Here is a 53,964-nt window from a genome sequence, read left to right as displayed (position 1 = left end):
AGGGTAGGGACATGGGCCATCAGCACCGACAGGATCGACACGCTGATTGCGGATTTGATCGTGAACTCGCGCCCCATGTAGAACCACGCGACGATGTAGAAGGGGATGTTGATCAGCCAGAACACCCAGCTGAAGCTGATCCCGCTAAGATAGCTGATGATCAGCGCAAGACCGGCAGTCTGGCCGGTAATGAACCCCAGTTGCGTCAGAAAACTGAGGCCGATCGAGGTGGTCACAAGGCCGATGGTCAGACCTTGTAGGTCTTCTAGCAGCGAATGCTTCTGCCTTGACGGGGGGATATGAATAGATGCGGGCATGGTTCCCACATATGGCAGCAATACTGACCTAATCAAGGGAAATTTTGCCGCACCGCAGCGTAAATTATGACCTATGCAAAAAATAATGGCGCCCAATGTGAGGCGGGCGCCAATCTATGCATTTTCGCATGCATTGCTATTTATGTTTTGTAACAATGTGTTACGTGGCGTTCCTCAGGTCACGACAAAGCTTTCTGGAGGTTCTGGTCGATCTTATCCAAGAACCCCGTCGTGGTTTGCCATCCCTGATCGGGACCAACAAGCAGTGCCAGATCTTTGGTCATATCGCCCGCTTCGATGGTCTCGACCACTACACGCTCAAGGGTTTCGGCAAAGTTCTTCAGCTCTGCATTGTCGTCCAGCTTGGCGCGGTGCTTGAGGCCGCCGGTCCACGCGAAGACCGACGCGGTCGAGTTGGTCGAGGTCGCTTGCCCCGCCTGATGCTGACGATAGTGACGGGTGACGGTGCCGTGGGCGGCCTCGGCCTCGACGATCTTGCCATCGGGGGTCATCAGCTGGCTGGTCATCAAGCCAAGGCTGCCATAGCCCTGCGCAACAGTGTCGGACTGCACGTCGCCGTCATAGTTCTTACAGGCCCAGACAAAGCCGCCGTTCCATTTCATGGCGCAGGCAACCATATCGTCGATCAGACGGTGCTCGTACCAGATGCCCGCCTCTTTGAACTTACCCGCAAATTCCGCGTCAAAGACCTGCTGGAACAGCTCAAGGAAGCGACCGTCATATTGCTTGAGGATCGTGTTCTTGGTGGACAGATAGACCGGCCAACCCAGCGACAGACCATAGTTGAACGAGGCCCGCGCGAAATCGATGATCGAAGCATCAAGGTTGTACATCCCCATGAATACGCCGGCCGAGGGGGCGTCGTAGACCTCTTTTTCGATGACGGTGCCGTCCTCGCCCACGAATTTCATCGTCAGCTTGCCCGCCGTGGGGAATTTGAAGTCGGTCGCCTTGTACTGGTCACCAAAGGCATGGCGGCCAATGACGATGGGGCGGGTCCAGCCGGGGACCAGACGGGGCACGTTCTGGCAGATGATCGGCTGGCGGAACACCACGCCGCCAAGGATATTGCGGATGGTGCCGTTGGGGCTGCGCCACATCTGCTTGAGGCCGAATTCTTCGACCCGCGCTTCATCAGGGGTGATGGTGGCGCATTTTACCGCAACGCCGACCTCTTTGGTCTTTTCGGCGGCATCAATGGTGATCTGGTCATTGGTTCGATCCCGCTCTTCGATCCCCAGATCGTAATACAGCAGGTCCAGATCCAGATAGGGCTGGATGAGTTTTTCTTTGATGAACTGCCAGATGATGCGGGTCATCTCGTCGCCGTCCATCTCGACGATCGGGTTGGCTACCTTGATTTTCGACATTGGGGGGCCTTCCGCCTGAGTGAGTCTCTGGCGGCAATATAGCGGAAGTTTTTACCAGATGGAATAATCGGTATACGACGGTATACTAAATTTCCACACCTAGCCCCGATTTTCAGCAAACCATGTGTCGATGCGCTGTTTTAAGGCCTGCCAAACCTTGGGGGCACCGCGCCGGACCTTGACCCCGACACGGGTTTCCAGCTGTTGCGCGGTAACGTCATATTCGATCCAGCTGCCGCCGCCGGTCTCCAAATTGGCGATCAGGGGCTGCACGCGGTCGATAGATTTGGCGAAGATGGCGTCATCGGTCTCGGCGGCTTCGAACTCTTCCCAAAGGGCGCGATAGTGGTCGCGCTGATCGGCGGGCAGAATGCCAAAGATGCGGTCGGCAGCTTTTTGTTCCTTGATCGCCTGAATGGCCGGATCGGGGCCGCCGTGGATAGGGGCATCGCCTGCATCAATTTCAACGATATCATGCAGAAGGATCATCTGGATCACCCGCCCGATGTTGACGGGGCGTTCCGCATGTTCGGCCAAGGTTAGAGCGTAAAGAGCGATGTGCCAGCTATGTTCGGCAGAGTTTTCGCGGCGCGAGGCATCGCAAAGGGTGGTGGCGCGCTGGATGGACTTCAGCCGGTCGGCCTCGGTCAGAAAGGCCAGCTGGGCTGAAATCCGGTCTTGAGTCATTTTTCTAACGCGGCTGCGGCGTCGGCCAGTTTCTGTTCCAGAAACTTGCGGGCGCGGCGTTCTGCGATTCGGACACGGACAGCCGTGCGGAACGCTTCTTCGGTGGTGGGCGAGGTGGCGGCGATCACTGCGGCCACTTCGTCAGGAAGGCGCTCGTCTCCGAGCGCCTCCATGGCTTCGAGCACATCGCGGGCCAGCGCGTCTGCGAGATCTTCCGTAATCGCCATGGATTAACGGCTGTTCTCGGTCAGGCGGCGTTTCACGTAGCCGGTGACGTGGTCAATCATCGGCTCCATGTGCGGCTCTTCGAAGAAGTGGCCTGCGCCCTGCATCTCTTCGTGAGTGATGGTGATGCCCTTCTGCTCTTGCAGTTTGCGGACAAGGGTATGGGTGTCCGCAGGGGGCGCCACGCGATCCGAGGTGCCGTTGATGATCAGACCAGAGCTGGGGCAGGGTGCCAGGAAGCTGAAGTCATACATGTTGGCAGGCGGTGCGACGCTGACGAAACCGGTGATCTCGGGGCGGCGCATCAAAAGCTGCATGCCGATCCACGCGCCAAAGCTGAAGCCAGCGACCCAGCAATGCTTGGAGTTCGAGTTCATCGACTGCAGGTAGTCCAGCGCCGATGCGGCATCGGACAATTCGCCCACGCCCTGATCGTATTCACCTTGGCTGCGGCCGACGCCACGGAAGTTGAAGCGCAGGACAGTGAAGCCCATGTTGTAGAAGGCGTAATGCAGGTTGTAGACAACCTTGTTGTTCATCGTCCCGCCGAATTGCGGGTGGGGATGAAGAACGATGGCAATCGGGGCATCACGATCTTTTTGAGGATGATAGCGGCCTTCGAGGCGGCCTTCGGGTCCGGGAAAAATGACCTCGGGCATAGGTCCTTGGCACTCCTGCTCAAAAGGGGCATGTCAATTCTTGACGAAAATGATCGGCCACCTTAGAAAGGTTCTAAATCCCGACAGGGTGTCGGGAAAGGTGTAAGCGATCTAAGGCTTGACGGGCCACCCGTCAATGTATTCGCGGGGGAAGAAGACATGAAACTGAGCACAAAAGGCCGCTATGCCATGGTTGCGCTGGTCGATCTGGCCCTTCAGCCCGCTGAGGATCTGGTGACACTGAGCGAAATTTCCAAGCGTCAGGACATTTCATTGCCCTATCTGGAGCAGCTTTTCGTGAAGCTGCGCCGCGCGGGGCTGGTGGATTCTGTGCGCGGGCCCGGTGGTGGTTACCGCTTGGCGCGCTCTCCTTCCGAGATTCGGGTGGTGGACGTGTTGGGCGCGGTGGATGAGACCGTGAGCGCCATGCACAAGGGCGCGGGTGCGTCCGGTGCCTTGTCGGGATCGCGGGCGCAGTCCCTGTCGAACCGCCTTTGGGAAGGGCTGAGCGCCCATGTCTACGTCTTTCTGCATCAGACCCGTTTGCAGGATTTGATCAGCAACCAGCTGGCCCCTTGTCCGGCGGTGCCGTGCCTGTTTGACGTGGTGGATGAATAATGCGCGACGGATGGGGGCGCTGCCCCCGCAGCTGCGCTGCTCCCCCGAGGTATTTTTTCCAAGATGAAAGGGCCGCATGATGGGGCGCGTTTATCTGGATTGGAATGCGACGACGCCTTTGCGCCCCGAGGCGCGTGAGGCGATGATCGGTGCCATGGATGTTCTGGGGAACCCGTCCAGCGTTCATGCAGAGGGGCGTGCAGCGAAGTCTTTGATCGCGAAGGCGCGGGCGCAGGTGTCGGCGGCGCTGGGGGCGGATGGGGCCGATGTGGTCTTTACCTCTGGCGCGACGGAAGCGGCGGCCTTGGCCTGTGCAGGGCGCGGGTATCTGGGTGCAGATGTAGAGCATGATGCGGTTGTCTCATGGGTCGATCCGTCATTGCCGGTGTCGGGCGACGGGGCGGTTGCGGTGAGCGATCCCGGCCGGAGCGTTTTGCAACTGGCCAATTCCGAAACTGGTGTTCTCCAGCGCTTGCCTGAAGGTTTGGCGGTCAGCGATATGACGCAGGCCTTTGGGAAGGTGCCTTTCGCTTTCAACTGGAGCGGCGCGCAAATGGGGCTGGTGTCGGCCCATAAGCTGGGTGGTCCCAAGGGGATTGGCGCTTTGGTTTTGCGGCGCGGTTTGGATGTGGAAAGCCGCATCAAGGGTGGCGGTCAGGAAATGGGGCGCCGCTCAGGGACCGAGAACGTCATTGGTATGGCGGGTTTTGGCGCGGCTGCTGAGGCGGCGGCACGGGATTTGGCCGATGGTGTTTGGGAGCGGGTTGCGGAAATTAGAAATATTCTAGAAAACGCTCTGGAAGATGTATCTGACTCGCTTATTTTGGTGGGGAAAGGGGCCGAGCGGCTGCCCAATACCACTGTTCTGGCCGTTCCAGGCTGGAAGGGCGAGACGCAGGTGATGCAGATGGATCTGGCCGGTTTTGCTGTGAGTGCGGGCTCGGCCTGTTCCAGCGGCAAGGTGCGGGCCAGCCGCGTACTGCGGGCCATGGGCTATGACGAGGCCACTGCCAGCGGAGCGATCCGCGTGAGCATTGGCCCTGCGACGACAGAAGAAGATGTACTGCGCTTTGCCGATGCGTGGAGCAAGCAGTTCAAGAAGTTTCGCGCCCGCGTGGCGTGAGAGAGATGCGAACAGGAGGGACGCCAATGGCAACCTTGGATGAAGAAATCCGCGAGGGCGTGGATCGGGAAACCGTCGAGACCGTCCGTGCGATGGGCGGAGCCTATAAGTACGGTTGGGACACCGATATCGAGATGGAATACGCCCCCAAAGGCGTGAACCCCGATATCGTGCGTCTGATCTCGAGCAAGAACGATGAGCCCGAGTGGATGACCGAATGGCGTCTGTCGGCCTTTGAACGTTGGCAGCAGATGGAAGAGCCCGATTGGGCGATGGTCAACTACCCCGAGATCGACTTCCAGAACCAGTATTACTACGCGCGTCCCAAGAGCATGGAGACCAAGCCCAAGTCGCTGGACGAGGTCGATCCCAAGCTGCTGGCAACCTATGAAAAGCTGGGTATTCCGCTGAAGGAACAGATGATCCTTGCCGGTATCGAAGGCGCAGAGGATGCCCCTGCCGAAGGCCGCAAGGTTGCTGTGGACGCGGTGTTTGACTCGGTGTCGGTCGGGACCACCTTTCAGGCGGAACTGAAGAAGGCGGGTGTCATCTTCTGTTCGATCTCGGAAGCGATCAAAGAGCATCCTGAACTGGTGAAAAAGTATCTGGGCAGCGTCGTGCCGGCCTCGGATAACTTCTATGCCACGCTGAATAGCGCTGTGTTCTCGGACGGCTCGTTCGTGTATGTGCCCCCCGGTGTGCGCTGCCCGATGGAACTGTCGACCTATTTCCGCATCAACGCGGAGAACACAGGCCAGTTCGAACGGACCCTGATCATCGCGGACAAGGGCAGCTATGTGTCGTACCTTGAGGGCTGTACTGCCCCCCAGCGTGACACCGCGCAGCTGCACGCCGCAGTGGTCGAGATCATCATCGAAGAAGACGCCGAGGTGAAATACTCGACCGTTCAGAACTGGTTCCCCGGGGACGAGAACGGCAAGGGCGGTATCTATAACTTTGTGACCAAACGTGCGGATTGCCGTGGTGATCGTGCCAAGGTGATGTGGACGCAGGTGGAAACCGGCTCGGCGGTGACGTGGAAATACCCGTCCTGCATTCTGCGAGGCAATGAAAGCCAGGGCGAGTTCTACTCGATCGCCATTGCCAACAACATGCAGCAGGCGGACACCGGCACCAAGATGATCCACCTTGGCAAAGACACCAAGTCGCGGATTGTCTCGAAAGGGATCAGTGCCGGTAAGGCGCAGAACACCTATCGTGGTCAGGTCACCATGCACCCCAAGGCCAAGAACGGGCGCAACTATACCCAGTGTGACAGCCTTCTGATCGGTGATCAGTGCGGCGCGCATACGGTGCCTTACATCGAGGTTCGCAACAACTCGGCCCGCGTGGAACATGAGGCGACCACCAGCAAGGTGGATGACGACCAGCTGTTCTACTGCCGTCAGCGCGGCATGGACGAAGAAGAGGCCGTGGCACTGGTTGTGAACGGTTTCTGTAAAGAGGTGCTTCAGGCTCTGCCCATGGAGTTCGCCATGGAAGCGCAGCAGCTTGTGGCGATCTCGCTGGAAGGTTCTGTCGGTTAATCTAGCGGGGGCAGGCTGCCCCCACGTGACACAAAGGGAAGTCCAATGATCGTTACCACGACCCCATCTGTCGAAGGCTACCAGATTGCAGACTATAAAGGCATCGTCACCGGCGAGGCCATTCTGGGCGCCAATGTGTTCCGCGATATCTTTGCGGGCATCACCGACATCATCGGGGGTCGTTCCGGCGCCTATGAGAAATCACTGGCCGAAGCCCGCGAAACCGCTCTGGCCGAACTGGAAGACCGCGCACGCGCCATGGGTGCGAATGCTGTGGTCGGCGTCGATCTGGACTACGAAGTAATCAACAACATGCTGATGGTCTCGGCCTCGGGCACCGCCGTGGTGCTTGGCTGATCCGACCTGTGAAGGAATAGAAATATGCTGGAAATCAAAAACCTGCACGTCAAACTGGAAGATGAGGACAAGCAGATCCTCAAAGGTCTGAACTTGACCGTCGAAACCGGCAAGGTCCATGCGATCATGGGGCCGAACGGTTCGGGCAAGTCGACTCTTAGCTACGTTCTGTCGGGCCGCGACGGTTATGAAGTGACCGACGGCAGCGCGACTATGGACGGCTTTGACCTGCTGGAAGCCGAAACCGAAGAGCGCGCCGCCGAAGGCCTGTTCCTTGCGTTCCAATACCCCGTGGAAATCCCCGGCGTGTCGAACATGACTTTCCTGCGCACTGCTCTGAACGCGCAGCGCAAGGCCCGCGGCGAGGACGAGATGTCGGCAACCGACTTCCTCAAGATGGTCCGTGAAAAGGCGAAATCCCTGAAGATCGACGCCGACATGCTGAAGCGCCCCGTGAACATGGGTTTCTCGGGCGGCGAGAAAAAACGGAACGAGATTCTGCAGATGGCGGTTCTGGAACCCAAGATGTGCATCCTGGACGAGACTGACTCGGGTCTGGACGTGGACGCGATGAAGCTGGTTTCCGATGGTGTGAACGCCCTGCGCAGCGAAGGCCGTTCGTTCCTTGTGATTACCCACTACCAGCGTCTGCTGGATCACATCGTTCCCGACGTGGTGCACATCATGGCTGATGGCCGCATCATCAAGACCGGTGGCCCCGAGCTGGCGCTGGAAGTTGAAAAGAACGGCTACGCAGACCTGCTGGCGGAGCACGCGTAATGGGTATTGCACGTGCGCAGCTCAAGCAGCTGAAGCAGGACGCTCTGGCGCAGCGCCAGCCCGTTCTGTCGATGCCCGAAGGGGGCGAATGGATCAGTGCCGCCCGCAAGGACGCCGCCGCGCGTCTGGACGGCATGGGCCTGCCGACCCGTCGTGATGAATATTGGAAATACACCCGCCCCGACGCGCTGACCTCGGCCGAGCCGGTGGCAGCGTCCATGGACGGCGCGGCGCACTCGCCCGTGTTTGACGGGATCGAGCAGCTGAAGATCGTCTTTGTGGACGGCGTGTTCAACGCGGATGCCAGTGATGATCTGGCGCTGGAAGGCGTGGAAATCTCTCGTCTGGCGGATGCGGCAGCGGCGGATATTCACTGGGCGAAAGACATCTACGGCGTGCTGGAAACCCGTGGTCAGACGCCGGTGGAGCGCCCCTTGGCGACCCTGAATACTGCCTATGCTAACGATGGTCTGGTGATCCGCGCCACGGGTACGGCGGCCAAGCCGATCCACGTGATGTACGAGCGGACCTCGGAAACCTCGGACGTGATCCTGCACCATGTGGTGAAGGTGGAAGAGGGCGCCTCGGTAACTCTGCTGGAAACCGGTGCAGCCGGTGCCCGTGGCAACACTGTGACCGAAGTGAGCGTGGCCGACAAAGCTGCCTTCCACCACGTGCGCAGCCAAGGCCGCGACCACAATCGCCAGCTGCTGACCCATATGTTCGCGCAGTTGGGTGAGGAAAGCACGTTCAAGTCGTTCACCCTTACTCCTCAAGGGGTTATGACCCGTAATGAATGCATTCTGGAGCTGACCGGCGATGATGCGATTGCCCATGTGGCAGGCGCGCTGATGGCGGATGGCAAGGATGTGCATCAGGACGATACCATCTTCATCACCCATGATGCCGTGAACTGCGAAAGCCGTCAGGTGTTCAAGAAGGTGCTGTCGAACGGTGCGACTGGCGTGTTCCAAGGCAAAATTCTTGTGAAACAGGGTGCCCAGAAGACCGACGGTTATCAGATCAGCCAGTCGCTGCTGCTGGATGAGGACAGCCAGTTCCTTGCCAAGCCCGAGCTGGAAATCTACGCCGATGACGTTGCTTGCTCGCACGGCTCGACCTCGGGCGCGATCGATGATGATGCGCTGTACTATCTGCGTGCGCGCGGCGTGCCCAAGCGCAAGGCGCAGGACCTGCTGGTGCTGGCCTTCCTTGCAGAAGCCGTGGACGAGATCGAGGCCGAGGATCTGCGCGAAGCGATCCTGACCCGCATTCGTATCTGGCTGGATCTGGAAGACGATCTCTGATGGCGGTCACCCGCGATATTGTTGCGACCTATCGCAACCCCGGACAGGTGTTCACGCGCCTGTCCTTGATGGGCGTTCGGGAAGATCGGGCGCTGTTCTGGCTGATTGCAGGGTGCGGTCTGTCGTTTGTCAGCCAGTGGCCCCGCGTTGCCCGTGAGGCCGCCGCCACCGGCGCTGACCTGACCGAGGCGATGACCGGCGCGTTGATGGCGTGGGTCTTTTTCGCGCCGCTTCTGTTCTACATTCTGGCCTTCGTGCTGCACATCATTATGAAGGTGCTTGGGCGTAAGGCAGGAGGCTTTGCCGCGCGACTGGCGCTGTTCTGGTCCTTTTTTGCTGCGGTCCCGCTGTTGCTGTTCTACGGTCTGGCCCAAGGGCTGGCGCCGGGGCAGGGCGCGTCATTGGTTGGCGCCTTGTGGGTTGTGGCCTTTGTAGTGTTTCTTTTTTCCGGTCTGCGCGTGGCATATTGGACTGGCCCTCTTGCGGGGCTCCGCGCAGAGACGTAGGGCGTAGCGCATGACGATGACCTTACCCGCACTTTGGCAGATGGTGCTGCGCACCCTTCAAGACCCGCTTGCCATGGGGCAAGAGCTGATCGCTTTGCGGCTGTCCCGTGCGACAGTCTGGATGGCGATGACGCTGGTCTGCGTTCTCAGCGTGCTGATGTTCTTCGTCTCCGAAGCGGTCATTCCTACTGCTGGCGGTGTGATGGCGCCGTTGATCACACCAATGTCCATGGCGGTCATGGTGGTGGGCAATCTGGTGATGATGATCTTTGCCGTCTTCTGGACGGGCCGCGCGCTGGAAGGCCGCGGGCGGCTGGAAGACATCGTTCTGCTCATGTCATGGGTCCAGTTCATGTTGCTGGTGGCGCAGGTGCCCCAGACCGTACTGGCTCTGTTTTCCGCGACATTATCGTCGCTACTGGCTATGGGGGCGGTGCTTTACGCCCTTTGGCTGATCGTAAAATTCACTCAAGCTGCGCATGGTTTTGACAGTGCGGGCAAGGCGGTGCTGACCGTGGTTCTGGCGATTGTCGGGATCATGGTGGGGCTGGCTATTGTCCTGTCGCTGATTGGTGCGTCAGTGATCGGAGGTCCTGTCTGATGTATGATGTCGACGCTATCCGCGCCCAATTCCCGATCCTGTCGCGGCAGGTGAACGGCAAGCCTCTGGTCTATCTTGACAACGGGGCCAGCGCGCAAAAGCCTCAGGTGGTGATCGATGCGATCACCCGTGGCTACGCCGAGGAATATGCCAACGTCCACCGTGGACTTCATTTCCTGTCGAACCTTGCCACCGACAAATATGAAGGCGTGCGCGGCACCATCGCCCGCTTCCTTGGTGCCGCGGACGAAGACGAGATCGTGATGAACACCGGCAGTACCGCTGGCATCAATCTGGTCTCTTATGGTTGGGCCGCGCCTCGTCTGCAAGCGGGTGACGAGATTGTGCTGTCGGTGATGGAGCATCACGCCAACATCGTGCCATGGCACTTCCTGCGGGAACGTCAGGGCGTGGTGCTGAAGTGGGTCGATGTGGATGAGGACGGCAGCCTTGATCCGCAAAAGGTCATCGACGCGATCGGTCCCAAGACCAAGCTGGTCTCGATCACCCATATGTCGAACGTGCTTGGCACCGTAGTTGATGTGAAAACCATTTGCGCGGCAGCCAAGGAAAAGGGTGTGCCTGTGCTGGTCGATGGCAGCCAAGGCGCGGTGCATATGCCCGTGAACGTCGAGGATATCGGCTGCGATTTCTACGCCATCACCGGTCACAAGCTTTACGGCCCGTCGGCCTCGGGCGCGATCTACATCCGCAAGGAACGTATGGCCGAAATGCAGCCCTTCTTTGGCGGCGGCGATATGATCCGTGAAGTCCACAAAGACGAAGTGACCTACAACGACGCCCCCATGAAGTTCGAGGCTGGCACGCCCGGCATCGTCCAACAGATCGGCCTTGGTGTCGCGCTGGAATGGATAATGGGCATCGGGATGGAGAACATCGCTGCCCACGAAGCCGCTCTGCGTGATTACGCGCAGCAGCGCCTGAACGGGTTGAACTGGTTGCAGGTCCAGGGACACGCACCGGGCAAAGGGGCGATCTTCAGCTTCACCATGTCGGGGGCAGGCCATGCCCATGATATCTCGACGATTCTGGACAAGAAGGGTGTCGCCGTGCGGGCAGGGCATCACTGCTGCGGTCCGCTGATGGAGCATCTGGGCATCAACGCCAGCTGCCGTGCCTCTTTTGCCGCATATAACACCACCGCCGAGGTCGATGCGCTGGTGGATGCTCTGGAACTGGCCCACGAGCTTTTTGGTTGATTTTGCGATTGCGGGGCGCTGGCCGCCCCGCTATACCGCCCCTCAGGCACCCATAGCTCAGCTGGATAGAGCGCTGCCCTCCGAAGGCAGAGGCCAGAGGTTCGAATCCTCTTGGGTGCGCCACTTCTCTCGCCGAAATCCGGTCGTGTCGCGCAGCATTAGCCTGCGGGTTTGCATTCGCCGTTGCCGTATTTCTCTTGGCAGACTTTCACCGTGCAGGCGCGGATCTGGACGTCCCGTTGCGCCTCGTTCCGGTCTACGGTGCGGACAGCGGGGATCGAGTAATATTCGGTTTTCATTTCTTGAATGCACTGCATTGTGTTGCCCGTGCCGGTGCAGGTGCTGCGTCCGGTGGGAACCTCTCGGGTTTCGGTCTTTGTGTAGACTTCTTGCTCCATGCGCGGGGGGATGCGGTTCATCCAGGTCGCGGCACAGATGGATTGCTCGGCCTGGTATTCCGGTGTGCCGCAGCTGGAAAGGGCCGCAAATCCGAAGAGTATGGCAGTACGTTTGATCATGGTCATGACTTCTCCAAGGCTGCAAAATGCGGCCTGAATGTTACCTTACATGACGTCATGGCGGTGGAGAATATCCAATGGAATGATCGGATGGCGGGCGGCATGGGGAATAGCGCGTTGAATTTGGAAAGTCCGCTTTTGTCCATACTGACCGATTGCCAGACAATTTCTACGTGACAGACTCGGTCAGGTATGTTGACGTGCCTGAGACACACCAGCACGCCGCACGCGTGAGACATGGCCTGTGTCTTTCCGGAAAGGGCAAGGAATGGCGATGACCTCTGCTGAGAGTGCTGAGCGCGGCAACATGATGGGCGTTCTGTTGATGGCCGTTTCCATGGTGTTCTTCGGCACGGCTGACACAATCGCGAAGTTCATGACTGCGGACTATCCTGCCTTGCAGGTGGTGGGCATTCGGCAAATGGGTTTGCTGGCGGGGGTCGTGATCTATGTGCTGCTGCGCGGCACGTCCCAGTTGCGGACCCGACGTCCCAAGATGCAACTCTTCCGCGGACTTTGCGCCACGGTATCGGCGACCTTGTTTGTGCTGGCGCTGCGCCACATTCCTTTGGCCGATGCGACCGCGATTGCTTTTGTGGCGCCGTTCTTTGTCACCATTCTGGGCGCGATCCTGCTGAAGGAAAAGGTTGATGCGCCCCGATGGGCCGCCATTGGTCTGGGCTTTCTGGGCATGGTGGTGGTGATCCGCCCCGGCTTTGACAGCTTTCATCCGGCCTATCTGTTGGTGCTGGCCAGCGCGGCCCTTTTCGCCACCCGACAGGTTATTTCGCGTTTCCTTGGCGCGACCGAGAAGACTATCACCACCGTTGCCTTTACCGCCGCCACCAGTGCCGGAATTCTGGCCTTGGTGCAGCCATTCGTGTGGCAAACCATTAAACCCGGCGATATCTGGCTGTTTGTCCTTTATGCCTGCGCGGCAGGTCTGGGCGAGTTTCTGGTGATCAAAGCGCTTGAAATCGCAGAGGCTGTGGTCGTTGCACCATTGCAATACACAATGATCATCTGGACCACCTGCTACGGCTTTCTGGTCTTCGGGGATGTGCCAGACATCCTAACCATTTGTGGCACCGCGATCATCGTTGCTTCGGGCGCATACACCTTACAACGGTCGCGTATGAAGCCGCGCCGAATTGCTCCTCCGGCAGGGCATTAGTACCCCAAAGGTGCAACCTTGGTTAATCTTTGGGATATATACATCTGCCCATTTGCAATATTGTCTATTGAAAGTTTGGCCGCAAAGTTCTTTAGTTTGCATTAGCGTACATAAACGACGGACACCTAATGGGCCAATCTTCTTATGGCCAATTGCAGGTTGAGGAAAATGTAGGCGCTCGTTTATTTTTGCAAATCGGTTCATTGGTCGCGCCGCTTCTTCTGCTGCTGTTGGCTGCTTCAGTTTTGTGGGGCTGGTTGCTGGAAGACGTTTTGCTCACCCATTTGGCGATCACGCTGCCGGGGATGAGCACGAATACCGCGATTGCCTTTTCCCTAAGTGCTGCATCGTTGCTGGTGCTTCGGCTGACGCATTTTCGGGTGGTCAGCATGGCGCTTGCATTGTTGGTGGCGGCGCTTGGGGCGCTTCGCGCAAGTGAATACCTTTTCTTTCCTGATCTGAATGTGGATCAGTGGATCTTCGGCAAGTTCAACGATGCCGCCCGCATGGGCGAGTTGACGACCGTGGGCTTTATCCTTAGCGGCGTGGCGATTGCCATGTTGATCCGGCGGCAGACGCGGTTCTTGGGGGTCAGTTCGATCCTGACCTGCGCATTCATCGTTGTGTTCACGGCACTGATGGGGCTGACGGATCTGTATTTCGGCCCTGGTGGGCGCGACGGGAGCATTTCGCTCAGTGCGATGTCCCCAATGACCTCGGTCGGGTTCATGATCCTGATGGCGGGCGTTCTGACAGAGCTGTCCCGCACCACCGTGAAACGTGTCGCAACAGCATATGACACAGGTATCGCAATGCTGGTGTCCCTTGTGGGGACAATCGCGACACTGGTGTTCTGGTATGAACTAGAGCGGCAGGATCGCAGAAGTCTGGATGCGGAGCTTCAGATCGAGGCGCATTTCCTTGCCAAACGCATCGGTCAAGAGATGGAGAACATCTCTGAAAGCCTTGAACGGTTTGCAGGGCGCTATGTGGCGGCAGGGTCATTCGCAGATACCCAGTGGCGATATGAAGCCAGGACCCTTTTGGATGACTTTGACGATCTGAACGTCATTGCGTTGATGGACAATGACTTCAAAGTCACGCGGGTTGAACCCGAGGCACCTTATCAAAAGGCAATCGGCATAGGATTGGAATTCAATCCCGTTCGCGCCGCCACGATCCTTGAGGCTCACAGCAGCCGTGAAACACGTTTGACTTCGCCGTTTGAGATCACAACAGGCGCGACAGAAGAGGTGATCTTCGTGCCGATGTTTGACGGTTACACCTTTGTTGGAATGTTGGCTGCAACGGCGGATTTCAGTCGCAATTTTCCGAACTGGATTCATCCGGCTTACGCACAGTTTGATGTGACTGTTTCCGACGGCGATTTGCCAGTGATGCAGACCGCAGCCGCAAAGGGGCCGATGTCCAGCCTCTTCGTTCAGGCCGACGTAGCTGTCGTGAATCGAACTTGGACGGTTACCCTGAACCCTGACGTCGCATTTGTAGAGGCTTCGCGCAGTCGGGTCCGGATTTTTGCGGTGCCATTGGGCATGTTGCTGACCATTTTGGTGGCGCTGGTGATCAACCGCGCTATTGCCGTCAGTCAGCGCAACAAGATGCTACAGAAAAGCCAGATCAGCCTGCGCGCCCGCGAGATGGATCTGGATTTTCTGGCCCGCCAGCTGGATCTGGTGATCTCGAACACCAATGAGGGTATCCTGTATCTTTCCGACCAAGGCCGTGTGTTGATGGCCAATGATGCCGCGACCCAGATGTTCGCCTTGGGGCACAATGATCTAACCAACTTACTCTTTCGCGATTTGAAGCTGTGCGATGGGACAGGGGCGGAAATCAGTCTGGATTTGCTGAATTGTGCCAAACAAACCGACGACCTGTGCGTCATGGGGAAAGAGCCCAAGCGCTATTACACGGTCTCGGTCTCTCAGGTGAATCGGGGGAATGCGGGTGACAACGGCTATGTTGTCGTGCTGACCGATACAACCCGCCGCCGCGAAAACCAGATCGAGCGCGAAGCCCTTCTGGCAAGGCTTGAGAAATCCAACGCCGAACTGTCGCAGTTTGCCTATATCTGTTCGCACGATCTGCAAGAGCCTCTGCGGATTATCGGCGCCTTCAGCGAGCGCCTGACACGGCATCTTAAAGAAAGCGGACAGTTGGATGACAAGGCGGAAAGTTACTTGGGATTTGTGAATGACTCGGCGCATCGCGCGCAAGAGTTGATCCGTGATGTTCTGGCCTATAGCCGGTTGGATTACGGTGAAATCCAGAACCAGAACGTTGATTTGAACGAGGTTATACAGACCATAGCGCGTGATGTGGCGGCGACCGACTGGGGTAGGGAGGTGGTCTTTCTCAGTGACCCCTTGCCGGTTGTGCAGGTCAATAAAGTCCAGATTTATCAGGTTTTCCAGAATTTTGTCGGAAATGCCATCAAATATGCTAAGAACGAGGGGCCCGTTAACATACGGGTTACCTGTCAGAAACAGGGCGGGGGCTGGTGTTTTTCGGTCTCTGATAATGGCATCGGGATTGCTGAAAAGCACCTGACGTCAGTGTTTAAGATTTTCAAACGTCTTGTGCGATCGTCCGAACGGCCAGGCACCGGCGTTGGTTTAGCAATTTGCAAAAAAGTAGTGGATAATCACGGCGGGCAGATTTGGGTAGAGTCCGCTGTTGGTGAGGGATCGACATTCTACTTTACCTTACCCGTGGAGGAAAAAGATCGTGACAGAGCAGCATAGAGAAGCAGTCATTCTTTTGGTTGAAGACAATGAAGGCGATATCCTGCTGACTCAGGAGGCGCTGCAAGACGCCAAGTTGGCCAATAAAATGCTGATGGCCCGTGATGGGGATGAGGCGCTGGATATTCTTTACCGGCGCAACGGCTTTGAGGATGCCGAACGACCTGATCTGATTTTTCTGGACCTGAACCTGCCCGGCACGGACGGTTATGAGGTGCTGGAGATTATCAAAAACGACCCTGCCCTGAAGGCTATCCCTGTTGTGGTGCTGACCAGTTCCCACGCCGAAGATGACCGCCTGACGACCTATGAGATGCACGCGAACTGCTTTGTGTCAAAGCCGCTAAGTGCTAAGACCTTCATGGAAGTGGTCCGCCAACTCGAGGCATTCTGGCTACAGATTGTGGCGCTGCCCCCCAAGAGACCGTGAGCTTATGACACAGACCAGTGCCGTACCCGTGCTGGCTTTGCCGCAGCCTGAAGAGGCGGATGCAGAGCTGCGTGATGCCCTAGCGATCCTGTATTCCTCGCTGAACCACGATGTGTCCGTTGGCTTGCGCCACGCGGCCTCATTTTGCGAGCTCATGGACGAGCGGCAGGCGCAAACAGAGGAAGAAAAGTCGCTGCGTGGGCGGCAGGTTGCGGCCTCGGCCAGTGACAGTCAGAAAGTGCTGAACATGATGATCGGTCTGGCGCGTGCGGCTATGCGCCAAGAGGCGGCCGCGCCGGTCAACCTGCAAGAGATGGCCATGGCCGCACAGCATGAGGCAGGCACGGACTTTTCGATAGATCTTCCCGAAGGACAGCTAAGCGTGCCGCCCTTGAAGACCCATGATATCCTTGTGTCATTCTTGCTGACGCTGGATGCCCTTGTTGACGACAAGGATAGCCTGTCTGTGCGGCTGGAGGTCGATCAGGATGCGTTGCGTATTGTGGGGCAGGGTGCGTCCGGACAGGTGCGCCCCATCGGCTTGCCGCGCTTTTTCAAGCCCTTCAAGTTCAAGCATGAATTCCCGCCGGGCAAGACCAAACCTGCCATCTTCACGATCAAGCTGTTCGCGGCCTGGATGGGTGGCGCTACTAGCGTGCATTCGTGGCCGGAAGGAAACGGGTTCTGTTTGCAGACCATTATTCCTGCCAAAGCGGCCTGAACATAGCGGCGATATCAGGGCGGAGACGCAAAAAGCGCGCCCCGAAGGACGCGCAATTCCTGCCGTTTGATAGCGATTAGTTGGTCGCTGTTTCCGGCTTTTCCATCATATCCGATGCGTTGGCCACATCGTCGGTCGTGGCGGTGGGCAGGGTGTGGGTGGTTGCGCCCATATCCATGCTTTTGCCGTCGGTCGCCGGAGTCATCGGAGCAGGCATCTGAGGCATCAGATCGGCAATCAGGATATCTCCGTCCACGCTTTCCAGACCGGCCTCATCGATTTCGGGCATCTGCTCCAGAACCTCTTCGTCGGTGGCGACGATCAGGGTGTCTCCGTCTTCGTCCACGCTGAAATCGGTCAGGGGCAGGGCGACGGTGTATTCCCCTAGGCCAAGAAAGCCGCCGATCCCGATCACCGCCGCGGGGCCTGCGGGCTGGCGGATCACATAATCAATCTCGCCCACGTCATTGCCATCGGGATTTTCCACGTTCATGCCAAGCACCTCATCAACGGTCAGCGCCGATAGTTGCATGTCCAGCGCGGCCTCGGGCATCATGGGGGTCGCATCAGCCTGAGCGCCCATGGTTGCCGAGGGCATCGTTGCCTCATCCATTGCGCCGTTGGGCATTTCGGTGTCAGCGGCCATTGCTGCACCGGCCATCAGGGCAATTGCAGTGGTACCGGTCATGATCAGCTTCAGCGACATATCGTTTCCTTTCAGTCTTGCTGCGATGCTGGACCAATGCCCGCCGCCGGAATTGGTTGCCGCAATGCCCGTGCAATCTGAGGAATGCGTGTGAAACCGCCGGTTTCGCTTCGGGCGGGCGGTCGGTTCCCGCCGATAAGGTGCAAACTGCAAGATCACGTGAAATGTGATCGGGAACTTTTTATGCGCCGCATGGCCAACGTGCTATTTCACCATAAGACGAGGGTCGGGTATCCGTTTGTCTTTGCGTCGTGGCCCTTTGGACGCCCTGTCAGATCCACGGAACGCTATAAATAAAAGCATCCGGGACGTTTGTTTAGGAAATATCTGGCAACAGACAAAGGTAAGGGGGCCCGCAAAACATGGTCGAACTCATGCGCATTGATCCTGCAAACAGCACGACAGCGATTTCGGATGCCGAGCGCAATCGGGCGATCTCTGGCATTGCGGAACGTGTCGGTGGCCTGAGTGTGGCGATCGCGCGGATCTCCGGCGAGGTAAATGACACCTCAAGTCGCGCCGCCGAACAGTTGGAGCGGTTTCGCAACATCAGCGACCTTACCTCCAATGCTGTAAATCAGGGCAAGCTGGTCAGCGAGGCCGCTGGCCGGGCCCTTCAGACCACTGAAGAGGCTGAAACCCGCATGGGCGAGACCAGCACCGAACTGACCGGTGTCATGGGCGAGGTTGCCGTGTTGACCGATGAGGTCAACAGGATCAGCGGCCATCTGTCGAAGCTGGCCGAGACGCTGGACCGTGTTGCCAAGGTGTCCCAGCACGTGGCCAGCATTTCCCGCCAGACCAACCTTCTGTCACTGAATGCCTCGATCGAGGCGGCGCGCGCCGGTCAGCACGGGCGCGGCTTTATGGTCGTGGCCGGCGAGGTCAAGGAACTGTCCAATCAGGCGGGGCAGGCGACTTCTGAAATCGGCGATACCATCGAAGAACTGGGCAAAGAGTTGCAAGAGTTGATGTCGCAGGCGGGGCAGGCGTCCAAGCGGGCGCAGGCGATCCGTAGCCAGACAGGCGGTCTGGATGGGACGATCCGCGAACTTCCCACTACCTTGGGGAATGTGCGTCAGGCGCAGCGAGAAATCGTGGATGCTGCCAGCCAGATCGACAGCTCGCTGTATCAAACCCAAAGCGACATTTCCGAACTGACCGTGAATGTCGAGCAGTCCTCCAGCAGTCTTGCCTCCGCTTCGGATGCTTTGCTTGAGATCACTGATAGCTCGGAAGCCCTGACCGGCATGTGTGCCAAGCTTGGGGTCGAGACGGTCGATACGCCGTATATCGAAGCGGTGCAGAAAGTGGCTGCTGAAGCCTCGAAACGTTTTGAGGAAGCGATTCAGCGTGGTCTGATCCGGTCTGACCAGATGTTCGATGATAAATACCAGCCGATCCCGCACAGTGATCCCGTGCAGCATATGACATCATTCACCCATCTGACGGATCAGCTTCTGCCGCAACTGCAAGAGCCGATGCTGCAATTCACTGACAAAGTGGTGTTCTGTGCGGCCATTGACCGCAATGGCTATATCCCGACCCACAACCTTAAATTCAGCCACCGCCAGAAGGTTGGCGATCCGGTGTTCAATGCTGCCAACTCGCGCAACCGCCGTATCTTTGATGACCGTGTGGGTCTGGCCGCTGGCCAAAGCAAGCGACCCTTCCTTGTGCAGGCCTATCGCCGCGACATGGGGAATAACCAGTTCCGCATGATGAAGGACGTCTCGGCGCCGATCATCATCAACGGCCGTCATTGGGGCGGGGTGCGTTTGGCCTATCTGTGCGACTGACCCAAGTCTCCTCCGGTTGGGCATCTGTTAAGACTTTCTTAGTGAATGTCCTTGATGCTGCGTGGCATGACTACACAAGACCACCGGGGTGACGAAATGACGATGGGCCAGAGCACAGGGCATTCGGGTCGGCGGGCATCACCGCTGCCAATGCGCGTTGGCATACATGGGGTAAATGGCGTCGCGCTTGACGCCCGCACGTCATGTGCCGATCTGGATCTGACCCAGCGCAGCTTGCTACGGCGCAGCTACCTGCGCGCCATTGGCGCGGTCGGGTTCGGACTGGGCCTGCTTTGGGCCGCGGGGGCGCTAGGATAGGGCCTTCTAGCCAGCCGCAGTGTTCGTCATATGGACGGGAAATCAGCCAGATAGTGTAAAACAATCGCGTGTTCGGCCAGCCGTGCGGTCTCGTGCTGAGTAGGGCGCATATGTCGCCGCATTGCTCTAAATCCAGCGCGGTAGCCTTTGAAACTGGCTGCCAATGCTGGCCTGTTTAATATCGTAGATACCGCAAGGATACAGCCTGACACGCCATTCTGGTGTGGTCGTCATCTGTGATCTTTGGGGTTTTCGAAACAACCTAACTGATTGTTTCTGAATGCACTTTCAGAAGAAAGTGGCGGAGAGACAGGGATTCGAACCCTGGGTGGGCTTGCACCCACAACGGTTTTCGAGACCGCCCCGTTCGACCACTCCGGCACCTCTCCGCGGGGGTCTGTGAGGCAGGCGTTTAATGAAGCTTTCGGGGGGCTGCAACCACTTTTTGCGAGTTTTTTTGCCGAAGATGAAATTCTTATGAAAACACCCCGTCTTGGCAGGCTAGAGTGGGCCGACTATCTGACCTCTAACGAGAGGAGACATCATGCGTCACTGGTTTGCGCCCGTCCTTATATCATTGGCTTTGGCCACGCCTGCTGTTGCGGCCACTCAGGAAGAGGTCGATCAATTGATGGAATCCCTGCGGGTGAACGATGTTATCAGCATCATGCGCCAAGAGGGGCTGACCTACGCACGTGAGCTGGGGGACGAGATGCTGCCGAGCGGTGCGAATGACCGCTGGATGCAGAGTGTTGGCAAGATTTACGACGGCGAAGCTATGGAAGATACCCTGCGGCTCCAGTTTGCCGACTCGGTCGCGGAAAAGGACATCACCGACGCGATTGATTTTTTCGGCAGCCCATTGGGCCAGCAGGTGGTCGAGCTTGAGGTCTCGGCCCGCGCGGCCTTGCTGGATGATGCGATTGATGAGGCCAGCCGCGATGCGATGTTCCGCGCCATGCAGGCAGAGAATCCCCGTCTGGACCTGATCACCCGCTTTATAGAGGCCAATGATCTGATCGAGGCGAATGTGGCCGGAGCCCTGAATGCCAACTTTGCCTTCTATCGGGGGATGTCCGAAGGCGGAATGATGGCTGACATGCCCGAAGGGGAAATGCTGGCCACAGTTTGGGAACAGGTCGAAGAGGTGCGGGGCGAAACCGAAGAATGGCTCTATTCTTACCTCTTTATGGCTTACACGCCCCTCAGTGACGAAGAGCTTGCACAATATGTGGCATTTTCCGAAGGACAGACCGGACAATCCATGCATCGGGCGCTTTTTGAAGGGTTTGATGTGATGTATGTGGCGATCTCGCGGGCGCTAGGGCAGGGGATTGCCCAGATTCGAAGCGCGCAGGATTTGTAATTGTTGACATTTGGGGGATTCCCCTCGATATACGCGGCTCGTGTCGCACCCGTGCGACCGAAACTGATTCAAACCTACAGCCCCCTGAGGGGCGCGCAGTCTTAGGCGGCAAAAGCCAGTAACACCCGAACGGGCGGCCGACAGACGCGGGATATGACAAGGATACAGCCATGTTTGCGGTCCTCAAGACCGGCGGCAAGCAGTACAAAGTCCAGTCGGGCGACGTACTCAAAATCGAAAAGCTTGCAGCCGACGCAGGTGAAACTGTTCAATTCAACGACGTTCTGATGCTGGGTGGCGAAGCCACTGTGATCGGCGCTCCCTTCGTAGAAGGCGCGGCGGTTCAGGCAGAGGTTGTCGACCAGATCCGTGGCGAGAAGCTGATCCACTTCGTGAAGCGTCGCCGTAAGCACAGCTCGCAGCGCACCAAAGGTCACCGTCAGTACCTGACCCTGGTTCGCATCACCGACATCCTCGCAGAGGGTGGCGACAAGACCGGTGTTAAAGCCGCTCTTGGTGCAGGCAGTGCCGTAGCCGTTGCAGCAGCCCCCGCGGCCGCAGCAGCAGCGCCCAAGAAAGCAGCCAAGGCGAAAGCCGCTCCTGCTGCTGCCGGTGCAGATGACCTGAAAGCCCTGTCGGGTGTGGGTCCCGCTCTGGAAAAGAAACTGCTTGAAGCCGGCGTGACCAGCTTTGCGCAGATCGCGGCATGGACCGATGCGGACATCGCCGAGATGGACGAGAAACTGTCGTTCAAAGGCCGTATCCAGCGTGAAGGCTGGGTCGAACAGGCCAAAGAACTGGCGAAGTAAGGAGAGTACCCCATGGCACATAAAAAAGCAGGCGGTTCATCCCGTAACGGTCGCGACAGCGCCGGTCGTCGTCTTGGCGTCAAGCTGTTCGGTGGCCAGCATGCTATCCCCGGTAACATCATCGCGCGTCAGCGCGGCAACAAGTGGTGGCCCGGTGAAGGCGTAGGTCAGGGCAAGGATCACACCCTGTTCGCGACCGCAGAAGGCACCATCACCTTCCGCAAAGGCCTGAAAGGCCGCACCTTTATTTCGGTTCTGCCTGTGGCGGAGGCCGCAGAATAAGCCGAACCCGAAGGGTGAAGATATTCAGGGGGATCGGCGTCAGCCGGTCCCTTTTTTATTTAAGCCAATTTGTATGGTTTTTGCATGAGGTTGTGTTGCACGGGGAGGGTGTGACCCCATCTCTTGTTGGTTCTGCAATCATATCGGAGGAGTTTGAACGCAGATGTTAGAAGATATTCAGGTGAGTGCGTCTGATATTGATGCTGGACGGTTCGTTTTGCGCCCCCTGCGCAAGTCTGACGAGGGCCCCATCGGCTTTCATGCCGCGGACGAGCGTGTGGCCCGGATGACCAGCGCGATTCCTCACCCCTATCCGCCCGGCGCCGCCGAGGCCTATGTGGCCCGCGCCATGAAGGCCCGCTCTGCCGGAGACGAGGTGGTTTGGGCGATGGACAACACCGCCAATGGCGGCTCTGAGCTGATGGGTGTCATCAGTCTCAAGACGATGGATCGCAATCAGGCCGAGGTCGGCTATTGGGTTGCGCCTAGTCACTGGAATACCGGGGTGGCCTCGGCAGCGGTCAAGGCGCTGGTTAAGGCGAACCCGCTGAAGAACGAGACCTTCTTTGCGCAGGTCTTTCAGGAGAACGCCGCCTCTGCGCGGGTGTTGACCAACTGCGGTTTCGCCTTTCTTGGGGATGCCGAAACCTTCTGCGTGGCGCGCAATGCCCGCGTGCCGATCTGGACCTATAGTCGCCGGCTGGATTGAAGCCGGCGGCCTGACACTGTAACAGGCAGCAAACTGCCAGCGAGAGAGCATCATGAAGTTCCTAGACCTAGCCAGAATCGAAATCCGCTCGGGCTCCGGCGGGTCCGGGTGCGTCAGCTTCCGCCGCGAAAAGTTCATTGAATACGGCGGTCCCGACGGCGGTGACGGCGGGCGTGGCGGCGACGTGGTCGCCGAAGTGGTCGAGGGGCTGAACACCCTGATCGACTATCGCTACCAGCAGCACTTTTTCGCGGGCAATGGTCGTCCAGGCATGGGCAACCAGCGCACGGGCGCGAATGGCGATGACATCGTCCTGCGCGTTCCCGAAGGCACCGAAATTCTGGATGAGGATCAGGAAACCGTCCTGTTCGACCTGACCGAAGTAGGTCAGCGCGTGGTTCTGGCCAAAGGCGGTAACGGCGGCTGGGGCAACCTGCGCTTTAAGACCTCGACCAACCAAGCGCCGCGACGCTCGAACCCCGGTCAGGAAGGGATCGAGCGCGAAATCTGGCTGCGTCTGAAACTGATCGCGGATGCGGGTCTGTTGGGTCTGCCGAACGCCGGTAAATCCACCTTCCTTGCGTCCTGTTCGAACGCGCGTCCGAAGATTGCCGATTACCCCTTCACCACCCTGCACCCGAACCTTGGCGTTGTGGGCGTGGACAACGCCGAATTCGTCATGGCCGACATTCCGGGTCTGATCGAGGGCGCCTCGGAAGGCCGTGGTATCGGTGACCGTTTCCTTGGTCACGTCGAACGTTGCTCGGTTCTGCTCCATCTGGTCGATGGCACCTCGGACACTGTGGCCGAAGACTACCACACCATCATTGGCGAGCTTGAAGCCTATGGCGGCGAGTTGGCCGACAAGCCCCGCATCACCGCGCTGAACAAGATCGACGCGCTGGATGATGAAGAGCGGGCGGAAAAGCTGGCCGAACTGGAAGAGGCCGTCGGCGGCCCCGTCATGCAGATGTCCGGCGTCAGCCGCGAAGGTCTGCAAGAGGTTCTGCGTGCCGTACGCGGCCAGATCGAAGACGACCGTCTGCGCATCAAGAAAGAAGAACAGTCGGACGAGGAAGACACCACATGGCGTCCCTGACCGAGGCGCGCCGGATCGTCATCAAGATCGGTTCGGCGCTGCTGGTGGACAAGACCACCGGCGATTTGCGGAAAGACTGGCTGCTGGGGCTAGCCGAAGACGTAAAGATGCTGCGCGATCGCGGCGCGGACGTGGTTCTGGTGTCCTCGGGTTCGATCGCATTGGGGCGGGGGGTGCTTGGCCTACCGCGCACCGAACTGGCGTTGGAACAAAGCCAAGCCGCTGCGGCCGTTGGCCAGATCCGTCTGGCCCGCGCCTATGAAGAGGTGCTGGCGCCGCACGGGATCAAGACCGCTCAGGTGCTGGTCACGCTGGAAGACAGCGCCGACCGCCGCCGTTACCTGAACAGCCGTGCGACCCTGTCCACGCTGATCGGTTATGGCGTAGTGCCCATCGTGAACGAAAACGATACCGTCGCCACGGACGAAATCCGCTATGGCGACAACGACCGGATGGCCGCGCAGATCGCGGTGACTGTGGGCGCGGATCAACTGATCCTGTTGTCGGATGTGGACGGGTTCTACTCGGCCAACCCGCAGCTTGACCCGATGGCGGTACGCTACGACACCATCTCTGAAATCACGCCCGAGATTGAGGCGATGGCAGGCGATGCGGGCTCTGGCCTGTCGAAAGGCGGGATGAAGACCAAGGTCATGGCCGCTAAGACCGCAACGGCGGGCGGCTGCGCTATGGCGATCACCGAAGGCTCGGTCATGCGGCCCTTGTCGGCGCTGGAGAACGGCGCGAATTGCACGTGGTTCTTGGCCCATAGCGATCCGAAACTGGCCCGCAAGCGCTGGATTTCCGCGATGAAGGCCCAAGGCGTGCTGATGCTGGATGCGGGCGCGGTTGCGGCTCTGAAACGCGGCAAAAGCCTGCTACCAGCGGGTGTCACCAGTGTAATCGGCGATTTTGGCCGTGGTGATCCGGTAGAACTGCGCAGCCCTGAAGGACACGCTTTGGGTGTGGGGCTGACGCGCTATACTGCGGAAGAGGCGCGGGCGATCCGTGGTCACCGCAGCGATGAGATTGAGGCGTTGCTTGGGTATCCGGGCCGCGCGGCATTGGTCCATAGGGACGATCTGGCTTTTTAAGGAGTACAAGCCATGAAGGACAGCGAGAACATTTCCGTAATGATGGCAGAGCTTGGCGCAAAGGCGCAGGCCGCAGCACGGGTTCTGGCTGTTGCTCCAGCCGAGGCCAAGCGTCACGCGCTTGAAGCCGCAGCCGATGCGCTGTGGGCCGCCCGCGCTGAGGTGAAGGCCGCCAACGCCAAGGATATGGAATTCGGTCGCGGCAAGGGCCTGTCGGATGCGATGATGGATCGCCTGATGCTGGACGATGGCCGCATTCAAGGCATCTGCGACAGCTTGCGGGCGGTTGCAGGGCAGGACGATCCGGTTGGCGCGGTGCTGTCGGAATGGGACCGTCCCTCGGGGCTTCACATCCGCAAGGTTCGTACACCGCTGGGTGTCATCGGCGTGATCTATGAAAGCCGCCCCAACGTGACTGCGGACGCGGGCGCTTTGTGTCTGAAGTCCGGCAATGCGGTGATCCTGCGTGGCGGCTCGGAAAGCTTTCACAGCTCGGGTGCGATCCACGCGGCGATGGTTGCCGGTCTCAAGGCGGCTGGCCTGCCGGAAGACGCGATCCAGCTGGTGCCCACCCGTGATCGTGCAGCAGTATCGGAAATGCTTGGCATGGTCGGCGTGATCGACGTGATTGTGCCCCGTGGCGGCAAGGGCCTGGTGGGCCTGGTCCAGCGCGAAGCGCGGGTGCCGGTCTTTGCCCATCTTGAGGGCATCGTTCACATCTATCTGGACGCCGCAGCCGACGCCGATAAGGCGCTGCGCGTCGTGGTGAACGCCAAGACCCGCCGGACAGGTATTTGCGGCTCGGCAGAGTGCCTGCTGATCCACAAGGACATCCTGCCGACTATCGGCACCGATGTGGTGCGTGCGCTGCTGGACAAAGGCGTTGAGGTGCGCGGCGACGCGGCGCTTCAGCAGATCGACGGTGTGGTTGCCGCAACCGATGCCGATTGGGGCACCGAGTTTCTGGACAGCATCATCGCCGCCCGTGTTGTCGGTGATGAGGATGAGGCGATCACCTACATCAGCGATCACCACTCGCAGCATACCGACTGCATTATCACCGAAGATGACGGCGCAGCGGCCGAGTTCTTTGCCCGTCTGGATAGCGCGATCCTGATGCGTAACGCCTCGACCCAGTTCGCGGATGGGGGCGAGTTCGGCATGGGTGCCGAGATCGGTATTGCGACCGGCAAGATGCATGCGCGCGGCCCCGTGGGGGCCGAGCAACTGACCAGCTTTAAATATCTGGTTGAAGGGGACGGAACCATCCGTCCCTAAGCTTAGAACCGAATGGTGATGCCGGTTTCATCGTGACTTGGGTCAATGGTGCGACCGGCGTCCTCGGCAGCAAAGGGCGCTAGGCCGAAATGGACCTGCGCAGGCGTCAGTGTCACGCCGATGTCGGTCTGCCGCAGCGTATCCCACAGTCCATCGTCCAGCTGTTTGGTGACGCCTTCGGCGCACAAGAGCCAGCCATCCTCGGTTTCGCTGATCCGGACGGTGCCGCCATAGGGCAGGGCGGCCTCTGCACACATCAGCAGCAGGAACGCCAGCTTGACTATCGGGCGCAGCGAATCCGTCTCAACAGCCCATTCGACCCGCAAACGGCTGCCTTTATACATGCCCGCCAGCACTCTGCGCACCTCTGACGGGGCGACGTATTGTTTGTTGCTGCTGATCCCGAAGGCCACGCGGTAGAACTGAATCTTGTAATTCGCGCTTTCCACGCTTTCGGAAATCAAAGCAAGTTCAGGCATTGCGCCTGTCGGTCCCATCCCAAGCAGTTCGACGCCGTTGCATACGGCGCCAATCGGTGAGATGAGGTCATGGCATAAGCGCGACCCAAGCAAGTTCGCTAGGTCTTTCGGGCTGTGCCGCATATCCATCCTCCAGTTATGAGGGCCTTATGAGCGATTTGAATGCCTTTCTGGAACCGGGCGCCATCGTCCGCCATCCCCAACAGCCTGAGTGGGGGCTGGGTCAGGTTCAATCGAATGTGAACGGACGGGTCACGGTAAACTTCCGCGAAGAGGGCAAAGTCGTCATAGATTCTTCTCGTGTTGCCCTTCTACCCGTATACAATGAATCTTAATCATTCATTACCCACTTGAAGTAACTATACTTTTGCACTTTTCCCGCCTTTGAATTGCGCCACCGCCAGAGGTGGACTAAACCGTCGGGAAGAGACCTGGGTAGGAGTGTAGGGTGACCAATTCTCCGGAATTCGCCGTGAGGCTGGCCGCATCCGATGAGGATCTGCGTCAAGCGCAAGCGCTGCGCTATCAGGTCTTCGTCCAAGAGCTTGGTGCAGGTGGTCCCGATGTGGACCATGATGCGGGGCTTGAGCGTGATGCCTTCGATACCGTCACCGACCATCTGTTGCTTGAGGATTTGTCCCGTCCCGAAGGTGCCCGTGTGGTGGCGGTCTACCGTCTGCTGCGCGACGACCAGATGCCAGCCGCGGGGCGCTATTACACCGAAGGCGAATACGATCTGACGGTACTGAAGACCAGCGGTCGGCGGCTGATGGAGCTGGGGCGGTCGTGTCTGCACAAGGACTATCGTGGCGGCGCAGCCATGCTGCATATGTGGAACGGTCTGGCCGATTATGTAGCCCGCCACGGGGTCGAAGTGATGTTCGGCACGGCCAGCTTTCACGGCACCGATATCGCAGCTCTGGCGCAGCCTCTGTCGCTGTTACACGCCCGCCATCTTGCCTCGCCCGAATTGCGGGTGCGCGCCGTGCCGGACCATTACCAACGCATGGATTTGGTCCCCGAAGACCAGTTGGACCGTAAGGCCGCTATGCTGGCCGTGCCCCAGTTGATCAAGGCATATCTGCGGCTAGGGGGCGTGGTCGGGGACGGAGCCTTTGTGGATCACACCTTCAACACCACCGACGTATGCCTTGTTATGGACACCGCCCGCCTGAGCGCGACCCAGAAATCCATCTACGCCAAAGGCATGAACCGATGAGCGTGACATGGACGTCGGATTCGCCCCCGCCGGTTGAGCCGATCACCTTTCGCGGCTGGCTGCGCGTCCTGCGGCGCGGCGTGCCCTTCGGGATTGTGGTGGGCCTCGGGCTGATCCTGACTCTGATCCTGCGCCTGATCGAGGCGCCATTGTTCGGCCAACGCCGCCCCATAACGCCCTACATCACCCGCGCCGTTTGCATGGCAGTGTTCCCGATTATCGGTATGGGCTTCCGGATGAACGGCCAGCCTGCCAAAGGGCGCGTGGCGGTGGTCGCCAATCACGCCAGCTGGCTGGATATCTTTGCCCTGAACGCCCGACAGCGGATCTACTTTGTCTCTAAGTCCGAAGTTGCCGCGTGGCCCGGTATTGGCTGGCTGGCGCGCGCCACCGGCACGGTCTTCATCAGTCGCGACCGTAAAGACGCCAAGCGTCAGTCCGAGATATTCTCGTGGCGCCTGAGCCACGGCCATAGGCTGTTGTTTTTTCCAGAGGGAACCTCGACCGACACCCTGCGGGTTTTGCCTTTTAAAACAACGCTCTTCCAGCCGTTCTTTGCAGATGATCTCAGGGGTATCCTCAAGGTCCAGCCTGTATCGCTGCACTACTTTGCACCATCGGAAAAAGACCCGCGGTTTTATGGCTGGTGGGGCGATATGGATTTCGGATCGCACCTCTTGCAGGTGCTTGCAGCCCCCCGTCAGGGCCGGGTCGAGGTGACCTATCACCCTGCCGTTTCCGTCAAAGATTTCGATGACCGGAAAGCGTTGGCGCGCCACTGCGAAGAAACTGTGCGGCGCGCCTTCTGATCGTTACTGCATCGCCTTGGCAAAGGCGACAAGGGCCGCGCCCGCGTCTTCGGTTTTCCAGATTTCCGAACCAAGGCCAAAGAAGTCGGTGACCGGCGCCAAAGCACGGACCAGATCCATGGTCAGTGCGCCTTCGGCCACGACGGGCAACTCGATCATCTGGCTCCACCATTCGAACAGCTCATGCTCGGCAATGGACCCATCGCCAAGGGTGCTGCTGCCAACGGGGCCAAAAGACACGTAATCCGCGCCCGATTCCCCTGCGTTCATCCCGTCATGACGGGAATCGCCGCAGAAACTGCCGACAATCGCATCCTCGCCCAACTGTTTGCGGGCCGCGCGCACCGAACGGGCGCCATCGGTCAGGTGAACCCCGTCCAGCCCCAGACGCTCGGCCAGCAGCACGTGGCGGTCAATTACCAGCGCGATATCGCGGGCGTGGGTGATTTCCCGCAGGGCATCGGCACTGCGCAGAATGGTATCCTCATCCGAGGTCGCAAGGGCCAGACGCACACAGGCCACTTCGGTACTGTCCAGAACCCGCGCCATCTCCTCGGGGAATTCGCGGAAATCGAACTCGGGCGGCGTGATCAGGTAGATTTGCGGATGCTCTGCGTCTGCCATGTCTTTGGCTCCTCTAACGGCTTTCGCCTCCTTTAACGTGGTTTGAAGCGTTTGACCATCGGTCCGCTTGCCCCACAAGGGCAGGGCAGGTAAAGGGGCGCCAGCCGCTGAAACAGGAGACGCAGATGCCCACGGATACCCCACAGCCGAACTTCGTGCTGGTCCGCCCCCAGATGGGCGAGAACATCGGGGCCGCGGCGCGTGCCATGTGGAACTTCGGTCTGGACCGGATGCGCATCGTCGCGCCCCGCGATGGTTGGCCGAACCAGCGCGCGGTGGCCATGGCCAGCGGCGCAGGCCGCCTCCTGGATGAGGCCGTCCTGACACCGGACCTGCCCACCGCCCTTGACGACTGCGCCTTCACCTTCGCCACCACCGCCCGTCCGCGCGGCCTCACAAAGCCGGTCTATACCCCCGAAGAGGCGATGAAAGAGGCCCACGCCCGCGTGCAAGCCGGTGAAAAAGTCGCCGTCATGTTCGGCCCCGAACGGGCAGGGCTGGAGAATGAAGATATCGCCAAAGCCAACGCGATCATCTCGGTGCCTGTGAACCCAGAATTTGCCTCGCTCAATCTTGGCCAATGCGTGCTTCTATGCGCCTACGAATGGCGCCGTGCTGCCCATGCGGCCACGCCGATGGAATACGAACTGGCAGGTACCGACTGGGCCAGCGCGATTGAGGTTGAAAAGCTCTCGGAACACTATGAGGATCGCCTCTCCGACGCAGGCTTCTTCTTCCCTGAAGAAAAAGCCGACAGCATGAAGACGAACCTCCGCAACCTCTGGAGCCGCATGCCCCTGACCCGCGCCGATGTGCAAACCCTGCACGGGGTCCTGCGCCAGATGGTCCGCTGGAAAGAACGCGGCTAACAGCCCCACAGCATCCCATTAAGTCGCAGCCCCACAGGCTTCTTCTCGATACAAATACTCAAAGACAAAGGCCCGCCATAACAGCGGGCCTTTTGACTTCCTTATTGCCAAAATACTCAAACCCCGAAGATCGTGGTCTTCAACGGCTCGGCCAAGGCGTTCCAACTGTCCCGATCTTTGGCCACCAGAAGGTTGCCCGTGGTCATGGTCGGGCGATAAGGGGTGCCGTCCAGCATCTTCAGGTAACCACCCGCCTCACGGGCGATCAACGCGCCAGCGGCGTGGTCCCAAGGGTTCAGGTTGCCGGTCAGCATGAAATCCGCGCCCCCTTGGGCAAACAGGCGGTATTCGTGGCAGGCGCAGCGCAGGGACGAATGGCGGTAGATCGTCTTCGAGAAATCCAGCAGCGCATCTTTTTGCGTGCGGTCAAACAGGGTCGGGGGCCAATAGCCCGTCATCTCTTCAACCGGCACTGCCGCGCCAACCGACAGGCGCCGCGCCGCGCCGTCTGATTTGCGGAACCACGCGCCGCTGCCAGCTTCGGCCGCAACCCAATCGTCGCCCAAAGGATCATAGAGCAGCCCGAAAACCGTCTCGCCATTGGCGACCACCGCCAGAATGACCCCGAACATGCCAAGGCCATTGGCGTAGTTCCACGTCCCGTCAATCGGATCGATAATGACCGACAAAGGCGCATCGCGCAGGGTATCAACGTTGATCACCCCTTCGGACACCGCCTCTTCCCCCAGCACTAAAGCCTCGGGGAAAATCTCGCGGGCCGCAGCGGTCAGCGCCCGCTCTGAGGCGCGGTCTGCCTTGGTTACCAGATCCTGCGCGTGGGTCTTGATCTCGACCTCGCTGTCATCCAATGCGCGAAAATAGGGAAGGATTTCGGATTTCGCCGTGCGGCGGGCGGCGTCTATCAGGGCGTCAATCTGCGAGGTGCTCAGGCTCACGTGGTCTCCAATGCGTCAGTGTTTTTGGGCCCGCGCAGGGCCAGTCAATCAAGGGCCAATAAAGCGCGAGGGGCAGGCGTCGGGCAAGAAAGGAATTCCCGCCCGACGTCTCATTCCAGCAATACGCACCTTGCGAAACAGCCCTGTGACAGGCCAAGCGGCAAGGGCTTATTTTTTGTTGAACATTGCCGCCAAAGCATCCGACATCGCATTGCCGCCGCTGTCGCTCTGGGGCGCACCGCCACCACGCGGCGGACGACCGCCTCCTTGCGGACCACGGGGACCAGCCCCGCGCGGTGCATTCCCGCCACGGGGACCATTGCCCCGATCACTACGCTCTTCCTTGGCCGAGGCGCCTCCGTCCTTGCGCATGGTCAGGCCGATCCGGTTGCGGGGCACGTCCACCTCGGTCACGGTCACACGTACAACATCGCCGGCTTTCACCACCTCATGGGGGTCTTTGACAAAGCGGTCGGCAAGCTGGCTGACGTGAACCAGACCATCCTGATGCACGCCGATGTCCACAAAGGCCCCGAAGGCCGCCACGTTGGTGACGGTGCCTTCCAGAACCATGCCGGTCTTGAGGTCCTTGATCGTCTCGATCCCTTCGGCAAAGGTCGCGGTCTTGAAATCAGGCCGCGGGTCGCGACCGGGCTTTTCCAGTTCCGACAGAATGTCTTGCACGGTTGGCAGGCCAAACGTCTCGGTCACGTAGTCCGAGGCCGATAGGCGACGCAGGGGCGCGGGATCCTTCATCAACTCGCGTAGGTCACGGCCACAGGATTTCACGATCTTGCGGGCCACGGCGTAGGCTTCCGGGTGGACCGAGCTTGCGTCCAGAGGCTCTGTCCCGCCATTGATCCGCAAAAAGCCTGCGCATTGCTCAAAAGTGCGCTCGCCAAGGCGCGGCACCTCTTTCAGCGCCTTACGGCTGGTAAAGGCTCCGTTTGTGTCGCGGTGCAGCACGATCGCCTCGGCCAGTCCCGGCCCAAGGCCCGACACTCGCGCCAGAAGCGGCGCAGAGGCCGAGTTCAGGTCCACGCCAACCGCGTTCACCGCATCCTCGACAACCCCGTCCAGCGCCTTGGCCAAACGGCTCTGGTCCACGTCATGCTGGTACTGGCCGACGCCAATGGATTTGGGTTCGATCTTCACCAGTTCCGCCAGCGGGTCCTGCAAACGCCGCGCAATGGACACAGCGCCCCGCAAGGACACGTCAAGATCAGGGAATTCCCGTGCCGCCAAAGCGCTGGCCGAATAGACCGATGCACCCGCCTCGCTGACCACGATCTTGGTGGGTTTTGGCGCAGGCATGTCCTTCAGCAGATCAGCGACCATCTTTTCGGTCTCGCGGCTGGCGGTGCCGTTGCCGATGGCAATCAGCTGCGCATCATGCTTGCGGATCATCGCTCCCAGCATCGCCTGCGCCCCGCGCAGATCATTCTTGGGCTGGAACGGAAACAGCGTCGCCGTGTCCAGCAGCTTGCCCGTGGCATCCACAACCGCCAGCTTGACGCCGGTTCGAATGCCCGGATCAAGGCCGATAGTGGTCTTGGCACCGGCAGGGGCAGCCAGCAGAAGGTCTTTGAGGTTCCGCGCAAAGACGTGGATCGCCTCTTCTTCGGCCCGCTTGCGCAGATCGCTCATCAAATCGATGGTGATCGACAGCTTCAGTTTCACCCGCCAGCACCAGCCCGCCACATCGTTCAGGAACTTGTCGCCGGGCTTGGAGCCTGACACCTCCAGCGCCGCCTTCAGAACGCGCAAGGGCGCCTCGGCATCCACAGTTTCCGGCAATTCCAGATCGGTGGTCAGAAAGCCCTCGTTCGCCCCGCGCATCATCGCCAAAGCACGGTGCGACGGCACCTTCCCGTAAGGCTCCGAATGGGCGAAATAGTCCGAGAACTTGGCCCCGTCCTTTTCCTTCCCCTCTACCATGCGTGAAACCAGATGCGCCTCACGGGCCATCAATTCGCGCAGACGGCCCAAGATATCGGCCTGTTCTGCCAGCTCTTCGGTCAGAATATCCCGCGCCCCGTTTAGCGCCGCCTTCACGTCCGCAACCTCGGCATTCAGATAGCCTTCTGCCAGAACCGCAGGCTCAGCCGAACGATCATTCTGGATCGCACGTGCCAGCGGCTCCAAGCCGTTCTCACGGGCAATCATCGCGCGGGTCCGGCGCTTGGGCTTATAGGGCAGGTAGATATCTTCCAGCGCCGCCTTGGTGTCCGCCTGCATGATCGCCACGGTCAATCCATCGGTCAGCTTGCCCTGTTCCTGAATACTCTTCAGAACCGTCTCGCGCCGCGCTTCCAACTCGCGCAGGTAAACCACCCGATCCGCCAGATCCCGCAGCTGGGTATCATCCAGCCCGCCCGTTGCCTCTTTCCGGTAGCGGGCAATAAACGGCACGGTCGCGCCCCCATCCAGCAACTCGATGGCCGAGGCCACCTGACTGGGAGAGGCGTTGATCTCTTTGGCGATACGGGCGGGGATCTTGGCTGTCAGGTCCATCTCGGTCCTTCTTGTCTGTCAGGCCCTTCCGAATACGCCAGCCTCAAACCGCTGCCAAGTCACTTCCCCCGAAACCATGACCGGCAAAGGCAGTTTCTCGCTCTTCTATGGATGAGCTGCCTGAAAATACGTAAAAAATTCTAACTGGTTTGAAACAAGAAGGCCGTCGTTTTGAAGAGGATCGTAAAGTTCACAGTTCTCGCCGCCTTAAGCGTACTTCCCCTCTCCGCCGCTGCTGACAAAGCCCCTTGGGAAAAACCCCGCCCCGCAGGCATGACAGCTGCGCACGATAAAATGGCCGCTGATGCGATTAAATTCGTCAATAAAATCGGCATCCGGAACTTCGGCAATGACCCCCACAAGACCGAATGGGATTGGAAGAACGGGCGGCGCAGCGTTGAGCCGGTCAGCAACTTGACAACAGGAACGCTGCAAAAGATGGCGATTGGCAACTACAAGATTTATAAGGATAATCCCAATCTTGATGCCTGGTCGATCGGCTATTATGCACCGGATGGCACATTCTATGACTGTTACCGCAAGAAAAGCGGGCGTGGCTTTGAAGCTCAAAATCCCTACCACATCATCCCCGCATTTACGGGCGCTGCGGGCCTTGCGGTTGGGAAAAGCCCGAAATATGGCTGGCCGGTAATTTATGATCCAGCCTCAGGTATTTTGACTCATTTTGGTCTTCGTCGCGGAAAGTGGTATAGTTACACCTCCTGGTTCCAGGAAGAATATCCCGCAGTAGCAGCTGAATACTGCCCGAACCTGCCGCGAAAAGACAAGATCAACACAGAGCAGCGTGGCCATACACTGGCGGAAATCGCGCAGAATGCGCGCCCGATCCGCGGCCTGCCGGTTCCCTTCATGAGCGATCCTAAAGATCCCCTGACCGCAGAAATGCTCTGGTGGGCCTATCCGCCGAAGTAAGCCGGTCCACACACTCAAATCCGGCTTCTTTATTGCAAAAATACTCAAAATCCCGCCATCGAAGCAGGTAAAGCAAAAACAAATAAGGCGCAGGAATTCCCGCGCCTTACAGCTTCTTCTTGAACTAAATACTCACCTCTGGACGGCCGCCAATCCGGCCACGCTCAAACGATCAGTGCGGACGCTGCAACAGGTCTTGGACGTGCGATGCGCAGCCGGTCAGCGCCGCATAATCATCCTCGACCATCCAGATGCCGAACTGGTCCACAAAGTCCCCGAACCGCCCCAGATCGCGGAAGCTCTCTTCAAAGCCCATCGATCCCAGCAATGGCGCAAAAGCCCGCGCCACGCCGCCGATCAGATAGATGCCGCCAAAGGGCAGCAGGGTCAGGGCCAGATTGCCACAGACGCTGCCCATGATCTGGACAAAGTGCCGCGCGGTCTCGGTCGCCAGCGGGTCCCAGCCATCCTCGACCCGCTTCATGATCTCGGCCGGATCAAGGATCTGCTTGTTGCCAGCCTCGGACGAGAGCCACTCGTAAACCCGCGACACGCCGCGGCCCGACATGACCTCTTCGACGGACGGGAAGCCATAGTTCGCCTCGATATACTGGCTCAGGCGCAGGTTCTCGGGGCTGCGGACGGCCAGCAAGGGATGGCCTGCCTCGGCGGGGGGAACCAGCGTGCCTGCCGCGCTGTGATAGACGGGGGCGATATTCATGCCGGTTCCGATGCCCACGATCAGCATCGCCGCCTGCGGGCTGGCCTCATGGCCTTTGCGCAGACAGGTCTTGGCTTCATCCTTCAGGAAGGGCAGTGCGTGCCCCTGCGCCTGCATGTCGTTCAGCGTCGCGATCACATTCGCGCCAGTGGCTTTGGCCAGATCGTCCTTGTCGAATACCCACGACAGGTTCGTCATCTCGACCCGCCCGTCACGGACGGGGCCTGCGGCGGCCACACAGCAAGCTTCGGGCTTTGCGTCGGGATGTGCGGCCAGAAACCGTTCCAGCAGAGGCGGGAAATTTGGCTCGCCCGCGTTCTTAAAGCGGGTGATGGTGTCGTGCAGGATCTCGGTCCCCCGCGCCAGAGCGATGCGGGTGTTGGTGCCGCCAATGTCTGCGACGATACTCAGCGGGGCCGTCTGGTCCATTCTATCCATCCTCGGGTTGGCTTATCGTGATAGCGCTAACTTGAGGGCGTCATAAGACGCTTTGGGGGTCCGCTTCAAGGTGTCAAAATCCACATGCACCAGCCCGAACCGCTTTTCATAGCCCAAGGACCACTCATAGTTGTCCAGAAGCGACCAGCAGAAATACCCTTGCACGTTTGCGCCTTCATCGATGGCGCGGCGCACCTCGGCGATATGGGCGTTCAGATAGTCGATGCGCGGCTGGTCGGGCACTGCGCCTGACACCAGCATATCGCCATTCGCCATCCCGTTTTCGGTGATCAGGATCGGCAGATCGCCCGCGTATTCCTTGGCGGTGCGCATGATGAAATCATGCAGGCCTTGGGGGTAAATTTCCCAGCCCATCTGGGTTTGCGGCAAGGGGCCGACACCTTCGCGCAGCGAAGGCCAGGCGGCCTCGGGATCGGCGCTGATCCGTTTGCAGGTGTAGTAGTTCAGACCCACCCAATCCAGCGGCTGGCCGATGGTGGCAAAATCGTCCTGCCAGTTCGCGGGCAGATGAGGCTCTAGCCCCTCTAGCACCAGTTCGGGATAGCTGCGTTGAAAGATGCCCTGCAGAAAGAAGCGATTGTAATAGGCGTCATAGCGGGCGGCGGCGGCAAAGTCGTCGCGGCTGGAAGAGGCGGGCAGGGCGGCCTCCATGTTGAAGACCCCGCCCAGATTGGTCATGCCCATGTCACGCATAACCTCGATCGCGCGGCCGTGGGATTTCAGGACATGGTGCATGGCGCGGGCGGTGGCGCGGATGTCGCGCATGCCGGGCGCGTGGATGCCTAGAAAGTGGCTAAGCCACGTGACGCACCACGGCTCATTGATCGGGGCAACACTGTGCATCCGGTCACCGATGCGCCCCATGATGACGTGGGTAAAGTCAGCGAACCATTCGGGCATGTCCGCATTGCGCCAGCCTCCTTGATCGGCCAGCGCTTGGGGCAGTTCCCAATGATAGAGGGTCGCGCAGGGTCTCAATCCCCGTTCCAGCATCGCGTCGGTCAGGCGGTCGTAGAAATCCAAGCCCTCTGCGTTCGGGGTGCCGCGTCCTTCAGGCAGAACCCGCGCCCAACTGGTGGAAAAGCGGTAGGCGTCAAAGCCCGCCGCCTGCATCAGGTCCAGATCTTCTTCGTAACGGTGATAGTGATCGCAGGCAGTCGCGCCGGTTTCGGCGCGGACAACATTGCCGGGTGTGGCGGCAAAGCTGTCCCAGTGGGTCGGGCCTGCGCCGCCAAAGGCGTGGCCTTCGATCTGGTAGGACGAGGTTGCCGCCCCGAACAGGAAACCTGCGGGAAAGTCGGAACGTTTGAAATTCATCGGATTACTCCTGCGGGGCGGGGCCGGTCGAGCCCCCCACGATCAAGGCAGCCTCAAGCAGATGGTTCGTCGGCGGGCTGCCGGGGTTTTCAATCTGGTGGATCAGCATATCTGCGGACAAGCGCCCCGCTTGCCTGACCGAGGACCGGATCGCCGTGTAAATCGGGATATCCTCGCCGTTGCGCAGGTACGACAGGTCATCGTCAAAGGTGATGACCGACACATCGCGTCCCACCTTCAGTCCCGCTTCGTCCAAGGCGCGGCGCACGCCCAAGGTGCTGATATAGCTGGACACCACAACGGCCGTCGGATGCACCGGATGGCTGAGGATGTCCTTCATAGCGCGGTAGCCGTTAATCTCGGTCATCTCGCCCGCGTAGTGCCACGTTGGATCGGATGTCAGGCCCGCGCGGAACATTGCGGCCTCATAGCCGTGCAGACGGCGGTGGGCAAAGTCCATATGCTCAAGCCCGTTGATGATCCCGATCCTGCTGTGGCCTAGCGAGATCAGAAAGTCCGTCGCACGCTCGAACGCGCGGACGTTGTTCACATCCACCCATGAATAGGGCGTCTTGCAGTCGCTGGCCCGTCCGTGAACCACGAAGGGCAGCGCAAGGTCTGCCAGAAAGGGAATGCGTGGATCATCCATCAAGGGGCCGTGGACGATGACACCGTCCACTTTGCCTTGGGACTTCATCTCTACGTAGATTTCTTCCTCGCGGCGGTCTTCGACGATGGTCAGCTGCATGTCGTAGCCGGCGGCGGAATACCGTTCCCCCGCGCCAGCGATGAAATCTGCAAACACGGGGTTCACCATTTCATGCTGCGTCGACAGGGGGATAACGTGCCCTATCGTCCTGCTGTGACCGCGGGCCAGACGCTGTGCGCCGATGTTGGGCTGGTAGCCATAGCGACGGGCGGCTTGCTGAACCCGCAGGCGCGTGGCCTCGGCCACTTCGGGGTAACCGTTCAACGCGCGGCTGACCGTCGTCTGGGACAGTCCCAGCGTTTCCGAAAGTTGCTTGAGGTTCATCGTTCAGGGCCTTCAAAGCGGTTTGAGTTTTGGCACCCTAAAGTCAAATCCTGCCCACGTCAAAGAAACAATTAAGCTGCGGGTGCAATGCTGCGTATGCGCGAAATCCCTTGTGAATTTGATATTTGAGGGGCGTTGTGATAAAGAGGATTGACTTAAGCTGGGTCGTGCAGCACGTTTGCGCCACCCAAAGCGCTTTGAAATTACGGATTCGAAGCGACTTTGAGCTTCTTGGGAGGATGCTTATGAAAAATGTACTATTCGCCGGCGCTGCTGTGTCGGCCATGTTTGCTGGTCAAGCTGGCGCGCAGGATCTGATGTTCCCCGTGGGTGAGGGAGATTTCCACTGGGACAGCTATCAGGCCTTCGCTGACGCCAATGATCTGACCGGTCAGACTATCTCGATCACCGGCGCATGGACTGGCAACGAAAAGGAACGCGTTGAGGCAGTTCTGGATTATTTCGAAGCCGCAACCGGCGCGACCGTTGAGTATTCGGGTTCGGACAGCTTTGAGCAGGACATCGTGATCTCGGCCGAGGCCGGATCGGCCCCGAACCTTGCCGCCTTCCCGCAGCCCGGTCTGGCAGCGGACATGGCCAAGAAGGGTCTGCTGACCCCGCTGGCCGAAGGCACTGGCGATTGGGTGAAGGACAACTTTGCCGCCGGTCAGTCCTGGGTTGATCTGGGCACCTATGCGGACAAGGACGGTAACGACCAGCTTTATGGTTTCTTCTACCGCGTTGACCTGAAGTCGCTGGTCTGGTTCGTGCCCGAAGCCTTCGAAGAGGCAGGCTATGAGATCCCCACTACGATGGAAGACCTCAAGGCGCTGACCCAGCAGATCGTCGATGATGGCGGCACCCCTTGGTGTATCGGTCTGGGTTCTGGTGCGGCCACCGGCTGGCCCGCAACCGACTGGGTCGAGGACCTGATGCTGCGCACCCAGCCCCCGTCGGTCTATGACCAGTGGGTCAAGAACGAGATCCCCTTCGATGATCCGGCAGTGCTTGGCGCGATCAATGAATTCGGCTGGTTCGCCCGCACCGAAGGTTACGCTGATGGCGGCCCCGAGGCCGTGGCCAGCACCGATTTCCGTGACAGCCCCACCGGTCTCTTCTCGCTGCCGCCCAAGTGCTACATGCACCGTCAGGCATCGTTCATCCCCGCCTTCTTCCCCGAAGGCACCACTGTGGGCGAGGACGTGGATTTCTTCTACTTCCCCAGCTACGCGGACAAAGATCTGGGTAACCCCGTTCTGGGTGCAGGCGCGCTGTTCGCCGTCACCAACCCCAGCGAAGCAACCAACGTCTTCCTTGAGTTCATGAAGCTGCCGATCGCGCATGAAGCATGGATGGCTCAGGGCGGCTTCCTGACCGCACATGCTGGCGTCAACACCGCGCTCTATAACACCGATAGCGAGCGCGCGATGGGCGAGATCCTGCAAAACGCGACCACCTTCCGCTTTGACGGTTCGGACCTGATGCCCGGCGAGATCGGCGCAGGTGCGTTCTGGACCGGCATGGTGGACTACACCACTGGCAAAGACGCAGGCGAAGTCGCTGCTGCGATCCAGAGCCGCTGGAACGAAATCAAGTAAGACCGTTCCAAACCCATGCTCCCGCGCGCTCATAAGCGCGGGAGTTCAAACTCGCGGCCCGCGTCAGTGTGGGCCGCACTCTTTCAGCCTTAATCCGGGAGACAGACCAATGGGTCCGCTCATGCAGGGTGTGCTGACGATCCTGATCGGGGTCTTTGGCTGCGTCGGCTACTTTTACTTTTCCAATCTGGTTCTGGATCGGCTGATTTTTCCGGCCCGCAACGATGACGCCGGGCGCAATATCAACCGCGCCAATGCCGTCCGTCCTTGGCTGTTTCTGGCCCCCGCGCTGTTCGCCCTGTGCCTCTATCTGGTCTATCCGGTGGTGGGCAGCTTCTGGCGGTCCATGTATGACCGGTCGGGTGATGTGTTTGTGGGGATGCAGAACTACAAGAACCTGTCTGTCGATCCCGAATTCCGCAGCGCGGTCTTCAACAACTTTCTCTGGGTGCTGATTGTGCCTGCGATGGCCACCTTTCTTGGTCTAGTGATCGCGCAGCTGACTGACAAGCTGAAGTGGGGCGGTATCGCCAAATCCCTGATCTTCATGCCGATGGCCATCAGCTTTGTCGGTGCCTCGCTGATCTGGAAGTTCGTCTATTCCAACGATCCCAACATCGGGATGCTGAACGCCATTCGCATCTTCTTTGGCGCGGACAGCCCGATTGACCCGCTACAGGTGCCGTTCTGGAACAACGTGTTCCTGATGGTCATCCTGATCTGGATTCAGACTGGCTTTGCCATGGTGATCCTCTCGGCCGCCCTGCGCGGTATCCCCGAAGAGACCATAGAGGCCGCCATTCTGGACGGTGCCAACCCGTTCCAGATTTTCTTCAAAATTCAGGTGCCTCAGATCATGGGGACCATTCTGGTGGTCTGGACCACCATCACCATCCTTGTGCTGAAGGTCTTTGACATCGTCTACACCATGACGGGCGGCAACTTTGGCACCCAGATCCTGCCCAGTTACATGATGGAATACATGTTCCGCGACGATGGCCGAGCCACGGCTGTGGCGCTGGTGATCATGGTTCTGGTACTGCCGGTGATGATCTGGAACATCGCGCAAGCGCGCAAAGAAATGCGCTGAGGGGGAGAACATGGAGAATATCGCCGGACATAAATCCGCCCTCACATGGGTCACCCGCATCACCGTGTTGATCCTTGTGGTGCTGTGGCTCATTCCGACCGTGGGCCTGTTTGTATCATCCTTCCGGGACCGCGATGACATCTCGGCCAGCCCGTGGTGGCAGGCACCGTTCCCCGCCGAGCAGACCTTCGGCACCCGCGTTGCGGGCGAAGCGGTGCAAGAGGGCGGGGCGTTCGTCCTGACCGGCTCGATCTATGAGGGCAGCGATGCGCAAGTGGGCGCAAAGGTTGTAGCTTTCGGGATCAGCCGTTCTGATCCCACTGGGATCACAGCGGGCGAGAGCGTAGACCTCAAAGGTGGCGGCACCCTGACCGTCAACGGTGATGGCACCTTTGAGATGCGCACCCCCGAGGCCCCCAGCGCCAAAGGCCAGCGCGTTTACTTCGCCGCGGCCGTGCCGCCGGAATTCACCACCGGCAACTATGAGCGTGTGCTCTATTCCAACGGGATGGCGCAGGCCTTTATCAACACCTTTACCGTGACGATCCCCTCGACCGTGATCCCGATCCTCATCGCAGCCTTCGCCGCCTACGCCTTGGCGTGGATGGAGTTTCCGGGCCGTGGCTTCCTGATCGCGGGCATCGTTGGTCTGCTGGTCGTACCGTTGCAGCTGGCTCTGGTGCCGCTGTTGCGCCTGCACAATGACATTGGCATCGGTCAAAGCTTTGTCGGCATCTGGCTAGCCCATACGGGCTTTGGTCTGCCGCTGGCGATCTACCTTTTGCGCAACTACATGGTGGGCTTGCCCAAGGACATCATCGAAGGCGCGAAGGTAGACGGGGCGACGGATTTCCAGATTTTCACCCGCATCGTGCTACCGCTCAGCTTTCCGGCGCTGGCTTCATTCGCGATCTTCCAGTTCCTGTGGACGTGGAACGATCTGCTGGTGGCTAAGGTCTTCTTGCCTTCGGATAGCGAAAGCTGGGTAATGACCCGCAAGATCGCCGATGACCTTCTGGGATCGCGCGGCGGTGACTGGGGTATTCTGGCGACGGCGGCCTTTGTGTCGATCGCAGTACCCATCGCGGTTTTCTTCCTGATGCAACGCTATCTGGTGCGCGGCCTGCTGGCTGGCTCGGTAAAATAATTCCTCATTCCTTGAGACGACCTATGAAAGACGAAACACACATGGCACCCCATCTGACCAAAGCGGCAAACCCCGACTGGTGGCGCGGCGCCGTCATCTACCAGATTTATCCCCGCAGCTATCAGGACAGCAACGGCGACGGCATTGGCGACCTTCTGGGGATCGTGCAGCGCCTGCCGTATATCGCCTCGCTCGGGGTGGACGCGATCTGGATTTCGCCGTTCTTTATCTCGCCCATGAAGGATTTTGGTTACGACGTCAGCGACTATTGCGACGTGGATCCGATGTTCGGCACGCTGGCCGATTTCGACGCGGTAATCGAGACCGCGCACCAGTACGGTATCAAGGTGCTGATCGATCTGGTCATGTCGCACACCTCGGACCAGCACCCGTGGTTTGTGGAAAGCCGTGCCAGCCACGACAACGACAAAGCCGATTGGTACGTCTGGGCCGACCCGAAAGAGGATGGTACCCCGCCCAACAACTGGCTTTCAATCTTTGGTGGTCCGGCGTGGCAGTGGGATGCGCGGCGCGAACAGTACTATCTGCACAACTTCCTTGTCTCGCAACCGGACCTGAACTTCCACAATCCCGATGTGCAGGATGCGGTTCTGGCCGCAACGCGCTTTTGGCTAGAGCGGGGCGTGGATGGCTTCCGTCTGGACACGATCAACTTTTACTTCCACGACGCGCAGTTGCGCTCGAACCCGGCGCTGCCCAAGGCAGAACGCAACAGCACCATTGCGCCCTCGGTGAACCCCTATAACCACCAGCGCCACCTCTATTCCAAGAACCAGCCTGAAAACCTGGCCTTTCTGAAACGCTTCCGTTCGCTCTTGGATGAGTATCCGGGCGCGGCCGCCGTAGGCGAAGTGGGCGATGCGCAGCGCGGGCTTGAGATCATGGGCGAATACACCCGTGACGGCGAAGGTGTGCAGATGTGCTATGCCTTTGAGTTTCTGGAAAAAGACCCGCTGACCGCAGCAAAGATCGTCCGCGTGCTGAACCATGTGGATCAGGTCGCCGCTGATGGTTGGGCCTGTTGGGCGTTCTCGAACCATGACGTGGTGCGCCATGCGTCGCGCTGGGATCTGACGCCTGCGGCGCAGCGCCTTTATGCGTCGCTGCTGGCCAGTCTGCGCGGCTCGATCTGCCTCTATCAGGGCGAGGAACTGGGTCTGGCCGAGGCTGATGTGGCCTTTGAGGACCTGCAAGACCCCTACGGCATCGAGTTCTGGCCCGAGTTCAAAGGCCGCGATGGCTGCCGTACCCCGATGGTTTGGGATGGTGCGGCGCAGAACGGCGGCTTTTCTTCGGCGGCCCGTCCGTGGTTGCCTGTGTCGGGCGATCACCTGTCGAAAGCTGTGGCTGCACAAGAGAAAGACCCCACAGCCTTGCTGCACCATTACCGCCGTGTGATCGGCATGCGCCACGCCCATCTGGCGCTGGTCAAAGGCGCGCACAGCGATCTGATGGTCGAAGGTCAGGTCCTGTCGTTCAAACGCAGCTTTGAAGACGAAGTGATCTATTGCGCCTTCAACATGTCCGACACGCCGGCTACCATCGCAGCCCCCCAAGGGGAGTGGCACACCATCGGCACCGAGATCGGCAGCTGCGGTGTCGCCGAGGATGGCAAAATCCATCTGGGGCCGTGGCAGCCCAGTTTCTTGGTAAAGATGTAAAGGGGAGGGGGACGTTATGGCTGAACTGAAACTCACGGATGTGGCCAAGGCCTATGGTCCGGTCAAAGTTCTAAGCGACATCAATCTGGAGATTGAGCGCGGCGAGTTGATCGTCTTCGTCGGCCCTTCGGGCTGCGGAAAATCCACCCTGCTGCGGATGATCGCGGGACTTGAGAAAATCTCGGGCGGTGAGCTGCAGATTGATGGTCAGGTCGTCAATAACGTCCCGCCAGCACAGCGGGGCATCGCGATGGTGTTCCAGTCCTATGCGCTGTACCCGCATATGACTGTGCGTGAAAATATGTCCTTTGCCTTGAAGATCTCTGGCAAATCCAAGGACGAAATCAGTCAGGCCGTGAACCGCGCCGCCAAAATCTTGCAGTTAGAGCCATATCTGGACCGACTGCCCAAGGCCCTGTCCGGCGGTCAGCGTCAGCGGGTGGCGATCGGCCGCTCGATCGTGCGCGATCCCAAGGTCTATCTCTTCGATGAGCCGCTCTCGAACCTTGATGCGGCCTTGCGTGTCGCGACGCGGATCGAGATTGCGCAGCTGAAAGAGCAGATGCCCGACAGCACCATGATTTACGTGACCCACGATCAGGTGGAGGCTATGACACTGGCCAGCCGTATCGTGGTTCTGGCCGGTGGCGGGATCGCGCAGGTCGGCACGCCCTTGGAACTTTATGAACGGCCCGAGAATACCTTTGTGGCGCAATTCATTGGCTCGCCCCAGATGAACCTCTTGGCTGGTAAAGTCGTGGGCACCGGTGCCCAAACCCGCATCGCGCTGCCCGAAGGTCAGGGAACAATCCTGTCCAATGTGCCCACTCGCGACAGCGACATGGGCGCAGAGGTCGAGGTCGGCATCCGTCCCGAAGACATGATCCAGACTGGCGGTCCCGATTATGCCTATTCCGGTGTCGTCGAGATCAAAGAAGCTTTGGGTGAGGTCACGCTACTGTACTTCAAAAAGCAGCAGCCGGAGCATGATCCGGTCATCGCCAAGCTGCCCGGTATCCACACCGGTGTGCGTGGCAGAACCCTGAAGATGACCGCCGACCCGGCGAAAGTGCATCTGTTCCGGAACGGCCAGTCGCTGCTTTATCGTACATGATTTTCGCCGAAAATCATGATGCCAGAAAATTCTTCGGCGAAGAATTTTCGACCCTCAACAGATGATCTTTAAGGGGGCTGAATTGCAGATGATGATGAACTGCTCTTCGGCCTCTATCAGGTGATAGCCGCGGCGGCGCACTTCCAGTTCCAGCCTGCCGCGGCCGATCTCTCTTTCCACGGATAGAACGGAGCGGCGCACGATGCCGCCTTCTCGCGCCGATTTTGACGCGAAGATTTGATCGATCCAATCATCTACGGGGCGGAAACGCGAAAGGCTGGCCATAGGGCCAGCCTGCACATTTTTACGTAAAAATGTGGTTAACCGCGACGGCGGCCACCGCGACGACCACCGCGGGCACCGCCTGCTGCTTGGGCAGCTTGTGCGGCTTCTGCGAAGGTTGCACCTTCTTTGGTCGCTTCCAAGACCTTCGAGAAGTGGATCCAAGCACTGCCATTCGCGTCGTGGTTCATCAGCATGTTGGCCGCTTTGATGGCTTCCATTTCAACCTGACGTACAGGGTTCATGATCGCGCTGGTCATGCCTGCGCCGATGGCCATGGGCAAGAAGGCAGCATTGATGCCGTGGCGGTTGGGCAGGCCGAAGCTGATGTTCGACGCGCCGCAGGTGGTGTTGACGCCCAGTTCCTCGCGCAGGCGGCGGACCAGAGCAAACACCTGCTGGCCAGCGGTTGCCATGGCGCCGACGGGCATCACCAGCGGGTCGACGACGATGTCATAGGCGGGGATGCCGAAATCGGCGGCGCGCTCGACGATCTTCTTGGCGACGGCAAAGCGTACATCGGGGTCTTCCGAGATGCCGGTGTCGTCGTTCGAGATCGCTACAACGGGCACGTTGTACTTTTTGACCAGCGGTAGAACCAGTTCCAGACGATCTTCCTCGCCGGTGACCGAATTTAGCAGCGGGCGGCCTTCGGCGGCGGCCAGACCGGCCTCAAGCGCGGCAGGAACCGAGCTGTCGATACACAGCGGCGTGTCGGTCAGCCCCTGCACCAGCTGGATCATCTTGGTCATCAGCGGCGGTTCGGTCTCGTTCGGGTTGGGGTTCGAGTTGTAGACAACCCCCGCGTTGATATCGAGGACCATGGCCCCGCAAGCGACCTGTTCCAGCGCGTCTTTTTCAACGGTGCTGAAATCGCCTGCTTCCAACTCGGCCGCCAGCTTCTTGCGGCCGGTGGGGTTGATACGTTCGCCGATGACGCAGAAGGGCTCGTCAAAGCCGATGGTGACAGTCTTGGTTTTCGACTCGATGACAGTGCGGGTCATGGCTGGTCCTTAGTTCTGGTTTGCGGGCACGGAAGCGCGACCGCCGTTATCGATGGCCCACTGGGCATTGGTGGCAATGCCCCCCAGCGGGAAGAAATGCACATTGGTGATGTTGAAATCAGGGTTGGCGGCCTTGTGGGCGGCCAGATCTGCGATGACCTCATTGGGCTCGAACGGCAGCATCAGCTTGGTCACGTCTTTCGCACGCTTCTGCAGCACCTTCAGCGAGGGGCCGACGCCGCAGGCGATGGCGAATTTGATCATGGTTTGAAGCTTGGCAGGGCCGGCAATCCCGATGTGGATCGGTAGATCGACGCCTGCCGCTTTGATGCTGTCGGCCCATTGGATGATCGGCTTGGCTTCAAAGCAGAACTGGGTGGCCAGCGCCATCTTTGCGTCGGTGCGCTCGGCGAACGAGGCTTTCCAGCGCAGGGCGTCCATGACGTTCTTGTCGCCGCCGCTGGGGTCGATGTCCTTGTTGCCTTCGGGGTGACCGGCCACGTGTAGACGGGTGAAGCCCGCGCGATCGAAAAGGCCGGTTTCCATCAGCTGCATCGAGCTGTGGAACTCGCCCTTCGGCTCGGCCACACCGCCAGCCAGCAGCAGGGCCTGTTTGACGCCTGCATCGTTCTGGTAACGGCTGATCCACTCTTCCAGCATCGCCGCGTCCTTGATGATGCGGGCGGGGAAGTGGGGCATGACCTGAAAGCCGTCATCGGTCAGGCGGGCGGCGGTTTCGACCATATCTTCGATGGGGGTGCCATCGATGTGGGCGATATAAACGCGGGTGCCTTCGGGCAGCAGGTCGCGGAAGTTCTCAACCTTTGCCGCGGTGCGGGGCATCACCTCGATCGAGTGGTCCTGAAGGAAAGCCTCGACCTGCGGATTTACACCGGTGGTTTCTTCGCGCTTGCGGAAATTCAACAGAGCCATGGCGGCCTCCCAAACCTTGCGGGGCGTGCTCACGCACGGCCTCCGTTCTCAATCAGGGCCTTGATGCGCTCCTGATCGAATTCCTCAACCAACCGGGCCGCCTCGGCCTCGGCAAGGGTCTGGGGATCGCCTTCGCGGGTGTCCACAACCGCTTTGCGCCATTCGGCCAGATAGTCGTCGGTTCCGTCCGCGCCCGATTTCATGGCGGCGCGGTCGATGGCCTGTTCGAAACGCTCTGGCAACTGCACTTTTGCGCCGCGGCGGCCTTTTCCGACGATGACCTGGGCCGGAATATCGCGCCAGTAAACGATGGTGATGTCAGGCATTGCGATTCCCTTTTCCCTATAGGTTCGTTCTAGAACGCCCGTTTGCGTCGCCTTGGTCGAATTTCGACACTCTCAAACGTGACTGCGACGCGATCCTATATCGAAGGGCGGAAAGGGGCCACGGCTGCGCCCGTGAAAGTTTCGCATCATGAACATGTGTCGCACATGTGCTTGCGTATCGGGCAGCCAATGACTACCCTGAAGGTAACACGAAATGGAGGGCGTAAAGATGACGCCCAAGCGTCCCGTTCGCGCGGGCGCACTCCCGAAACCGGTCGAGAGCGCCGAGCGCGCATCGCCCGATCCGAACGCGCTGTATGCTGCCTTGGATTTGGGCACAAATAGCTGCCGGATGCTGATTGCCAGACCAAATGGCGCTCAGTTCACGGTGGTCGACAGCTTTTCAAAGTCCGTCCAGTTGGGCGAGGGTTTGGAAAGTACTGGTTGCCTCAGCCGGGCCGCCATGCACAGAACTGTGCAGGCCCTAAAGGTATGCCAAAGCAAACTGAAACGGCACAAGGTCACCAAGATGCGTCTGGTGGCTACCGAGGCTTGCCGCCGTGCACACAACGCCCGCCAGTTCTTGCAACAGGCACGGCGCGAGACTGGCTTGCAGTTGGAAATCATCACGCCTGAAGAAGAGGCGCGTCTGGCCGTGGTATCCTGCGCGCCGCTGGTGAGTGCGCGCACCCAGCAGTTGTTGGTGGTGGATATCGGCGGCGGCTCGACCGAGCTGGTGTGGATTGATCTGGCGCAGGTGCCGCGCCGCGAACGCTCGCGGGCGATCATGCGGCTGCATCAGGGGTTCACCCCGCGTGGCCCGCGCCTGCGCTATCCGCCGGCCAAGGTGGTGGACTGGATCAGCGTGCCTTTGGGCGTTGCCACCCTGCGTGAACAGTTTTCCGACGTCGAGGATGACTCGGCCCGTTTTGCCTTGATGAGTTGGTTCTTCGAAGAGAACCTGGCCGAGTTCGCCCCCTACGCCCGTGAACAGGCGCGGCAGGGGTTCCAGATTGTCGGCACCAGCGGCACCGTCACCACCGTGGCTGCCAGTCATCTAGGGCTAAAGCGCTATGACCGGACCAAGGTGGACGGGTTGCGCATGAACTCGGACCAGATCAACAAGGTAATCGACAATTATCTGGCGCTGGGGCCGGACGGGCGCCGCAAGGACCCGCGCATCGGCAATGACCGCCAGACCCTGATCATGTCAGGGGCCGCTATTTTGCAGGCGCTGCTGCGCTGTTGGCCGACGGACCGCCTTTCGGTGGCGGATCGGGGCCTGCGCGAGGGGCTGCTTTATGCTCAGATGAGCGCTGACGGCGTTCTCAAGGACAGTGAAACCGTATGAAGAAGAAAACCACCAAGAATACCTCGGGCCGCGGCCAGCGTGATCTGACGGTCAAAGTGAAAACCGCCCGCGGGCGCACCACCAGTCAGCAGCGCTGGTTGCAGCGCCAGTTGAACGATCCGTATGTGAAGCGCGCCAAGGACGAAGGCTATCGGGGCCGTGCGGCCTTCAAGATCATGGAGCTGGACGACAAGTTCCGCTTTCTGGTGCCCGGTGCCCGCGTGGTGGACCTTGGCTGTGCGCCGGGGGGCTGGTGTCAGGTGGCTGTTCCCCGCGTGAATGCCTTGGGCGAAAAGAAGGGCAAGGCGATCGGCACCATTCTGGGCGTAGACCTGCAAGAAGTGGAACCCATCGCGGGCGCGGAAATCCACCAGTTGGACTTCTTGGAAGATGACGCGGATGAAAAGGTTAAGGAATGGCTAGGCGGCACCGCGAATGTGGTTATGTCGGATATGGCGGCGGCCTCTAGCGGTCATAAGCAGACCGACCACCTGCGCATTATCGCCTTGTGCGAAGCTGCGGCCTATTTCGCCTTTGACGTCCTAGAACCGGGCGGCACCTTTGTGGCTAAAGTTCTGGCGGGCGGCGCGGAGGGTGATCTGCAAAAGATCCTGAAGCAGCGCTTTACCAAAGTGGTGAACATCAAGCCGCCGTCGTCCCGCGCTGACAGTTCCGAGAAATTCGTGGTGGCCACCGGCTATCGCGGCGATCCCAATGCGGAGAGCGATGACGATGAATGATAGCGCGACCCCTGACCTGCATTCGTTTCTGGCCCTTGGCTGGGATCGGCTGCGGGCAGGGGTTGCCGAGCCCACGGCGGCAGCGCGAACCATGACGCTGGCGACCACGGGGCTCTCGGGTTGGCCCCAAGCGCGAACAGTGGTGTTGCGCGGGGCCGATCAGGCGTCTGGCCTTTTGACCGTTCACACCGATGGTGCATCGGAAAAGGTTGCAGAAATCCGGATGGACCAACGGGCAAGCTTGCTGGTCTGGGACGATGAGGAAAACCTGCAAATCCGCCTGCGGGTCGAGGTTGAAGAACGTCCCCGAAAATATCTGGCCAAACTCTGGGAGCGTATTCCCGAAAGCGCCCGCCGCGTCTATGGCGGCGCACCCTATCCGGGCTACGCCATCGCCTCGCCGCAGGACCATCATAGCGAAGGGGACTTTGGCCGCTTTGCAGTGCTGGACTGCGCGGTGGTTGAGGTCGAGCTGCTGCGGATCACGCCCATCCGCCACTATCGGGCGGTCTATCGGGTGTCCGAGGGGTTCAAAGGCACTTGGCTGGCCCCTTAATCATCGTCTCCGAAGGTGGCATGGGCCACGCGGTCGAAAGACACGGGGTTTTTCACCAGTCGCAAGGGGCGCGGCTCTAGGGGCGCCAGTTTTCCACGCCAGAACGCGACCTTTTCGCGGAAGAGACCGGCCTTTGCCAGATCTTCTTCGGCTTTACGGCTTTCGTCCGAGGGCAAAGTCCCCATCACAAAGCCAAAGGCGCGTTCGTCGGGTGTCATGCGGCTTGTGCCTCCATCAAAGTGTCGCGCAGGTTGCTGCCTGCAGTTGCTATATCTTTACGAACGGCTGAAACCGTAGAATTGTAGAGTGACGCGAGGTCCTCTAGCGAAATTCCGTACACAAATCGCGCCACGATCATCTCTGCCGCGCGGACGGGCAGGCCGCGCAAGGCAAGGTTCAAGCGGCCTACCTGATAGTGGCGCAGCTGCTGTTCCTTGGCGTTCAGATGCGGGTCGGCGTCCCAACCGATGTTCTTGCCGTAAAAGGGCTGATCGCCGCACTCTTCGCGCAGGATTTCGATCGCCAGCAGACGGGCGCGGGTTTGCAGCCAATGCTCGGACGAGCAGACCGTTGGATCAAAGCTTTTCGCCTCGCGCCAGATGCGGGGCATCAGTTCCAGATAGGCCAGTTCGGCGCAATCCTTGTCTTCCAGCATATGTAGGAGGATCGAATACAGCCGATCCCCCCGCGCTTTGTGCAGTTGCTTGAGGGCCGAACGATCCCGTCCGCAGATGCGGCGCAGAAGCGCGGCGATGTCGTGTTCCAGAAACTCGGTGGTCATTTTGTGTGCCTCTCCGTGCAGACCTGTTTGACCAAACGGATAGGAATACGTCCCTTTTAGGGGTGCATGGGTACTTTTCGGACATTTTTACACCCGTGAGATAGTATGTGTGGGGTGCATCTTTGCTAGGTTTGTGCCGTGAGTATTTGAAATCAAAGAGAAACATGAAAAAGGGCGCAGCTTCGCACCGCGCCCCGATATTTTTAATATATTTTTGATGAAGGGCGCGAAGCGGGCCGTTTTACCCGTCAGGCCGAGAGGGATATACCCGAACGGGCGTCTTCCTTGATCAGGTCGCTGGCTTTTTCCGCGATCATAATTGTGGGTGAATTTGTGTTGCCTGATGTGATCTGCGGCATGACCGAGGCATCCACCACGCGCAGCCCTTCGATCCCGCGCACGCGCAGGCGTTCATCGACAACCGAGGCCGGATCGGTGCCCATGCGGGCGGTGCCCACGGGGTGGAAGATGGTCGAGGCGATGTTGCCTGCGCCCGTCGCCAGCTCGGCATCTGTCTGGAAGGCGGGGCCGGGTTTGAACTCTTCGGGGCTGTATTTCGCCAGCGGCTCTTGCGCCATGATCTGGCGTGTCAGCTTGATCGCGCGGGCGGCGACAAGGCGGTCGCCTTCGGTGCTAAGGTAGTTCGGCTGGATTTCCGGATGGTCCAGCGGATTGCGGCTGGTGATCTGCACATGGCCACGGCTTTCGGGACGCAGATGGCAGACGCTGGCAGTGATCGCAGGGAAGGGGTGCGGCGCTTGGCCGAACGCCTCCAGCGTCACGGGCTGGACGTGGTATTCTAGGTCGGGCGTTGCCACATCGGGGCTGGAATAGGCAAAGGCCGCCAACTGGCTGGGGGCCATAGACATGGGCCCTGACCGTTTCAGCACATATTCCAGGCCGATCATGCCCTTGCCCCAAAGGCTGTTTGCCATCGTGTTAAGGGTCTTGGCCCCTTGGACCTTATAGGCGCAGCGGATTTGCAGGTGGTCTTGCAGGTTGCCGCCCACTTGAGCGTTTTCATGCAGCACCTCGATCCCGTGCTGTTGCAGCAGCGCCCCCGGACCGATGCCCGACAGTTGCAGCAGTTGGGGCGAGTTTATGGCCCCTGCCGACAGGATCACCTCGGCCCGTGCGCGGGCTTTGGCCGGTTGGCCTTGGACGCGCAGGCTGAGGCCCGTGGCGCGGCGGCCCTCGAAGGTCAGTTGTTCGGCCTGAGCATGGGTGACCACGCGCAGGTTCGTGCGGTTGCGGGCGGGTTTGAGAAAGCCCTTTGAGGTACTCCACCGCCAGCCAGCTTTCTGGTTCACCTTGAAATAGCCGACGCCAAAGTTGTCGCCAGTGTTGAAGTCCGGTGTCTCGGGGATGCCTGCGGCAACGGCGGCGTGCTTCCATGCCTCAAGGATCTCCCAGCGCAGGCGCTGTTCCTCGACCCGCCATTCGCCGCCCGCGCCGTGGTGATCGTTTTTGCCGGCGTAATAGTCCTCGGATTTCATGAAGTAAGGCAGCACATCATCCCAGCCCCAACCGGTCAGACCCATCTGCCGCCAGCCGTCATAGTCCGCTGCCTGTCCGCGCAGATAGAGCATGCCGTTGATGGACGAGCAGCCCCCCAGAACTTTGCCGCGGGGATAGAGCAACTGGCGGTCGTTGAGACCTGCGCAGGGGGCGGTCTTGTAGCCCCAGTCCGTGCGGGGGTTGCCGATGCAATAGAGATAGCCGACGGGGATGTGGATCCAGTGGTATTTGTCATGGCCGCCTGCCTCTAGCAGTAGCACGGATTTCGTCGGGTCTTCGCTCAGGCGGTTGGCCACCACGCATCCAGCCGAGCCTGCGCCCACGACGATGTAATCATATGTCCCCAGATCCAGCATGTCCCGTGTCCTCCCCTTGGCGATCCTCTGTTGCAGTATTGTGCAAAAGGGGGTGGACGGGGAATGAACGGTTTTGCACAGTGCATGTCTGAAATCGTGCAGGGCGTCCGTGATGCAGTTTGACTGGGAAGATATCCGCTATTTCCTTGAGACCGAGCGGGCAGGGCGCATGGCCTTGGCGGCGCGGCGGATGGGGGTCAGCCACACAACTGTGGCCCGCCATATTGACCGGCTGGAGCGGCAGCTTGGCGCGCAGGTGTTCGAGCGCAGCGATGAGGGGATGCTGCTGACCGATCTGGGGCAGGGAATTCTGTCCCATGCCCGCAGTATGGAGCAAGGGGCCTTGGCCCTGTCTGACCGCTTGGGGGGCAAGTCCCAGGCTTTGACGGGTGTGGTGCGGGTTGGTGCGCCGGATGGTTTTGGCAATGCGGTACTCTCGCGCATCCTGCCGCAACTGTCGGCCCAAGAGCCTGGCCTGACGATTGAGCTAGTGCCAGTTCCGCGTACGCACTCCCTGTGGAAACGGGATGTGGACATTGCCATCAGTCTGGACCGCCCCAAGACCGGTCGCCTGATGATGCGCAAGCTGGTGGACTATGATCTGCGCCTTTACGGAGCGCCTGCCTTGCTACCCGAACAGGACAGGCCGCAGACGAAAGAGGATCTGCGCGATCTGCCGTTTGTGGGCTACATCGACGATTTACTTTACACTGGAGAGCTGGATTTCAACCGCCTGATCGATCCCCAGTTGCGGGTGATCTACAAGGCCGCCACGGTCAAGGCGCAGATGGATGCGATCTGTGCCGGCGCGGGCCTAGGGGTGCTGCCGTGCTTTATGGCGGCGCAAAAGGACTTGGTGGCGGTGCTGCCCGATGAGGTGCAGTTCAACCGCCGCTATTGGCTGCTGTATCCCGAAGAATTTCGCGATCTGGCCCGCATCCGGCGGGTTGCGGATTTCATCGTGGATGCAGTGCGCAGCAGTGGGGTACGGTTTACCTATGGGTAAGGGTGTCCCCCCAGAACGGCGAAGGCCGGATTAGAAATCCAGCCCCAAGTCCAGCGTCTTGGCCGAGTGGGTCAGTGCCCCAGAGCTGATGTAATCCACACCTGTCGCGGCAACTTCGGCCACGCGCGGCAGGGTCATGTT

58 protein-coding genes and 2 tRNA genes (2 of these 60 running past the window's edge) are annotated in these 53,964 nt (G+C 59.6%); 37 read left to right on the top strand and 23 right to left on the bottom strand.

The features are described 5' to 3' along the window. The 5 genes from CLV74_RS10095 to CLV74_RS10075 all read right to left on the bottom strand — a co-directional run. A protein-coding gene (locus CLV74_RS10095; protein WP_106264257.1) for a YitT family protein crosses the window boundary here: on the bottom strand, positions 1–317 show its 5' portion. The gene continues 307 nt to the left of window position 1, outside the view; 317 of the gene's 624 nt are visible here — the first part of the coding sequence; its start codon is at positions 315–317; its stop codon lies off the left edge, out of view. A gap of 179 nt (positions 318–496) precedes the next feature. Continuing rightward, a complete protein-coding gene (locus tag CLV74_RS10090) occupies positions 497–1,708 on the bottom strand; it encodes an NADP-dependent isocitrate dehydrogenase (RefSeq protein WP_106264156.1) in 1,212 nt (403 codons plus the stop codon). Positions 1,709–1,807: 99 nt separating this feature from the next. Further along, a complete protein-coding gene (locus CLV74_RS10085; protein ID WP_106264154.1) occupies positions 1,808–2,395 on the bottom strand; it encodes an HD domain-containing protein in 588 nt (195 codons plus the stop codon). Then, on the bottom strand, positions 2,392–2,622 hold the full coding sequence (locus CLV74_RS10080; protein WP_106264152.1) for a hypothetical protein: 231 nt from the start codon (positions 2,620–2,622) through the stop codon (positions 2,392–2,394). The genes CLV74_RS10085 and CLV74_RS10080 overlap by 4 nt, the downstream gene beginning before the upstream one ends. A 3-nt stretch (positions 2,623–2,625) precedes the next feature. Beyond that, positions 2,626–3,279 (bottom strand): alpha/beta hydrolase, encoded by a 654-nt coding sequence (locus CLV74_RS10075; protein ID WP_106264150.1) that lies wholly within the window; start codon positions 3,277–3,279, stop codon positions 2,626–2,628. 159 nt (positions 3,280–3,438) lie between these two features. Between CLV74_RS10075 and iscR the strand changes: the two genes are divergently transcribed. The 10 genes from iscR to CLV74_RS10025 all read left to right on the top strand — a co-directional run bounded on the left by iscR (position 3,439) and on the right by CLV74_RS10025 (position 11,461). Then, positions 3,439–3,897, top strand: coding sequence for a Fe-S cluster assembly transcriptional regulator IscR (gene iscR / locus CLV74_RS10070; protein ID WP_106264148.1), 459 nt, complete (start codon positions 3,439–3,441; stop codon positions 3,895–3,897). Between the two features lie 76 nt (positions 3,898–3,973). Next, positions 3,974–5,020, top strand: a complete 1,047-nt coding sequence (locus tag CLV74_RS10065; RefSeq protein ID WP_211299028.1) for a cysteine desulfurase family protein — start codon at positions 3,974–3,976, stop codon at positions 5,018–5,020. Positions 5,021–5,046: 26 nt separating this feature from the next. Continuing rightward, positions 5,047–6,567: a Fe-S cluster assembly protein SufB gene (gene sufB / locus CLV74_RS10060; protein ID WP_106264143.1), complete on the top strand. Its 1,521-nt coding sequence runs from the start codon at positions 5,047–5,049 to the stop codon at positions 6,565–6,567. 45 nt (positions 6,568–6,612) lie between these two features. Beyond that, the gene (locus tag CLV74_RS10055; protein ID WP_106264141.1) at positions 6,613–6,924 is read left to right on the top strand and encodes a heavy metal-binding domain-containing protein; all 312 of its coding nucleotides are present in this window, start codon (positions 6,613–6,615) and stop codon (positions 6,922–6,924) included. Between the two features lie 24 nt (positions 6,925–6,948). Then, complete coding sequence (gene sufC / locus CLV74_RS10050) at positions 6,949–7,704, top strand: Fe-S cluster assembly ATPase SufC (protein WP_106264139.1); 756 nt, start codon at positions 6,949–6,951, stop codon at positions 7,702–7,704. Between the two features lie 5 nt (positions 7,705–7,709). Further along, complete coding sequence (locus CLV74_RS10045) at positions 7,710–9,011, top strand: SufB/SufD family protein (RefSeq protein WP_425430977.1); 1,302 nt, start codon at positions 7,710–7,712, stop codon at positions 9,009–9,011. Further along, positions 9,011–9,517 (top strand): YIP1 family protein, encoded by a 507-nt coding sequence (locus tag CLV74_RS10040; protein ID WP_106264135.1) that lies wholly within the window; start codon positions 9,011–9,013, stop codon positions 9,515–9,517. Before CLV74_RS10045 ends, CLV74_RS10040 begins: the two co-directional genes overlap by 1 nt. A 10-nt stretch (positions 9,518–9,527) precedes the next feature. After that, complete coding sequence (locus CLV74_RS10035) at positions 9,528–10,118, top strand: YIP1 family protein (protein WP_106264133.1); 591 nt, start codon at positions 9,528–9,530, stop codon at positions 10,116–10,118. Then, complete coding sequence (locus CLV74_RS10030) at positions 10,118–11,338, top strand: cysteine desulfurase (protein ID WP_106264131.1); 1,221 nt, start codon at positions 10,118–10,120, stop codon at positions 11,336–11,338. The genes CLV74_RS10035 and CLV74_RS10030 overlap by 1 nt, the downstream gene beginning before the upstream one ends. Positions 11,339–11,384: 46 nt before the next feature. Then, positions 11,385–11,461: transfer RNA gene (locus CLV74_RS10025), tRNA-Arg, on the top strand. A 35-nt stretch (positions 11,462–11,496) separates the two neighbouring features. Here the strand turns inward: CLV74_RS10025 and CLV74_RS10020 are convergent. Continuing rightward, positions 11,497–11,862, bottom strand: a complete 366-nt coding sequence (locus tag CLV74_RS10020) for a hypothetical protein (protein WP_106264129.1) — start codon at positions 11,860–11,862, stop codon at positions 11,497–11,499. A gap of 268 nt (positions 11,863–12,130) precedes the next feature. Here CLV74_RS10020 and CLV74_RS10015 point away from each other — a divergent pair, with 268 nt between their 5' ends. The 4 genes from CLV74_RS10015 (at position 12,131) to CLV74_RS10000 (ending at position 16,946) form a co-directional block, all read left to right on the top strand. Beyond that, complete coding sequence (locus CLV74_RS10015; protein WP_211299027.1) at positions 12,131–13,030, top strand: DMT family transporter; 900 nt, start codon at positions 12,131–12,133, stop codon at positions 13,028–13,030. Between the two features lie 305 nt (positions 13,031–13,335). Further along, positions 13,336–15,795, top strand: a complete 2,460-nt coding sequence (locus CLV74_RS10010; protein ID WP_170108016.1) for an ATP-binding protein — start codon at positions 13,336–13,338, stop codon at positions 15,793–15,795. Next, positions 15,779–16,225 (top strand): response regulator, encoded by a 447-nt coding sequence (locus CLV74_RS10005; RefSeq protein WP_211299026.1) that lies wholly within the window; start codon positions 15,779–15,781, stop codon positions 16,223–16,225. Before CLV74_RS10010 ends, CLV74_RS10005 begins: the two co-directional genes overlap by 17 nt. 4 nt (positions 16,226–16,229) lie before the next feature. Next, the gene (locus tag CLV74_RS10000) at positions 16,230–16,946 is read left to right on the top strand and encodes a hypothetical protein (RefSeq protein ID WP_106264125.1); all 717 of its coding nucleotides are present in this window, start codon (positions 16,230–16,232) and stop codon (positions 16,944–16,946) included. A gap of 76 nt (positions 16,947–17,022) precedes the next feature. Here CLV74_RS10000 and CLV74_RS09995 read toward each other — a convergent pair whose 3' ends face one another. Then, a complete protein-coding gene (locus CLV74_RS09995; RefSeq protein ID WP_106264123.1) occupies positions 17,023–17,652 on the bottom strand; it encodes a PRC-barrel domain-containing protein in 630 nt (209 codons plus the stop codon). Between the two features lie 362 nt (positions 17,653–18,014). Between CLV74_RS09995 and CLV74_RS09990 the strand changes: the two genes are divergently transcribed. Then, positions 18,015–19,451: a methyl-accepting chemotaxis protein gene (locus tag CLV74_RS09990; protein ID WP_106264121.1), complete on the top strand. Its 1,437-nt coding sequence runs from the start codon at positions 18,015–18,017 to the stop codon at positions 19,449–19,451. A gap of 102 nt (positions 19,452–19,553) precedes the next feature. Beyond that, entirely contained in the window at positions 19,554–19,769 is a 216-nt protein-coding gene (locus tag CLV74_RS22560) for a hypothetical protein (protein ID WP_146134925.1), read from the top strand. Between the two features lie 299 nt (positions 19,770–20,068). Here the strand turns inward: CLV74_RS22560 and CLV74_RS09985 are convergent. Continuing rightward, a tRNA-Ser gene (locus tag CLV74_RS09985) sits at positions 20,069–20,158 on the bottom strand. A 155-nt stretch (positions 20,159–20,313) separates the two neighbouring features. Between CLV74_RS09985 and CLV74_RS09980 the strand changes: the two genes are divergently transcribed. The 7 genes from CLV74_RS09980 (at position 20,314) to CLV74_RS09950 (ending at position 26,406) form a co-directional block, all read left to right on the top strand. After that, positions 20,314–21,135: a DUF2059 domain-containing protein gene (locus CLV74_RS09980; protein ID WP_106264119.1), complete on the top strand. Its 822-nt coding sequence runs from the start codon at positions 20,314–20,316 to the stop codon at positions 21,133–21,135. A 170-nt stretch (positions 21,136–21,305) separates the two neighbouring features. Beyond that, positions 21,306–21,944, top strand: a complete 639-nt coding sequence (locus tag CLV74_RS09975) for a 50S ribosomal protein L21 (RefSeq protein WP_106264117.1) — start codon at positions 21,306–21,308, stop codon at positions 21,942–21,944. A gap of 12 nt (positions 21,945–21,956) precedes the next feature. After that, the gene (gene rpmA, locus CLV74_RS09970) at positions 21,957–22,226 is read left to right on the top strand and encodes a 50S ribosomal protein L27 (RefSeq protein ID WP_106264115.1); all 270 of its coding nucleotides are present in this window, start codon (positions 21,957–21,959) and stop codon (positions 22,224–22,226) included. Positions 22,227–22,389: 163 nt separating this feature from the next. Beyond that, positions 22,390–22,935, top strand: a complete 546-nt coding sequence (locus tag CLV74_RS09965) for a GNAT family N-acetyltransferase (protein ID WP_106264113.1) — start codon at positions 22,390–22,392, stop codon at positions 22,933–22,935. A gap of 52 nt (positions 22,936–22,987) precedes the next feature. Then, complete coding sequence (gene obgE, locus CLV74_RS09960; RefSeq protein ID WP_106264111.1) at positions 22,988–24,034, top strand: GTPase ObgE; 1,047 nt, start codon at positions 22,988–22,990, stop codon at positions 24,032–24,034. Further along, positions 24,022–25,128 carry a glutamate 5-kinase gene (proB, locus tag CLV74_RS09955; protein ID WP_106264109.1) on the top strand — a complete coding sequence of 369 codons (1,107 nt, stop codon included), beginning with the start codon at positions 24,022–24,024 and terminating at the stop codon, positions 25,126–25,128. The genes obgE and proB overlap by 13 nt, the downstream gene beginning before the upstream one ends. A 12-nt stretch (positions 25,129–25,140) precedes the next feature. Beyond that, a complete protein-coding gene (locus CLV74_RS09950; RefSeq protein ID WP_106264107.1) occupies positions 25,141–26,406 on the top strand; it encodes a glutamate-5-semialdehyde dehydrogenase in 1,266 nt (421 codons plus the stop codon). A 2-nt stretch (positions 26,407–26,408) separates the two neighbouring features. Here CLV74_RS09950 and CLV74_RS09945 read toward each other — a convergent pair whose 3' ends face one another. Further along, entirely contained in the window at positions 26,409–26,885 is a 477-nt protein-coding gene (locus CLV74_RS09945; RefSeq protein ID WP_170108015.1) for a histidine phosphotransferase family protein, read from the bottom strand. A 149-nt stretch (positions 26,886–27,034) separates the two neighbouring features. On the opposite strand from CLV74_RS09945, the gene CLV74_RS09940 reads away from it, so the two are divergent. The 3 genes from CLV74_RS09940 to olsA all read left to right on the top strand — a co-directional run bounded on the left by CLV74_RS09940 (position 27,035) and on the right by olsA (position 28,913). Beyond that, positions 27,035–27,220 carry a DUF3553 domain-containing protein gene (locus CLV74_RS09940; RefSeq protein WP_106264103.1) on the top strand — a complete coding sequence of 62 codons (186 nt, stop codon included), beginning with the start codon at positions 27,035–27,037 and terminating at the stop codon, positions 27,218–27,220. Positions 27,221–27,333: 113 nt separating this feature from the next. Further along, a complete protein-coding gene (gene olsB / locus CLV74_RS09935; RefSeq protein WP_106264101.1) occupies positions 27,334–28,104 on the top strand; it encodes an L-ornithine N(alpha)-acyltransferase in 771 nt (256 codons plus the stop codon). Next, complete coding sequence (gene olsA / locus CLV74_RS09930) at positions 28,101–28,913, top strand: lyso-ornithine lipid O-acyltransferase (protein WP_106264099.1); 813 nt, start codon at positions 28,101–28,103, stop codon at positions 28,911–28,913. Before olsB ends, olsA begins: the two co-directional genes overlap by 4 nt. Positions 28,914–28,916: 3 nt before the next feature. Here olsA and CLV74_RS09925 read toward each other — a convergent pair whose 3' ends face one another. After that, positions 28,917–29,537, bottom strand: a complete 621-nt coding sequence (locus CLV74_RS09925; protein WP_106264097.1) for a thiamine phosphate synthase — start codon at positions 29,535–29,537, stop codon at positions 28,917–28,919. A gap of 125 nt (positions 29,538–29,662) precedes the next feature. Between CLV74_RS09925 and CLV74_RS09920 the strand changes: the two genes are divergently transcribed. After that, on the top strand, positions 29,663–30,406 hold the full coding sequence (locus CLV74_RS09920) for an RNA methyltransferase (protein WP_106264095.1): 744 nt from the start codon (positions 29,663–29,665) through the stop codon (positions 30,404–30,406). Positions 30,407–30,522: 116 nt separating this feature from the next. On the opposite strand, the gene CLV74_RS09915 is transcribed toward CLV74_RS09920, so the two are convergent. Beyond that, the gene (locus CLV74_RS09915) at positions 30,523–31,362 is read right to left on the bottom strand and encodes an inositol monophosphatase family protein (protein ID WP_106264093.1); all 840 of its coding nucleotides are present in this window, start codon (positions 31,360–31,362) and stop codon (positions 30,523–30,525) included. A gap of 168 nt (positions 31,363–31,530) precedes the next feature. Then, positions 31,531–33,876 carry a Tex family protein gene (locus CLV74_RS09910; RefSeq protein ID WP_106264091.1) on the bottom strand — a complete coding sequence of 782 codons (2,346 nt, stop codon included), beginning with the start codon at positions 33,874–33,876 and terminating at the stop codon, positions 31,531–31,533. A 171-nt stretch (positions 33,877–34,047) separates the two neighbouring features. On the opposite strand from CLV74_RS09910, the gene CLV74_RS09905 reads away from it, so the two are divergent. Then, complete coding sequence (locus CLV74_RS09905; protein WP_146134924.1) at positions 34,048–34,809, top strand: hypothetical protein; 762 nt, start codon at positions 34,048–34,050, stop codon at positions 34,807–34,809. Between the two features lie 172 nt (positions 34,810–34,981). On the opposite strand, the gene CLV74_RS09900 is transcribed toward CLV74_RS09905, so the two are convergent. The 3 genes from CLV74_RS09900 to CLV74_RS09890 are packed head-to-tail and all read right to left on the bottom strand — an operon-like array spanning position 34,982 to position 38,339. Next, positions 34,982–35,959 (bottom strand): glucokinase, encoded by a 978-nt coding sequence (locus tag CLV74_RS09900; RefSeq protein WP_106264087.1) that lies wholly within the window; start codon positions 35,957–35,959, stop codon positions 34,982–34,984. 21 nt (positions 35,960–35,980) lie between these two features. Then, positions 35,981–37,306: a GH1 family beta-glucosidase gene (locus tag CLV74_RS09895; protein WP_106264085.1), complete on the bottom strand. Its 1,326-nt coding sequence runs from the start codon at positions 37,304–37,306 to the stop codon at positions 35,981–35,983. Positions 37,307–37,310: 4 nt separating this feature from the next. Continuing rightward, positions 37,311–38,339, bottom strand: a complete 1,029-nt coding sequence (locus CLV74_RS09890) for a LacI family DNA-binding transcriptional regulator (RefSeq protein WP_106264083.1) — start codon at positions 38,337–38,339, stop codon at positions 37,311–37,313. Between the two features lie 245 nt (positions 38,340–38,584). Between CLV74_RS09890 and CLV74_RS09885 the strand changes: the two genes are divergently transcribed. The 5 genes from CLV74_RS09885 to CLV74_RS09865 all read left to right on the top strand — a co-directional run bounded on the left by CLV74_RS09885 (position 38,585) and on the right by CLV74_RS09865 (position 44,970). Next, the gene (locus CLV74_RS09885) at positions 38,585–39,937 is read left to right on the top strand and encodes an ABC transporter substrate-binding protein (RefSeq protein ID WP_106264081.1); all 1,353 of its coding nucleotides are present in this window, start codon (positions 38,585–38,587) and stop codon (positions 39,935–39,937) included. Between the two features lie 109 nt (positions 39,938–40,046). Next, positions 40,047–41,027, top strand: a complete 981-nt coding sequence (locus CLV74_RS09880) for a carbohydrate ABC transporter permease (RefSeq protein WP_106264079.1) — start codon at positions 40,047–40,049, stop codon at positions 41,025–41,027. A 10-nt stretch (positions 41,028–41,037) separates the two neighbouring features. Next, positions 41,038–42,174 (top strand): carbohydrate ABC transporter permease, encoded by a 1,137-nt coding sequence (locus CLV74_RS09875; RefSeq protein ID WP_106264077.1) that lies wholly within the window; start codon positions 41,038–41,040, stop codon positions 42,172–42,174. Positions 42,175–42,197: 23 nt separating this feature from the next. Then, on the top strand, positions 42,198–43,856 hold the full coding sequence (locus CLV74_RS09870; protein WP_245888504.1) for an alpha-glucosidase: 1,659 nt from the start codon (positions 42,198–42,200) through the stop codon (positions 43,854–43,856). Positions 43,857–43,872: 16 nt separating this feature from the next. Further along, positions 43,873–44,970, top strand: a complete 1,098-nt coding sequence (locus CLV74_RS09865; protein WP_106264074.1) for an ABC transporter ATP-binding protein — start codon at positions 43,873–43,875, stop codon at positions 44,968–44,970. Between the two features lie 54 nt (positions 44,971–45,024). On the opposite strand, the gene CLV74_RS09860 is transcribed toward CLV74_RS09865, so the two are convergent. From CLV74_RS09860 to CLV74_RS09845, 4 genes are read right to left on the bottom strand one after another with little or no spacing between them, the layout of a single operon-like run. Next, entirely contained in the window at positions 45,025–45,255 is a 231-nt protein-coding gene (locus CLV74_RS09860) for an N-(5'-phosphoribosyl)anthranilate isomerase (RefSeq protein WP_106264072.1), read from the bottom strand. 35 nt (positions 45,256–45,290) lie between these two features. Continuing rightward, complete coding sequence (locus CLV74_RS09855; protein WP_106264070.1) at positions 45,291–46,256, bottom strand: methyltetrahydrofolate cobalamin methyltransferase; 966 nt, start codon at positions 46,254–46,256, stop codon at positions 45,291–45,293. Positions 46,257–46,265: 9 nt separating this feature from the next. After that, on the bottom strand, positions 46,266–47,189 hold the full coding sequence (locus tag CLV74_RS09850; RefSeq protein WP_106264251.1) for a methylenetetrahydrofolate reductase: 924 nt from the start codon (positions 47,187–47,189) through the stop codon (positions 46,266–46,268). 29 nt (positions 47,190–47,218) lie between these two features. Further along, on the bottom strand, positions 47,219–47,515 hold the full coding sequence (locus tag CLV74_RS09845) for a virulence factor (RefSeq protein WP_106264068.1): 297 nt from the start codon (positions 47,513–47,515) through the stop codon (positions 47,219–47,221). A 229-nt stretch (positions 47,516–47,744) separates the two neighbouring features. Here CLV74_RS09845 and CLV74_RS09840 point away from each other — a divergent pair, with 229 nt between their 5' ends. From CLV74_RS09840 to CLV74_RS09830, 3 genes are read left to right on the top strand one after another with little or no spacing between them, the layout of a single operon-like run. Further along, positions 47,745–48,866: a Ppx/GppA phosphatase family protein gene (locus CLV74_RS09840; protein ID WP_106264249.1), complete on the top strand. Its 1,122-nt coding sequence runs from the start codon at positions 47,745–47,747 to the stop codon at positions 48,864–48,866. After that, positions 48,863–49,606: an RlmE family RNA methyltransferase gene (locus CLV74_RS09835; protein ID WP_106264066.1), complete on the top strand. Its 744-nt coding sequence runs from the start codon at positions 48,863–48,865 to the stop codon at positions 49,604–49,606. The genes CLV74_RS09840 and CLV74_RS09835 overlap by 4 nt, the downstream gene beginning before the upstream one ends. Next, positions 49,599–50,162 carry a pyridoxamine 5'-phosphate oxidase family protein gene (locus tag CLV74_RS09830; RefSeq protein ID WP_170108014.1) on the top strand — a complete coding sequence of 188 codons (564 nt, stop codon included), beginning with the start codon at positions 49,599–49,601 and terminating at the stop codon, positions 50,160–50,162. Before CLV74_RS09835 ends, CLV74_RS09830 begins: the two co-directional genes overlap by 8 nt. Here CLV74_RS09830 and CLV74_RS09825 read toward each other — a convergent pair. From CLV74_RS09825 to CLV74_RS09815, 3 genes are all read right to left on the bottom strand, one after another. Beyond that, positions 50,159–50,380 (bottom strand): hypothetical protein, encoded by a 222-nt coding sequence (locus tag CLV74_RS09825; protein ID WP_106264062.1) that lies wholly within the window; start codon positions 50,378–50,380, stop codon positions 50,159–50,161. The two genes, CLV74_RS09830 and CLV74_RS09825, sit on opposite strands and share 4 nt — an antisense overlap. Next, complete coding sequence (locus CLV74_RS09820) at positions 50,377–50,943, bottom strand: RNA polymerase sigma factor (RefSeq protein ID WP_106264060.1); 567 nt, start codon at positions 50,941–50,943, stop codon at positions 50,377–50,379. Before CLV74_RS09820 ends, CLV74_RS09825 begins: the two co-directional genes overlap by 4 nt. A gap of 248 nt (positions 50,944–51,191) precedes the next feature. After that, a complete protein-coding gene (locus tag CLV74_RS09815) occupies positions 51,192–52,817 on the bottom strand; it encodes a GMC family oxidoreductase (RefSeq protein ID WP_106264058.1) in 1,626 nt (541 codons plus the stop codon). A 112-nt stretch (positions 52,818–52,929) separates the two neighbouring features. On the opposite strand from CLV74_RS09815, the gene CLV74_RS09810 reads away from it, so the two are divergent. Next, positions 52,930–53,823, top strand: coding sequence for a LysR family transcriptional regulator (locus CLV74_RS09810; RefSeq protein WP_106264056.1), 894 nt, complete (start codon positions 52,930–52,932; stop codon positions 53,821–53,823). 30 nt (positions 53,824–53,853) lie between these two features. Here CLV74_RS09810 and nadC read toward each other — a convergent pair whose 3' ends face one another. Further along, positions 53,854–53,964: the final stretch of a carboxylating nicotinate-nucleotide diphosphorylase gene (gene nadC / locus CLV74_RS09805; protein ID WP_106264054.1), read on the bottom strand. It continues 735 nt past the right edge of the window; only the last 111 of its 846 coding nucleotides appear in the window; its start codon lies beyond the right edge, outside the window — the gene reads right to left on this strand; its stop codon occupies positions 53,854–53,856.

The organism is Donghicola tyrosinivorans, from assembly GCF_003003355.1.
In the GTDB taxonomy this organism is placed as follows: Bacteria; Pseudomonadota; Alphaproteobacteria; order Rhodobacterales; family Rhodobacteraceae; genus Donghicola; species Donghicola tyrosinivorans.
This window is presented reverse-complemented; position numbering and strand designations above follow the sequence as displayed.

What these genes read in the sequence shown, in the direction of transcription:
- CLV74_RS09815 (WP_106264058.1), bottom strand. Translation starts at nt 52,817, where the DNA reads ATGCTGGATCTGGGGACATATGATTACATCGTCGTGGGCGCAGGCTCG.
- CLV74_RS09880 (WP_106264079.1), top strand. Translation starts at nt 40,047, where the DNA reads ATGGGTCCGCTCATGCAGGGTGTGCTGACGATCCTGATCGGGGTCTTT.
- CLV74_RS09830 (WP_170108014.1), top strand. Translation starts at nt 49,599, where the DNA reads ATGAATGATAGCGCGACCCCTGACCTGCATTCGTTTCTGGCCCTTGGC.
- CLV74_RS10075 (WP_106264150.1), bottom strand. Translation starts at nt 3,279, where the DNA reads ATGCCCGAGGTCATTTTTCCCGGACCCGAAGGCCGCCTCGAAGGCCGC.
- rpmA (WP_106264115.1), top strand. Translation starts at nt 21,957, where the DNA reads ATGGCACATAAAAAAGCAGGCGGTTCATCCCGTAACGGTCGCGACAGC.
- CLV74_RS10030 (WP_106264131.1), top strand. Translation starts at nt 10,118, where the DNA reads ATGTATGATGTCGACGCTATCCGCGCCCAATTCCCGATCCTGTCGCGG.
- CLV74_RS10055 (WP_106264141.1), top strand. Translation starts at nt 6,613, where the DNA reads ATGATCGTTACCACGACCCCATCTGTCGAAGGCTACCAGATTGCAGAC.
- CLV74_RS09975 (WP_106264117.1), top strand. Translation starts at nt 21,306, where the DNA reads ATGTTTGCGGTCCTCAAGACCGGCGGCAAGCAGTACAAAGTCCAGTCG.
- CLV74_RS09910 (WP_106264091.1), bottom strand. Translation starts at nt 33,876, where the DNA reads ATGGACCTGACAGCCAAGATCCCCGCCCGTATCGCCAAAGAGATCAAC.
- obgE (WP_106264111.1), top strand. Translation starts at nt 22,988, where the DNA reads ATGAAGTTCCTAGACCTAGCCAGAATCGAAATCCGCTCGGGCTCCGGC.
- CLV74_RS10000 (WP_106264125.1), top strand. Translation starts at nt 16,230, where the DNA reads ATGACACAGACCAGTGCCGTACCCGTGCTGGCTTTGCCGCAGCCTGAA.
- CLV74_RS09900 (WP_106264087.1), bottom strand. Translation starts at nt 35,959, where the DNA reads ATGGACCAGACGGCCCCGCTGAGTATCGTCGCAGACATTGGCGGCACC.
- CLV74_RS09865 (WP_106264074.1), top strand. Translation starts at nt 43,873, where the DNA reads ATGGCTGAACTGAAACTCACGGATGTGGCCAAGGCCTATGGTCCGGTC.
- CLV74_RS09920 (WP_106264095.1), top strand. Translation starts at nt 29,663, where the DNA reads ATGCCCACGGATACCCCACAGCCGAACTTCGTGCTGGTCCGCCCCCAG.
- CLV74_RS22560 (WP_146134925.1), top strand. Translation starts at nt 19,554, where the DNA reads ATGGGCCAGAGCACAGGGCATTCGGGTCGGCGGGCATCACCGCTGCCA.
- CLV74_RS09925 (WP_106264097.1), bottom strand. Translation starts at nt 29,537, where the DNA reads ATGGCAGACGCAGAGCATCCGCAAATCTACCTGATCACGCCGCCCGAG.
- CLV74_RS09845 (WP_106264068.1), bottom strand. Translation starts at nt 47,515, where the DNA reads ATGCCTGACATCACCATCGTTTACTGGCGCGATATTCCGGCCCAGGTC.
- CLV74_RS09855 (WP_106264070.1), bottom strand. Translation starts at nt 46,256, where the DNA reads ATGACCCGCACTGTCATCGAGTCGAAAACCAAGACTGTCACCATCGGC.
- CLV74_RS09890 (WP_106264083.1), bottom strand. Translation starts at nt 38,339, where the DNA reads ATGAACCTCAAGCAACTTTCGGAAACGCTGGGACTGTCCCAGACGACG.
- sufB (WP_106264143.1), top strand. Translation starts at nt 5,047, where the DNA reads ATGGCAACCTTGGATGAAGAAATCCGCGAGGGCGTGGATCGGGAAACC.
- CLV74_RS10015 (WP_211299027.1), top strand. Translation starts at nt 12,131, where the DNA reads ATGACCTCTGCTGAGAGTGCTGAGCGCGGCAACATGATGGGCGTTCTG.
- CLV74_RS10090 (WP_106264156.1), bottom strand. Translation starts at nt 1,708, where the DNA reads ATGTCGAAAATCAAGGTAGCCAACCCGATCGTCGAGATGGACGGCGAC.
- CLV74_RS10020 (WP_106264129.1), bottom strand. Translation starts at nt 11,862, where the DNA reads ATGACCATGATCAAACGTACTGCCATACTCTTCGGATTTGCGGCCCTT.
- CLV74_RS09895 (WP_106264085.1), bottom strand. Translation starts at nt 37,306, where the DNA reads ATGAATTTCAAACGTTCCGACTTTCCCGCAGGTTTCCTGTTCGGGGCG.
- CLV74_RS09870 (WP_245888504.1), top strand. Translation starts at nt 42,198, where the DNA reads ATGAAAGACGAAACACACATGGCACCCCATCTGACCAAAGCGGCAAAC.
- CLV74_RS09990 (WP_106264121.1), top strand. Translation starts at nt 18,015, where the DNA reads ATGGTCGAACTCATGCGCATTGATCCTGCAAACAGCACGACAGCGATT.
- CLV74_RS09825 (WP_106264062.1), bottom strand. Translation starts at nt 50,380, where the DNA reads ATGACACCCGACGAACGCGCCTTTGGCTTTGTGATGGGGACTTTGCCC.
- CLV74_RS10040 (WP_106264135.1), top strand. Translation starts at nt 9,011, where the DNA reads ATGGCGGTCACCCGCGATATTGTTGCGACCTATCGCAACCCCGGACAG.
- CLV74_RS09945 (WP_170108015.1), bottom strand. Translation starts at nt 26,885, where the DNA reads ATGCCTGAACTTGCTTTGATTTCCGAAAGCGTGGAAAGCGCGAATTAC.
- CLV74_RS09995 (WP_106264123.1), bottom strand. Translation starts at nt 17,652, where the DNA reads ATGTCGCTGAAGCTGATCATGACCGGTACCACTGCAATTGCCCTGATG.
- CLV74_RS09840 (WP_106264249.1), top strand. Translation starts at nt 47,745, where the DNA reads ATGACGCCCAAGCGTCCCGTTCGCGCGGGCGCACTCCCGAAACCGGTC.
- CLV74_RS10010 (WP_170108016.1), top strand. Translation starts at nt 13,336, where the DNA reads ATGAGCACGAATACCGCGATTGCCTTTTCCCTAAGTGCTGCATCGTTG.
- CLV74_RS09885 (WP_106264081.1), top strand. Translation starts at nt 38,585, where the DNA reads ATGAAAAATGTACTATTCGCCGGCGCTGCTGTGTCGGCCATGTTTGCT.
- CLV74_RS09950 (WP_106264107.1), top strand. Translation starts at nt 25,141, where the DNA reads ATGAAGGACAGCGAGAACATTTCCGTAATGATGGCAGAGCTTGGCGCA.
- CLV74_RS09940 (WP_106264103.1), top strand. Translation starts at nt 27,035, where the DNA reads ATGAGCGATTTGAATGCCTTTCTGGAACCGGGCGCCATCGTCCGCCAT.
- CLV74_RS09860 (WP_106264072.1), bottom strand. Translation starts at nt 45,255, where the DNA reads ATGGCCAGCCTTTCGCGTTTCCGCCCCGTAGATGATTGGATCGATCAA.
- proB (WP_106264109.1), top strand. Translation starts at nt 24,022, where the DNA reads ATGGCGTCCCTGACCGAGGCGCGCCGGATCGTCATCAAGATCGGTTCG.
- CLV74_RS09850 (WP_106264251.1), bottom strand. Translation starts at nt 47,189, where the DNA reads ATGGCTCTGTTGAATTTCCGCAAGCGCGAAGAAACCACCGGTGTAAAT.
- CLV74_RS09980 (WP_106264119.1), top strand. Translation starts at nt 20,314, where the DNA reads ATGCGTCACTGGTTTGCGCCCGTCCTTATATCATTGGCTTTGGCCACG.
- iscR (WP_106264148.1), top strand. Translation starts at nt 3,439, where the DNA reads ATGAAACTGAGCACAAAAGGCCGCTATGCCATGGTTGCGCTGGTCGAT.
- CLV74_RS10065 (WP_211299028.1), top strand. Translation starts at nt 3,974, where the DNA reads ATGATGGGGCGCGTTTATCTGGATTGGAATGCGACGACGCCTTTGCGC.
- CLV74_RS09965 (WP_106264113.1), top strand. Translation starts at nt 22,390, where the DNA reads ATGTTAGAAGATATTCAGGTGAGTGCGTCTGATATTGATGCTGGACGG.
- olsA (WP_106264099.1), top strand. Translation starts at nt 28,101, where the DNA reads ATGAGCGTGACATGGACGTCGGATTCGCCCCCGCCGGTTGAGCCGATC.
- CLV74_RS09820 (WP_106264060.1), bottom strand. Translation starts at nt 50,943, where the DNA reads ATGACCACCGAGTTTCTGGAACACGACATCGCCGCGCTTCTGCGCCGC.
- CLV74_RS09875 (WP_106264077.1), top strand. Translation starts at nt 41,038, where the DNA reads ATGGAGAATATCGCCGGACATAAATCCGCCCTCACATGGGTCACCCGC.
- CLV74_RS10035 (WP_106264133.1), top strand. Translation starts at nt 9,528, where the DNA reads ATGACGATGACCTTACCCGCACTTTGGCAGATGGTGCTGCGCACCCTT.
- sufC (WP_106264139.1), top strand. Translation starts at nt 6,949, where the DNA reads ATGCTGGAAATCAAAAACCTGCACGTCAAACTGGAAGATGAGGACAAG.
- CLV74_RS09810 (WP_106264056.1), top strand. Translation starts at nt 52,930, where the DNA reads ATGCAGTTTGACTGGGAAGATATCCGCTATTTCCTTGAGACCGAGCGG.
- CLV74_RS10080 (WP_106264152.1), bottom strand. Translation starts at nt 2,622, where the DNA reads ATGGCGATTACGGAAGATCTCGCAGACGCGCTGGCCCGCGATGTGCTC.
- CLV74_RS10085 (WP_106264154.1), bottom strand. Translation starts at nt 2,395, where the DNA reads ATGACTCAAGACCGGATTTCAGCCCAGCTGGCCTTTCTGACCGAGGCC.
- CLV74_RS09835 (WP_106264066.1), top strand. Translation starts at nt 48,863, where the DNA reads ATGAAGAAGAAAACCACCAAGAATACCTCGGGCCGCGGCCAGCGTGAT.